This window comes from Achromobacter sp. UBA2119 (genome assembly GCF_002331005.1).
Taxonomy (GTDB): domain Bacteria; phylum Pseudomonadota; class Gammaproteobacteria; order Burkholderiales; family Burkholderiaceae_B; genus Achromobacter; species Achromobacter animicus.
This window is the reverse complement of record NZ_DCYD01000015.1, coordinates 1-57,222: the sequence shown is the minus strand read 5'-3', so window position 1 is coordinate 57,222 and position 57,222 is coordinate 1. Positions and strand designations below refer to the sequence as shown.

Annotated in this window: 51 protein-coding genes (1 of these 51 only partly in view); 19 read left to right on the top strand and 32 right to left on the bottom strand. The window is 67.0% G+C overall.

The window, feature by feature from the left end; translation table 11 throughout:
- The 3 genes from B3098_RS14755 to B3098_RS14745 all read left to right on the top strand — a co-directional run.
- On the top strand, window positions 1-83 hold the end of the coding sequence (locus B3098_RS14755) for an acyl-CoA dehydrogenase (protein WP_286897335.1). The gene continues 2,281 nt to the left of window position 1, outside the view; only the last 83 of its 2,364 coding nucleotides appear in the window; its start codon lies beyond the left edge, outside the window; it ends in the stop codon at window positions 81-83.
- 46 nt (window positions 84-129) lie between these two features.
- A complete protein-coding gene (locus tag B3098_RS14750; RefSeq protein ID WP_286897333.1) occupies window positions 130-1,113 on the top strand; it encodes a Bug family tripartite tricarboxylate transporter substrate binding protein in 984 nt (327 codons plus the stop codon).
- Between the two features lie 69 nt (window positions 1,114-1,182).
- A complete protein-coding gene (locus tag B3098_RS14745) occupies window positions 1,183-2,145 on the top strand; it encodes a LysR family transcriptional regulator (RefSeq protein WP_175122457.1) in 963 nt (320 codons plus the stop codon).
- Between the two features lie 22 nt (window positions 2,146-2,167).
- Here the strand turns inward: B3098_RS14745 and B3098_RS14740 are convergent, their stop codons facing one another.
- The 8 genes from B3098_RS14740 to B3098_RS14705 form a co-directional block, all read right to left on the bottom strand.
- On the bottom strand, window positions 2,168-3,091 hold the full coding sequence (locus B3098_RS14740) for an amidohydrolase family protein (RefSeq protein ID WP_286897332.1): 924 nt from the start codon (window positions 3,089-3,091) through the stop codon (window positions 2,168-2,170).
- Complete coding sequence (locus B3098_RS14735) at window positions 3,088-3,699, bottom strand: carboxymuconolactone decarboxylase family protein (protein WP_286898162.1); 612 nt, start codon at window positions 3,697-3,699, stop codon at window positions 3,088-3,090. The genes B3098_RS14740 and B3098_RS14735 overlap by 4 nt, the downstream gene beginning before the upstream one ends.
- A gap of 13 nt (window positions 3,700-3,712) precedes the next feature.
- The gene (locus B3098_RS14730) at window positions 3,713-4,327 is read right to left on the bottom strand and encodes a glutathione S-transferase (protein ID WP_286897330.1); all 615 of its coding nucleotides are present in this window, start codon (window positions 4,325-4,327) and stop codon (window positions 3,713-3,715) included.
- A 37-nt stretch (window positions 4,328-4,364) separates the two neighbouring features.
- Window positions 4,365-5,009, bottom strand: a complete 645-nt coding sequence (locus B3098_RS14725; RefSeq protein WP_175122454.1) for a flavin reductase family protein — start codon at window positions 5,007-5,009, stop codon at window positions 4,365-4,367.
- Window positions 5,010-5,046: 37 nt separating this feature from the next.
- Complete coding sequence (locus B3098_RS14720; RefSeq protein ID WP_414631292.1) at window positions 5,047-6,006, bottom strand: tripartite tricarboxylate transporter substrate binding protein; 960 nt, start codon at window positions 6,004-6,006, stop codon at window positions 5,047-5,049.
- A 54-nt stretch (window positions 6,007-6,060) separates the two neighbouring features.
- On the bottom strand, window positions 6,061-7,041 hold the full coding sequence (locus B3098_RS14715) for a Bug family tripartite tricarboxylate transporter substrate binding protein (RefSeq protein WP_279974478.1): 981 nt from the start codon (window positions 7,039-7,041) through the stop codon (window positions 6,061-6,063).
- Between the two features lie 143 nt (window positions 7,042-7,184).
- Window positions 7,185-7,658, bottom strand: coding sequence for a thioredoxin family protein (locus B3098_RS14710; RefSeq protein WP_370633009.1), 474 nt, complete (start codon window positions 7,656-7,658; stop codon window positions 7,185-7,187).
- A 71-nt stretch (window positions 7,659-7,729) separates the two neighbouring features.
- Window positions 7,730-8,416, bottom strand: coding sequence for a cytochrome c biogenesis CcdA family protein (locus tag B3098_RS14705; protein WP_286897326.1), 687 nt, complete (start codon window positions 8,414-8,416; stop codon window positions 7,730-7,732).
- Window positions 8,417-8,589: 173 nt separating this feature from the next.
- On the opposite strand from B3098_RS14705, the gene B3098_RS14700 reads away from it, so the two are divergent.
- The 3 genes from B3098_RS14700 to B3098_RS14690 all read left to right on the top strand — a co-directional run bounded on the left by B3098_RS14700 (window position 8,590) and on the right by B3098_RS14690 (window position 10,852).
- A complete protein-coding gene (locus B3098_RS14700; RefSeq protein ID WP_255595163.1) occupies window positions 8,590-8,721 on the top strand; it encodes a hypothetical protein in 132 nt (43 codons plus the stop codon).
- Window positions 8,722-8,789: 68 nt separating this feature from the next.
- Window positions 8,790-9,530, top strand: coding sequence for a response regulator (locus tag B3098_RS14695; protein ID WP_175122450.1), 741 nt, complete (start codon window positions 8,790-8,792; stop codon window positions 9,528-9,530).
- The gene (locus B3098_RS14690; protein ID WP_286897323.1) at window positions 9,527-10,852 is read left to right on the top strand and encodes a sensor histidine kinase; all 1,326 of its coding nucleotides are present in this window, start codon (window positions 9,527-9,529) and stop codon (window positions 10,850-10,852) included. Before B3098_RS14695 ends, B3098_RS14690 begins: the two co-directional genes overlap by 4 nt.
- Before the next feature lie 9 nt (window positions 10,853-10,861).
- Here the strand turns inward: B3098_RS14690 and B3098_RS14685 are convergent, their stop codons facing one another.
- Window positions 10,862-11,608, bottom strand: a complete 747-nt coding sequence (locus B3098_RS14685; protein WP_286897321.1) for a 5'-methylthioadenosine/adenosylhomocysteine nucleosidase — start codon at window positions 11,606-11,608, stop codon at window positions 10,862-10,864.
- 253 nt (window positions 11,609-11,861) lie between these two features.
- Between B3098_RS14685 and B3098_RS14680 the strand changes: the two genes are divergently transcribed.
- Window positions 11,862-12,287: an organic hydroperoxide resistance protein gene (locus B3098_RS14680; RefSeq protein WP_191579115.1), complete on the top strand. Its 426-nt coding sequence runs from the start codon at window positions 11,862-11,864 to the stop codon at window positions 12,285-12,287.
- A 316-nt stretch (window positions 12,288-12,603) separates the two neighbouring features.
- On the top strand, window positions 12,604-13,641 hold the full coding sequence (locus tag B3098_RS14675; protein ID WP_286897319.1) for a DUF2235 domain-containing protein: 1,038 nt from the start codon (window positions 12,604-12,606) through the stop codon (window positions 13,639-13,641).
- 28 nt (window positions 13,642-13,669) lie between these two features.
- Here B3098_RS14675 and B3098_RS14670 read toward each other — a convergent pair whose 3' ends face one another.
- From B3098_RS14670 to B3098_RS14660, 3 genes are all read right to left on the bottom strand, one after another.
- Complete coding sequence (locus B3098_RS14670) at window positions 13,670-13,951, bottom strand: helix-turn-helix domain-containing protein (protein ID WP_286897317.1); 282 nt, start codon at window positions 13,949-13,951, stop codon at window positions 13,670-13,672.
- Window positions 13,948-14,286: a type II toxin-antitoxin system RelE/ParE family toxin gene (locus B3098_RS14665; RefSeq protein WP_286897315.1), complete on the bottom strand. Its 339-nt coding sequence runs from the start codon at window positions 14,284-14,286 to the stop codon at window positions 13,948-13,950. Before B3098_RS14665 ends, B3098_RS14670 begins: the two co-directional genes overlap by 4 nt.
- A 199-nt stretch (window positions 14,287-14,485) precedes the next feature.
- Window positions 14,486-15,328 carry an IclR family transcriptional regulator gene (locus B3098_RS14660; protein ID WP_286897313.1) on the bottom strand — a complete coding sequence of 281 codons (843 nt, stop codon included), beginning with the start codon at window positions 15,326-15,328 and terminating at the stop codon, window positions 14,486-14,488.
- Window positions 15,329-15,488: 160 nt separating this feature from the next.
- Between B3098_RS14660 and B3098_RS14655 the strand changes: the two genes are divergently transcribed.
- Window positions 15,489-16,478: a Bug family tripartite tricarboxylate transporter substrate binding protein gene (locus tag B3098_RS14655; RefSeq protein ID WP_414631281.1), complete on the top strand. Its 990-nt coding sequence runs from the start codon at window positions 15,489-15,491 to the stop codon at window positions 16,476-16,478.
- 117 nt (window positions 16,479-16,595) lie between these two features.
- Window positions 16,596-18,947 carry a cytochrome P450/oxidoreductase gene (locus B3098_RS14650; protein ID WP_286897311.1) on the top strand — a complete coding sequence of 784 codons (2,352 nt, stop codon included), beginning with the start codon at window positions 16,596-16,598 and terminating at the stop codon, window positions 18,945-18,947.
- 73 nt (window positions 18,948-19,020) lie between these two features.
- On the opposite strand, the gene B3098_RS14645 is transcribed toward B3098_RS14650, so the two are convergent.
- The 17 genes from B3098_RS14645 to B3098_RS14565 form a co-directional block, all read right to left on the bottom strand.
- Window positions 19,021-20,325, bottom strand: a complete 1,305-nt coding sequence (locus B3098_RS14645) for an ABC transporter substrate-binding protein (protein WP_239211339.1) — start codon at window positions 20,323-20,325, stop codon at window positions 19,021-19,023.
- Window positions 20,326-20,362: 37 nt separating this feature from the next.
- Window positions 20,363-21,487, bottom strand: coding sequence for a zinc-dependent alcohol dehydrogenase family protein (locus tag B3098_RS14640; RefSeq protein ID WP_279974489.1), 1,125 nt, complete (start codon window positions 21,485-21,487; stop codon window positions 20,363-20,365).
- An 86-nt stretch (window positions 21,488-21,573) separates the two neighbouring features.
- Window positions 21,574-22,326, bottom strand: a complete 753-nt coding sequence (locus B3098_RS14635; protein ID WP_286897307.1) for a glucose 1-dehydrogenase — start codon at window positions 22,324-22,326, stop codon at window positions 21,574-21,576.
- A gap of 27 nt (window positions 22,327-22,353) precedes the next feature.
- On the bottom strand, window positions 22,354-23,790 hold the full coding sequence (locus B3098_RS14630; protein WP_175184707.1) for an aldehyde dehydrogenase family protein: 1,437 nt from the start codon (window positions 23,788-23,790) through the stop codon (window positions 22,354-22,356).
- A gap of 20 nt (window positions 23,791-23,810) precedes the next feature.
- Complete coding sequence (locus B3098_RS14625; RefSeq protein WP_279974492.1) at window positions 23,811-24,467, bottom strand: ABC transporter ATP-binding protein; 657 nt, start codon at window positions 24,465-24,467, stop codon at window positions 23,811-23,813.
- A gap of 3 nt (window positions 24,468-24,470) precedes the next feature.
- A complete protein-coding gene (locus B3098_RS14620; protein WP_056559219.1) occupies window positions 24,471-25,211 on the bottom strand; it encodes an ABC transporter ATP-binding protein in 741 nt (246 codons plus the stop codon).
- Window position 25,212: 1 nt separating this feature from the next.
- Window positions 25,213-26,193, bottom strand: a complete 981-nt coding sequence (locus tag B3098_RS14615; RefSeq protein WP_175137852.1) for a branched-chain amino acid ABC transporter permease — start codon at window positions 26,191-26,193, stop codon at window positions 25,213-25,215.
- Entirely contained in the window at window positions 26,193-27,098 is a 906-nt protein-coding gene (locus B3098_RS14610; protein ID WP_175122436.1) for a branched-chain amino acid ABC transporter permease, read from the bottom strand. The genes B3098_RS14615 and B3098_RS14610 overlap by 1 nt, the downstream gene beginning before the upstream one ends.
- A 246-nt stretch (window positions 27,099-27,344) precedes the next feature.
- The gene (locus tag B3098_RS14605) at window positions 27,345-27,923 is read right to left on the bottom strand and encodes a DUF4340 domain-containing protein (protein ID WP_286897301.1); all 579 of its coding nucleotides are present in this window, start codon (window positions 27,921-27,923) and stop codon (window positions 27,345-27,347) included.
- On the bottom strand, window positions 27,920-29,299 hold the full coding sequence (locus B3098_RS14600) for a GldG family protein (protein ID WP_286897299.1): 1,380 nt from the start codon (window positions 29,297-29,299) through the stop codon (window positions 27,920-27,922). Before B3098_RS14600 ends, B3098_RS14605 begins: the two co-directional genes overlap by 4 nt.
- Window positions 29,296-30,009 carry an ABC transporter permease gene (locus B3098_RS14595; protein ID WP_175122433.1) on the bottom strand — a complete coding sequence of 238 codons (714 nt, stop codon included), beginning with the start codon at window positions 30,007-30,009 and terminating at the stop codon, window positions 29,296-29,298. The genes B3098_RS14600 and B3098_RS14595 overlap by 4 nt, the downstream gene beginning before the upstream one ends.
- On the bottom strand, window positions 30,006-31,046 hold the full coding sequence (locus tag B3098_RS14590) for an ABC transporter ATP-binding protein (RefSeq protein ID WP_286897297.1): 1,041 nt from the start codon (window positions 31,044-31,046) through the stop codon (window positions 30,006-30,008). The genes B3098_RS14595 and B3098_RS14590 overlap by 4 nt, the downstream gene beginning before the upstream one ends.
- A gap of 10 nt (window positions 31,047-31,056) precedes the next feature.
- Window positions 31,057-31,917, bottom strand: a complete 861-nt coding sequence (locus tag B3098_RS14585; RefSeq protein WP_286897296.1) for an N-acyl homoserine lactonase family protein — start codon at window positions 31,915-31,917, stop codon at window positions 31,057-31,059.
- 294 nt (window positions 31,918-32,211) lie between these two features.
- Window positions 32,212-34,272 (bottom strand): aconitase family protein, encoded by a 2,061-nt coding sequence (locus tag B3098_RS14580; RefSeq protein ID WP_286897294.1) that lies wholly within the window; start codon window positions 34,270-34,272, stop codon window positions 32,212-32,214.
- Between the two features lie 10 nt (window positions 34,273-34,282).
- Complete coding sequence (locus tag B3098_RS14575; RefSeq protein WP_286897292.1) at window positions 34,283-35,257, bottom strand: tripartite tricarboxylate transporter substrate binding protein; 975 nt, start codon at window positions 35,255-35,257, stop codon at window positions 34,283-34,285.
- A gap of 179 nt (window positions 35,258-35,436) precedes the next feature.
- A complete protein-coding gene (locus B3098_RS14570) occupies window positions 35,437-36,339 on the bottom strand; it encodes a LysR substrate-binding domain-containing protein (RefSeq protein ID WP_175122430.1) in 903 nt (300 codons plus the stop codon).
- A gap of 160 nt (window positions 36,340-36,499) precedes the next feature.
- Window positions 36,500-40,036, bottom strand: a complete 3,537-nt coding sequence (locus tag B3098_RS14565; protein ID WP_286897290.1) for an indolepyruvate ferredoxin oxidoreductase family protein — start codon at window positions 40,034-40,036, stop codon at window positions 36,500-36,502.
- A gap of 113 nt (window positions 40,037-40,149) precedes the next feature.
- On the opposite strand from B3098_RS14565, the gene B3098_RS14560 reads away from it, so the two are divergent.
- Window positions 40,150-41,055, top strand: a complete 906-nt coding sequence (locus B3098_RS14560) for a LysR family transcriptional regulator (RefSeq protein ID WP_175184715.1) — start codon at window positions 40,150-40,152, stop codon at window positions 41,053-41,055.
- 33 nt (window positions 41,056-41,088) lie between these two features.
- On the opposite strand, the gene B3098_RS14555 is transcribed toward B3098_RS14560, so the two are convergent.
- Entirely contained in the window at window positions 41,089-41,997 is a 909-nt protein-coding gene (locus B3098_RS14555; protein WP_286897287.1) for a LysR family transcriptional regulator, read from the bottom strand.
- Window positions 41,998-42,120: 123 nt separating this feature from the next.
- Here B3098_RS14555 and B3098_RS14550 point away from each other — a divergent pair, with 123 nt between their 5' ends.
- The 8 genes from B3098_RS14550 to prpF all read left to right on the top strand — a co-directional run bounded on the left by B3098_RS14550 (window position 42,121) and on the right by prpF (window position 53,681).
- Entirely contained in the window at window positions 42,121-42,723 is a 603-nt protein-coding gene (locus B3098_RS14550) for an amino acid synthesis family protein (protein WP_175122426.1), read from the top strand.
- Window positions 42,720-43,604 carry an alpha/beta fold hydrolase gene (locus B3098_RS14545; RefSeq protein ID WP_286897284.1) on the top strand — a complete coding sequence of 295 codons (885 nt, stop codon included), beginning with the start codon at window positions 42,720-42,722 and terminating at the stop codon, window positions 43,602-43,604. The genes B3098_RS14550 and B3098_RS14545 overlap by 4 nt, the downstream gene beginning before the upstream one ends.
- A 104-nt stretch (window positions 43,605-43,708) precedes the next feature.
- Complete coding sequence (locus tag B3098_RS14540; RefSeq protein WP_286897282.1) at window positions 43,709-44,680, top strand: Bug family tripartite tricarboxylate transporter substrate binding protein; 972 nt, start codon at window positions 43,709-43,711, stop codon at window positions 44,678-44,680.
- Between the two features lie 216 nt (window positions 44,681-44,896).
- On the top strand, window positions 44,897-46,795 hold the full coding sequence (locus B3098_RS14535; RefSeq protein ID WP_286897280.1) for a sigma-54-dependent Fis family transcriptional regulator: 1,899 nt from the start codon (window positions 44,897-44,899) through the stop codon (window positions 46,793-46,795).
- 334 nt (window positions 46,796-47,129) lie between these two features.
- A complete protein-coding gene (locus B3098_RS14530) occupies window positions 47,130-48,941 on the top strand; it encodes an NAD(P)/FAD-dependent oxidoreductase (protein WP_286897278.1) in 1,812 nt (603 codons plus the stop codon).
- A 131-nt stretch (window positions 48,942-49,072) separates the two neighbouring features.
- The gene (locus B3098_RS14525; protein ID WP_175122421.1) at window positions 49,073-49,783 is read left to right on the top strand and encodes a GntR family transcriptional regulator; all 711 of its coding nucleotides are present in this window, start codon (window positions 49,073-49,075) and stop codon (window positions 49,781-49,783) included.
- Window positions 49,783-52,398 carry a Fe/S-dependent 2-methylisocitrate dehydratase AcnD gene (gene acnD, locus B3098_RS14520; protein WP_286898156.1) on the top strand — a complete coding sequence of 872 codons (2,616 nt, stop codon included), beginning with the start codon at window positions 49,783-49,785 and terminating at the stop codon, window positions 52,396-52,398. Before B3098_RS14525 ends, acnD begins: the two co-directional genes overlap by 1 nt.
- A gap of 98 nt (window positions 52,399-52,496) precedes the next feature.
- Window positions 52,497-53,681: a 2-methylaconitate cis-trans isomerase PrpF gene (prpF, locus tag B3098_RS14515; RefSeq protein ID WP_175122419.1), complete on the top strand. Its 1,185-nt coding sequence runs from the start codon at window positions 52,497-52,499 to the stop codon at window positions 53,679-53,681.
- 49 nt (window positions 53,682-53,730) lie between these two features.
- Here the strand turns inward: prpF and B3098_RS14510 are convergent, their stop codons facing one another.
- Both B3098_RS14510 and B3098_RS14505 read right to left on the bottom strand, forming a co-directional pair.
- Entirely contained in the window at window positions 53,731-55,392 is a 1,662-nt protein-coding gene (locus B3098_RS14510; RefSeq protein WP_286897275.1) for a type VI lipase adapter Tla3 domain-containing protein, read from the bottom strand.
- Window positions 55,389-57,222: T6SS effector phospholipase Tle3 domain-containing protein (locus tag B3098_RS14505; protein ID WP_286897273.1), on the bottom strand; the 1,834-nt coding region annotated here is incomplete at its 5' end. The genes B3098_RS14510 and B3098_RS14505, both read right to left, overlap by 4 nt.

The window sequence follows — 57,222 nt, the reverse complement described above, 5'->3', positions numbered from 1 at the left end:
TGGCGGCCACCATCTTCAGCGGCACCAACGAGATCCAGCGCAACATCTACGCCAAGCAGGTCCTGGGCCTGCAAGGCGCCTGACAACGACAACGCGCCGGCCCGAGCCGGCGCATCCGGAGAGAGACACATGAAGAAAGCAACCGCACTGACGGTGGCGGCAATGATCCTGGGCGGCGTCGCCGCCGCGCCCGCCGCGCCCGCCGCGCTCGCAGCCCAGCCCTGGCCGAGCCAGCCGATCCGGCTGATCGTGCCCTACCCGCCCGGCGGCTCGGTGGACAATCTGGCGCGCCTGCTCGCGCCGTCTCTGGGCGAGCGCCTCGGGCAAACCATCGTCATCGAGAACAAGGCCGGCGCCAGCGGCACCATTGGTGTCGACGCCACCGTGCGCGCCACGCCCGACGGCAATACCTTCGGCTTCGGCGTGCCGGGCGCGATCACCGGGTTGCCTCACGTCATGAAGGTGCCGTACGACGTGTCCAAGATCCAGTACGTGTCGCTGGTGGCGCGCATTCCGCAGGTCATCATGGTCAATCCGTCGTTGCCGGATAACACCTTGGCCGCTTTTGTCGACAGCGCCAAGAAGCAGCCCGGCAAGTACAACTATGGCTCGGCCGGCAACGTGACGACGCCGCACCTGGGCGGCGAACTGCTCAAGCAGCAGACCGGCATCGACATCATGCACGTGCCCTACAAGGGCGCCGCGCCCGCAGTCACGGCGCTGCTGTCCAACGAGGTGCAGATGTTCCCCGGCGACGCGTCCGCCGCGCTGGGCTTCATCAAGGCGGGCAAGCTGCGCGCGCTGGCCGTGGCCAGCCCGGAACGCTTCGAAGGCCTGCCCGACGTGCCCACCACCAAGGAGGCCGGCTTTCCCGGCATCATCGTGGAATCCAACTACGGCGTCATCGCGCCCACCGGCACGCCCAAGGACATTGTCGACAAGATGTCCGACGCGATTGCAAAATCCCTGGCCGACCCGGTCCTGCGGCAGAAGATGGTCGACCAGGGCGCCATCCCCGTCGCGACCACGCCCGACGCATACCGCACGCTGATGGAGACGGAATCGAAGAAGTGGGGCGAGGTCATCAAGCGCGGCAAGCTGGGCTTGCAATAACGCCATGCCCGTGCGCTTTTGCCGTACGCTTATGCCGATTCCCACGACTGCCGACCTGCGCCATCGACCATGCCATCAGCAAAAGCCACGGGCCTGAGCCTGGACCTGACCGCCGACCTTCATAAATGGCGGGCCTTCCTGGCCATCGCGGAACTGGGCAGCATCACGCGCGCGGCGCTGTACCTGGACCAGGACCAGTCGGTGCTGAGCCGCCGCATCAATGCGCTCGAGCGCGAGTGCAATGCGCGGCTCTTCAACCGCACCGGGCGCGGCGTGAACCTGTCCGAAGTGGGCGAGCGCCTGTTCCCGCTGGTGCAGACGCTGCTGGGCGACGCCGAACGCCTGGAAATGGAACTGAACGGCGAGGCGCGCGAGCCTGCCGGCGAGGTCACGCTGGGACTGTTGCCTTCAACCGCGCACCCGCTCATCCGCAGGCTGTTTTCCCGGCTGCGCGAGCAATTCCCGAAGGTGCATCTCAAGATCCTGGAAGGCTCCAGCGGCCAGATCGAAGAATGGCTGACCGACAGCCGCGTGGACATCGCCATTCTTTATCGCTACGGCGACAAATGCCCGCCCGGCGAACAGGCGCTGGCCTCCGTGGACTCGTACCTGGTCGGCGCCGCGGGCGACGCGCGCACGCAGGCGGGCGAGATCACCTTCGACAAGCTCGATGGCCTGCCCTTCATCCTGCCGGGCGCGCCCAACGGCTTGCGCAACGCGCTGGACGGTCTGGCACGGGCGCGCAAGATCGCCATCTCTCCGCTGATCGAGGCCGACTCCCTGCCGTTGATGAAGTCCATCGTCGAACACGAAAAGATGTACACCGTGCTGCCGCTGCACGCGGTATGGCAGGAGGTGCAGGAAGGCCGCCTCAGCATTGCCGCGCTGCGCGATCCGACGATGAGCCGCATCGTTTCCATGGCGTTCTCGCGCTCGAAGGGGCCGGGCCGCACGGTCATGGAGGTGGCCTCCCAGATCCAGACGCTGGTGCGCGAGATCGGCGGCGAAGGCGTCTGGCACGCCAGCCCGTAAACCCGGACCGGCGTGCGGGCGCTTACCTGAACCCATACAGGCGCGCGGGGTTATCCACCCAAACCTTCCTGCGCAACGCGTCGTTGCCCAGCCAATCGTGCGCCAGATCCACCAGCGCATCGGCCGACGGCGCCGCCGCGCCCATGCGCACAAAGGGCCAATCCGACCCCCACAGCACCTGGTCCGGATTGGCGCGGGTGAAGGCATCGTGGATGCCACGCGCGTTTTCGTAGTGAGGCGCGGCGCCCACCCGGCATACGGTCAGCTTCATCCAGATCCGCCCATCGGCCAGCAGGCCGTGCAGCATCTGGAACACCGGGTCCTCTGCGCCGCGCGCGGGCACGAGGCTGCCCAGGTGGTCGATGACCAGCGGCAGATCCAGCTTGGCCAGTGCAGGCAGATGGCGCAGGTAGGTATCGCACGGCGCCCAAAGCTGCGCGTGCAGGCCGAACCGCTTCATGCGCGGCGCAAGCGCCGCGACCTGATCGAATCCCACGCTGCCGGCAAACAGGTTGCCCGCCGGATCGCGCGCCTCGACAAAGCGCAGGCCGCGCACGCCGCCGTCGTAAAGGGCCTGCAATTGCGCATCGGTGGCCGTGGGATCCGCCACGGCAATTCCGCGCAGGCGATCCCCGCCCTGCGCCACGGCGGCCAGCAACGCGTCCGGATTCGTCCCGTACGGCGCCGGCTGCACCAGCACGCCCCGCGCGGCGCCCAGCGTGTCCAGCATGCGCAGATAGCGCTCGGCCGGTGCGTCCGGCGCGGCGTAGGACGACGGATGCTGCAGCGGAAAGCGTTCGTAGGGCCCGAAGACGTGGCAATGCGTATCGCACGCCCCGGCCGGCAGCGTGTGGCGGGGTGTCACGGGCATGCGCGGCGTCTCCACGCTGTCCGGCACGTAGGCGCGCGCCTGCGCGCCGGCGTCGGGATTGCCGGCGGCGCTCATGAGGCGCTCCCGGCAAGCGGCGCGAGGCGGCTGAGCGCCGGCGCCCCCTCCTGCGCCGGCGTATCGAGCGGCGGCGGCGCGTCGTCGGGCATCGGGATCTCGTGCGCGTTCAGCGTCATGGACACCATCGTGTAATAGCCGATCACTGCGGTCAGTTCCACCACGCCAACGGCGGCCCAGCGCTCGACCGCCTGCGCATACAGGGCCGGCTCGACCTGCCCGGTCTCCTGGATCTGCCGCGCGAACTCATAGACGATTTCGTCGTCGCGGTTGTCGAATACGGGCGTCGCGCGGGCCCGGATCGCGTCCAGCATGGCATCCGAGATGCCCGCGGCCCGGGCGGCTTGCGCATGGATATGCCACTCGATCTGGCTGTTCCAGCGGCGCGCCGTCACCACGATGGCAAGCTCGCTGACGCGGGGCGGCAGGCTGGTGCCAAAGCGCAGCAGCGCCCCCAGCGCCTGCCAGCGATCGGCCAGATCAGGATTGTGCAGCGCGGCGCGCAGGGGACCGACGAGGCGGCCGCGCGGACCGGAGACGATCTTTTCGTACACGCCCTTTTGCGCATCGGTCATGGTGGCGGGATCGGGCAGCGGGATACGGCTCATCATCGTCCTCTTTTCAGGGGGTTTCGTCGGGTTGCGTACGCATCACTGACGGCCGGGCGGCGAACCGCGCGTGCCACGCCGCCAGCGCCGGGTGGCCGTCGCGCCAGGCAATATCCGGAAAACGATAGTCCATGTACGACAGCGCGCAACCGATGGCGATCAGGCCCAGGTCGAAGCCGCTGGCCTGCAGCGCCGGCGCTTCGGCTTCCAGCGCGGCAAGCACGGCTTTGGTCTTCAGCGCGAAGGCATCCAGCCAGGCGGGCGTCTGGCGCTCGGCGGGCTTGTTGCGTTCCTGGCGGAACAGCAGCAGCGCGTCCAGGAAACCGTCTCCCAGGGCCTGGCGGCGTTCGGTGGTCAGGCGAGCCTGAGCATCGTCCGGCAACAGGCCGCAGCCCGTCAGCGCGTCCAGGTAGGCGCAGATGACGCGCGAGTCGTACAACGCCGTGCCGTCTTCCAGCACCAGCGTCGGCAGCTTGATGAGCGGGTTGTCGGGCACGAGGTCCAGATTGGGCTTGTCCATCGCAACCGGCGTGCGCACCAGCGCCACGCGGTCCGCGATGCCGGCCTCGTGAATGACGATCATCACCTTGCGCACGAAGGGCGATCGCGGCGACCAATGCAGTTTCATCGACAGGCTCCAAAAGGGTTCAAGGTCTGCGGGGCATTCAATGCCCCTGCGCGGGCCGCACGGCGGGATCGTTGGCCGCGTCGGGCGTGCGCATCTGAAATAGATCGCTGGTGTGCGCGTACCAGCCCGCGCCGTGCATGCGGCCCAGCAGGCGCAGCGCGGGCGTGTCCACATAGAACTTGCCCGCGTCGAGCAAGGCATCGTCGCGCAGGTATAGCGCCACCACCCGCGCCAGCACGATCACGCGCTGCGGCGCCGCATCCAGCACCTGCCACACCTCGCACTCCAGCGCGGCCGGACTCTGCGCGATGCGCGGCGGCGCCACGATCAGGGACGGTTCGGTTGCCAGCCCGGCGCGCGCCAGTTCGTCAATGCCGGCGTCGTAGTCCAGGCTGGTGTGATTCATCTGTTCGGCCAGCTCCGCGGACACCAGGTTGATCACGAACTGCCGCGTCTGCAGGATGTTGCGCGAGGTGTCCTTCAATTGCCCGCCGCGCGGTCCGATGCCCAGCGCGACGATGGGCGGGTCGCTGCTGACCACGTTGAAGAACGAGAACGGCGCGGCATTGCGCACGCCCGCTTCCGACTGGCTGACCACCCAGGCGATGGGCCGGGGCACGACCACGCTGGAGAGCAGCTTGAAGGCGTCGGCCGAGGCCAGCTTGCTGAAGTCGAAGTTCATGGTGCGGGCGCCTTTCGCGGCGCAGGAAAGTGGGGGGTCATTTGGCCAGCAGCCCCAGTGTGCCCAGCAGACGCTGCATGTCGGCGCGGTCCTTCCGGACGTAAGCGCCGGCATCCTGGGGAGACAGCGCCATCAACTCTATCGCCTGGTCCTGCATGATGCGGCGGTAGTCGGGATCGTCGTTCACGCTTCGGACGGTGTCGCTCAGCTTCTGCACGATGTCGGGCGGCGTGCCGGCAGGCGCGGCCAGGCTGTACCAGGTGGCGGCCTGCGCCCCTTTCACGCCGGCCTCGTCCAGCGTGGGCACGTCGGGCAACAGCGGCGAGCGCTTGTCGGCCGCATACGCCAACGGCACCAGCCGGCCCTGGCGGATGAACGGCAGGCTGGCGGACAAGTTCAACATGGCCAGGTCGATCTGCCCGCCCACCGCGTCGTTGATCGCGGGCGACGCGCCGGCATAGGGAATGTGATTGAGCTGCACGTGCGCGGCCTGCTGGAACAGTTCCGCGGCCAGGTGCGTGGCCCCTCCGACGCCCGCCGACCCGTAGCTGAGCTTGCCGGGTTCCGCCTTGGCGCGGGCGATCAGGTCAGGCACCGTCCTGATGCCGCGCGACGGGTTGACGACCAGCATGATGGGCTGCACCGCCACCACCGAGCAGAACTCGAAGCCCTGGATGCCGTCGTATATCGTCTTCTGCATCAGCGGCGTCACGACGTGACCGGCCGACGTGCCGAGCAGCAGCGTGTAGCCGTCCGGCTTGGCGCGCGCCACGAAGCCCGTTCCGATGGATGCGCCGCCGCCCGGCTTGTTCTCGACCACGACCGGCTGGCCCAGGCGCTTTTCCAGCGCGCGCGCCAGGCTGCGCGCCACCACGTCGGCCGGACCGCCGGCGGCGTACGGGTCGATCAACGTGATGGGATGGTCTGGGTACGGGGCGGCGGCCGGCGCGGACGCGAGGGACAGTGCGGCAGCCGCCGCCAGCAAAGCTCGGATCATCGAAGGCATGGTCGTTCCGTTGGTTGGAGATGCGATGGCCAGGCGGGCCGGCGCTCAGTCCGCGCGCGCGCCGGACGCGTCGATGATGCGCGCCCACTTCTGCGTGTCGGCGCGGATGCGTTCGGAGAATTCCTCGGGGGTGCTGTACGTGGTCTGAATGCCGTAGCCCGCCATGCGCTCGACCATCTGCGGCGCCGTCATCACGGTTTTGATGTCCGTGTTGAGCCGATCGATGATGGCGCGCGGCGTGCCCGCGGGCGCCAGCACGCCTGACCACAGGCTGACTTCGTAGTCCTCGAAACCCGGCGTCTCCGAGATCGACGGCACGTCGGGCAACGCCGCCAGGCGCTTGCGGCTCGTCACGCCCAAGGCCTTGACCTTGCCGTCCTTGACCTGCTCCACGAAATTGGACGAGGTGTCGATCATCATCGAGATGCGGCCCGCCATGAAATCGTTGATCGCGCCGGACGTGCCCTTGTACGGAATGTGGCGGATATCCACGCCTGCCGTGGACTTGAACATCTCGCCGGCCAGATGGCTGGTCGTGCCGTTGCCCGAAGAACTGAAGGTCAACTCGCCGGGCTGGCGCCGGGCAAGTTCGGCAAGCTCCGTCACGGAGTTCACCTTCAGCGCCGGGTTCACCACCAGCAGGTTGGCGGTCAGGTTGGTCAGCGAGACCGGCGCAAAGCTCTTTTGCGGGTCATAGCGCAGCTTGGCGTACAGCGACGGATTGATCGTCAGCACGCCCATCGTCGAATACAGCAGGGTGTAGCCGTCCGGCGCGGCGGTCGCCACCGCCTCGGCCCCGATCGAGCCCCCCGCCCCGCCCCGGTTTTCCACCACCACGGACTGGCCCAGCTTCTCGCCCAGCCCTTGCGCCAGCGCCCGAGCCATCAGGTCGGTGGCCCCGCCGGCCGGAAAGGGAACGACCAGCCGCAGGGGCCGGTCGGGATAGGAACCCGCGGCCCCAGCCGCGGAAAACAGACCCGCGCCGAGCAAAAGCCCGGCCGCGGTCAGCGCGCTAACGATCTTCATGCTGTCTCCAAACTTCGTTCTTGTGTTTGCAGCATGGTAGGCGCGGGGCGGGGCCGGGGCTATGCGCGGGATCGCATATCTGGTTTGCGCGGGGTTTGGAGGGGGGGGACTGGCCCGGGTTTCCTCCGGGCCTTGGTCCGGGCTCAGCCGGGTTGGGCCAGCAGCCGCTGGATTTCCGCCTCGGTCTCCTTGTACCGGCCTTCGCCGAAGTGGCTGTAGACCACCTTGCCCTGCTTGTCGATCAGGTACGCCGCGGGCCAATACTGGTTGCGGTAGGCCGTCCAGGTGGCGTAGCGGTTGTCCTGCGCGACCGGATACGTGATGCCGAAGCGTTGCAGCGCCTTTTCCACATTCGGGGTCGACCGTTCAAACGGAAACTCCGGCGTGTGCACACCCACGACGACCAGGCCCTGATCCTTGTACTTCTGATACCAGCTCGTGACGTAGGGCAGCGTGCGGATGCAGTTGATGCAGGTGTAGGTCCAGAAATCCACCAGCACGACCTTGCCGCGCAGCGATTCCATCGTCAGCGGCTCGCTATTGAGCCATTTTTCGATGCCGGTGAATTCCGGGGCCGGGGGCGCGGCGGCCGGGGCGGCCTGCGCGGCGCCCTGCATCAGGCAGGCGCCGATCAGCGCGCCCAGGGCAATCTTCTTGAACGTGGCAAACATGGTTATCTCCTTGAGGGTCAGGCGAAGAGGTTGGTGATCCAGGCATAGGCCAGGACGTCGTACTGGAAGTAAATGGCGATGGCGGTCAGGACGAGCAGCACGCCGAAGCCCTGCTGCAAGCGCTGCGTGTAGCGCGACAGGCCGCGCACCCGGGTGGCGATGGCCTGCCCGCCGTAGGCGATCACCAGCATCGGGACGCCGGCGCCGATGGCGAACACCAGCAGCAGCGTGCTGGACTGCACGAGGTCCTGCGCCTTGGCCGCCAGCACCAGGATCGAGGCCAGCACCGGCCCCGCGCACGGCGTCCACACGGCGCCCAGCGACAGACCCAGCACAAAGCCGCCCGCATTGCCGCTGCCCGTGCCGCCCGCCGACGCCAGGCGCTGCAACGGGCCGCCGACGCGGGCGATCAGCCGGTCGTAAGGGTCGGGCCAGATCCGCACCAGGCCAAACAGCGCCAGCAGAACGATCGAGGTCGAGCGCACGGCTTCATGCACGTGTTCATTCAGATTGGAAATGAGACTGAGGGCAATGCCCAGGCCGGCGAACGCCAGCACGAAGCCGGACACGACAAACAAGGGGCGCAGGCGGCCGGACCGTTCCAGCGAGGTGCCCAGCAGCACGGGCAACAGGGGCAGCACGCAGGGAGACGCAATGGTCAGCGTGCCGGCAAGCAACGCGATGGGGGTGTTGATGAGGTCCATGGGGGTCGTCCTTTGGAAAGTGACCCCATTGCACCCGTGGCACGTATCCGGCATGTGCCGGATCGGCGGATTTTTTCAAGCGCGTGTATCCGCCGCCAGGGCGTATACAGTACGACACACTCCGCGGGCGCCCCGGCGCTATAAACCGATCACACCCCGCAACGGAGTCCCTCATGAAACGCTTTCTTGCCGTCCTGCTGCTGCTCTTTGGCGGCTTCACCGCCGAGGCCGCCAAGCCCTTCCAATGCCAGCTCATCTCCAACACCCGCCCGCGCCGCGATCCCCTGCCCCCGGGCGAGCGCTAGGCCTATAGAATTCCGGAACCCCGCCGGCGCGCCGGGCGCGCCATCACCCACCAGGAAGGCACCCGCAGATGGACCACATAGACCACGTCATGATCGTGGACGACGATCGCGAGATCCGCGAACTGGCCGGCGGCTTTCTGCGCAAGAACGGCCTGACCGTCACGCTGGCCGCCGACGGACGGCAGATGCGGCAACTGCTTGAGAACCTGACGGTCGATCTGATCGTGCTGGACATCATGATGCCCGGCGACGATGGCCTGGTGCTGTGCCGCGAACTGCGCAGCGGCAAGCACCGCCGCATCCCGATCCTGATGCTGACGGCGCGCAGCGACGACATGGACCGCGTACTGGGCCTGGAGATGGGCGCGGACGATTACCTGGTCAAGCCGTTCGTGGCGCGCGAGCTGCTGGCGCGCATCAAGGCCATCCTGCGCCGCACGCGCATGCTGCCGCCCAACTTTCAGGTGACCGAGCCGGGCCGCGAGATCAGCTTTGGAAACTGGCGGCTGGACACCACGGCGCGGCACCTGCTGGACGCCGAAGGCACCATCGTGGCGCTCAGCGGCGCGGAGTACCGGCTGTTGCGCGTCTTTCTGGACCACCCGCAGCGCGTGCTGAACCGCGACCAGCTGCTGAACCTGACGCAGGGCCGCGACGCCGACTTTTTCGGTCGTTCGATCGACCTCCTGGTCAGCCGCCTGCGCCAGCGCCTGCGCGAAGATGCGCGCGAACCCCTCTACATCAAGACCGTGCGCAGCGAAGGCTATGTGTTTTCCGCGGCGGTGGAAGTCTCGGAAGGCGAACCGTGAGTGCCGCCGCGCCGCGCCGCCACGCCTGGCCCCGCACGCTGGTCGCGCGGCTGTTCCTGATCTTCGTGGCGGGGCTGATCCTGGCGTACGGCCTGTCGTTCGCCTCGCTGTTCTACGAACGCTACAGCGCCACGCGCAACATGATGCTGGGCGACCTGGAACGCGACGTCGCCATCGCCATGGACATTCTGGACCGCCTGCCCGCCGCCGAGCGCGCCGCCTGGCTGCCGCGCCTGTCCAGCAACAACCGCCAGTATCTGCTGGGCGACGGCAAGGCCGACCAGCCGCTTTCCCTGGACGCCGCGCGCACCGCCGCGCAGTCGATCGAAGCCGCGCTGGGGCCGGAGCGTCCCGTCACGGTCCGAGCCATGGCCGACGATCCGCGCCACATCCAGGCGCGTGTCGTGCTGTCCGATGGCCAGCCCGCGATTCTGGACATCGAACTGCTGCGGATGCGGCCGGCGCCGTGGCTGTTTGGCGTGCTGGGCGTGCAGTTGCTGCTGCTGGCCGGCTGTGCCTGGCTGGCCGTGCGACTGGCCGTGCGTCCGCTGACCCGCCTGGCCCGCGCCGCCGAGCAACTGGATCCCGACCACAAAAGCCCGCTGCTCGACGAGGCGGGCCCGGCCGAAGTCGCGCACGCCGCCGTCGCCTTCAATGCCATGCAGGACCGCATCGCCGCGCATCTGGCCGAGCGCATGCAGATGCTGGGCGCCATCTCGCACGACCTGCAGACGCCCATCACCCGCATGAAACTGCGCACGGAGTTCATGGATGCGTCCGCTGACCGGGACAAGCTGGCGCAGGATCTGAACGAAGTCGAGCGGCTGGTGCGCGAAGGCATCGACTACGCGCGCAGCGCGCACGGCAAAACCGAGCAGCCAGCGCGGATCGACCTGAATGCCTTTCTGGACAGTCTGGTTTGCGACTACCAGGACACGGGCAAGGACGTGTCCCTGTCGGGCGATACCGTGCCCCCACTGTTGACGCGTCCCCATGCCTTGCGGCGCATCCTGGGCAATCTCATCGACAACGCGCTGAAGTTCGCGGGCGCCGCCGAAGTGCGTGTGGCGGCGCGGGACGACGCGACGCTATCCATCCAGGTGCTGGATCGCGGCCCGGGCATCCCGGCAGACGAACTGGACGCGGTGCTGCAACCGTTTTACCGGCTGGAAAGCTCCCGTAATCGGGATACGGGCGGGACGGGCCTGGGCCTGGCGATCGCGCATCAGCTTGCACAGGCGCTGGGCGGCAGGCTGATCCTTTCCAACCGCGAAGGCGGCGGCCTGTCGGCGGAAGTCAGGATCGCGCCGCTCGCTGCGTAGTGTTGATCGTCAGGCGTCGCGCAGCGCGCCCGACTGCAGCAGCGGCTCCAGGATGCCGGCGGTGTACAGCCGTGCCAGGTTCACCAGGAAGTCCGTGAAGTCCGTCTTGGCCGCGTGATCGGCGCTGTCGGAGATCACGCGCATCACGGCAAACGGCACGCCGAACTCGTGACACACCTGCGCCATCGCCGCGCCTTCCATTTCCAGGCAAAGCGCGTCGGGCAGGCGTTGGCGCAGCTCGTGCGCCAGATCGTTGTCGTTGACGAAAATGTCGCCGGTCGCGATCAGGCCGTGGTGAACGCGCGGCTGGGCGGCCGCGCCCGGTAAACCGCCCTTGGCCGCGAAGTCGCGTGCGCTATCCAGCAGCAATGCACTCAGCGCGGCATCGGCATCGAAGCGCTCGCGCCCCAGCAGCGGGATTTCGTGGCGGCCGAACAAGGGCCGCGCGTCCATGTCGTGCTGCATCAAGGCATCCGCCACGACGATGTCGCCGACGCGCACCTGCGGATGCAGTCCGCCCGCCAGGCCCGTGAACAGCACGCGCGACACGCCGAACTCCTGGATGACGATGGACGCCGTCGCCGCCGCGGCCACCTTGCCGATACGGCTGAGCGCGATCACGCAAGGTGTGCCCCACAGCGTGCCCACCTGAAAATCGCGCATGGCGATGCGGCGCGTTTCGGCGCCGGGATCCATGGCCGCCAGCAGGTCGGCGATTTCTTCGTGCAGCGCGCCCAGGATGGCGAGACGTCCCATGATGTGTGCTTTTTCCGTGATCGATGCTTGATCGTTGCGTAATGCGGCCCGTGCCGCCAGCGCGCAACATACTCCAATGCCGCCGCGTCCGCCAATGACGGCGGTTTGTATCGCAGCGTATCCGGACCGGTCCTGGATACGCGGTGATGCCATCCCGCCCCGGCGCCGACACATGACCGATACAGCCGCCTGATGCAATGCAGGCTCTCAACCACCGGCACGGCCCCGCCGCGCCGATCATCCTGGAGTCATCATGGCCAAGCAACTCGAGCAGGTTCTCTACACCGCCCACACCCACACCACCGCCGGCCGCGAAGGCGCGGGACGCAGCAGCGACGGCGCGCTGGACGTCACGCTGAGCACGCCCGGATCCGGCAAGCCCGGCACCAATCCCGAACAGCTTTTTGGCGTGGGCTACTCGGCCTGCTTCATGGGCGCGATCAAGCGCGCCGGCGCCACTCACAACATCACCGTGCCGCGCGAGATCGCCATCGACGCCAGCGTGTCGCTGGGCAAGGTCGATAACGGCGCCAACTTCGCGCTCGGCGTCACGCTGGCCGTTTCGCTGCCGGGATTGACCGGCGAGCAGAAGCAGTTGTTGGTTGAATCGGCGCACCAGTTGTGCCCTTATTCGCGCGCGATTCGCGACAACATCGATGTGCAATTCCAGATCGTCTGAAGCGGGGATTGTCCCTGTTTGCTACGGCGGCCTTCGGGCCGCTTTTTTCGCGTCGCGGATACCATCCAAACACGCTTCGGATGGCTCCTGATGCGGTAGTAAAGGCGTACTCTTGAAAACGGTACGCCGCGCAGAATGCCGCCAACACGCCATGTCGCGCACGCGGGGCTAGGCAGAAAGGTGGTGTACGAACATGCAGCAGGGAAACCCCGCGCCCTGCCTTCGACACGCCGCGTGCTAGCTTGCCTCACGCAGGCGTTGTCCCAGCCGGCAGTATAGGTATCGCAAGCCTTTATCTGTGTGTGGGGAGACGATCATGGTGAAGAACCTCGCCGTATTCTTCGACGGTACGTGGAACGAACCCAACGACCGCACCAACGTCTACGAGCTCTACAAAGCCGCGCCCGAGACCAGCACGCAGGAAACGCTCTACATCGAGGGCGTGGGGACACAAGGCCAGGGCCTGTGGTCCGCCATCGACAAATTCATGGGCGGCGCGTTCGGCGCAGGCCTGTCGGCCAACATCCGCGAAGGCTACCGCTGGCTCTGCCAGCGCCACGAGCCCGGCGATCGCATCTTTCTCTTCGGCTTCAGCCGCGGCGCCTACACCGCCCGCAGCCTGGCGGGCATGGTGCGTAAGTGCGGCTTGCTCAACGAACCCACCGAAAACAATGTCTCGGAAGCTTACGCGCTGTACCGCGACGACTGCACCCCATCGTCCCTGGAAGCCGCCGCCTTCCGCGACCGCTTTTCGCGCGATACCGACCTGCACTTTGTCGGCGTCTGGGACACCGTCGGCAGCCTCGGCATCCCCGTCGGCGGCGTGTCATTTCCCGGCTTCTCCAGCTTCTACAACTTTCACGACACGGAACTGAGCAACCACGTCCTGAACGCCTACCACGCCATCGCCACCAACGAATACCGCGAGCCGTACTTTCCCACGCTATGGACTCGTCGCGCGGGTTCACCGCCACGGCCGGCGCACCTGCCCGTCGAACAGCGCTGGTTCATCGGCGCGCATTCGGATGTGGGCGGCGGGTATCAGGATGGGAGCTTGCAGACGCTGCCGGCGGCTTGGCTGCAGGAGAAGGCCCGGCAGGCGGGCCTGGAGACAGGGACGGTGCAGCGGATCTCGACCGATTATGAACAGTGCGAACCGCATGATTCGTACAAGGAGTTCACGGAGAAGGTGCCGATTCCGGTGAAGCGGCGGCCCAGGGTGTGGGATCAGGAGACGGTGCTGAATTTGACGATCGATGATCGGCTGCTCGGGAGGTTCGAGCGGAATCAGGCGTTTCTGAAGGAGTATCCGGATTTCAGGGATGCGTTGGGGAAGCTGGAGGTGGGGCGGTAACGCTTCCGCCGCGACATCCGAGGGGTGATTAGGCTGCCTCGTGCAGGCGCATTTCCACACGCAGCCCGGCGGCCGCCGCCATGTTGACCAAAGCATCCAGCCCGAACAGATTGATCTTGCCGCGCATCAGGTCCGACACGCGGGGCTGCGTTACCCCAAATAGGCGGGCAGCCTGGGCCTGGCTCATCCCCGACTGCGCAAGGTGAATATTCAAAGCCATCATGAGGACGGAACGCAACTTCATGTTTTCCGCTTCCGACGGCGTGCTCTCGATGGCGTCCCACACGCTTTCGTATCGTTGCTTGCTCACGGTTTCAGCTCCTTCAACAAGTGCCGGTAACGCTTTTCGGCCAGATCCAGGTCAACCTTGCTGGTTTTTTCCGATTTCTTTTGGAAGCAATGGAGCACATAGACCACCTTGGCGAATTTCGCGATGTAGAGAACGCGAAATGCGCCCGTCACGTCACGAATCCGTATCTCCCTGACTCCGGATCCGACTGTACTCATCGGCTTCCAATCGTCAGGCTCCAACCCGCGCTGCACGCGATCTATTTGGTAACCGGCCTCACGCCTGACCGCAAGCGGCAACGCGCGTAGATCGTCCAGCGCGCCGCCAACGAATTCAACCTCACGCGGCGCGTTCAAAGCGCAATTATACAAATTTTTGTATGGGGCGCGACCCTAGCGAATGGTTCGCCCTGCCCATCCAACTGGCGCCTCGCACCGACAACACTTGATTCGTCGAACATGTGTTCACCCATCCGCTAACCAGCGAACAATGTCGCAAGGAGCGACTTGGGTGTCGATGAGGATTGGTCTGAATCTGCAGGGCTTCTGCGCAGGATCACCCCGCCACATACCCCAACGCCACGCTGGCCGCCAGCGCCTCCCGCTTCACCGCAGCCACCACTGCCCCGCCCTCGGACACATCAAACCCGCCCGTCGCGCCCAGCGCGGTCAATACCGCGCAGACCCGGCCGGTATGGTCATAAAGGGGCGCCGACACGGCGCTGATGCCGCGCAGATTGGTGTCTTTCACGGTGGCGCACCCCGCCGCCCGAACATCGCGGCGCAAGACGCCGATGGGGTCATCCCGATCCAGCAGCGCGCGCTGCTCGGTCGGTGCGCCGGCCAGTTCGGCTTCCGCCAGCGCCCGCACCGGCGCCTCGTCCAGCAATCCCAGAAAAGCCCGCCCCGTCGCCGACCACAGCATCGACAGCACCGACCCCACTCGCACGTTCACGGTGACCGGCAGGCCGGGCTCCTCGAATCGCACGATGGTCGGACCCTTGTTGCCCATGACGGCGATAAAGCACGTGACGGCCAGGCTTTCGCGCAGGCGCACGAGCGCGGGTTCGCCGATGCGTAGGGGGTCGGCCTGGCGCATGGCGGCTACCCCGACATAAAGCGCTTCCAGGCCCAGGTGATATTGCTGCGTCGCCACTTCCTGGTCGACCAGGCCTTCGGCGATGAGGCTCATCAGGTAGCGGTGGACCTTGGCGGGGCTTTCGCCGACGTGGGCCGCCAGCGCGGTGAGACTGGCGCGGCCGCCTAGTCGAGCAAGCCCTTTCAGCACCGACATGCCGGTTTCCGCCGCCTGAACCCGCTGCCGTCGCTCGCGCGGCCGGGCGGCCGGATCCTGGTCGGATTCGAGGTCGGATTCAGGCGGCAAGGCGGCTTTGCTCATAGGGAAATACAGCTCCGGGGCAGACGCTCGCCGGCAAACGAGGGACCGAAAGCCTGGAGCGGCACTAAGGTTAACCCTTCTTCAAAAATTACGCATTGCGTATATGCTTTACGCAAATAAGGAATGCACTTTTGACATTCCACAACGAGGAGACTTGTCCATGCGCAGTGTTAAACACCACATCCTGGCTGGCCTGATGGCCCTGCCCCTGCTGGCTTGTGCCAGCGCGTCCGCGCAGGAGGCGGCGGCTGATTACCCGTCCAAGCCCGTGCGCTGGATCGTGCCGTACGCCGCGGGCGGCGGGTCGGATTTCCTGGCGCGCAGCATCGGGCAGGGATTGACGGGGCGCCTGCACCAGCCGGTGGTGATCGAGAACAAGCCGGGCGGCAACACGGCGATTGCGGCGTCGGAAACGGCGCGCGCCCCGGCCGACGGCTACACGATGCTGTCCGCCGACAACGGCACGCTGGTGTTCAACCCGGCCCTCTACAAGAAGCTGTCGTACGACCCGGCGAAGGAACTGGCGCCCGTCACGCTGATGGGACGGTTTCCGATGATCCTGGTAGTGGGTCCGGCCATGAAGGTCAACTCGGCCAAGGAATTCCTGGCGGAAGCCAAGGCGCGCAAGGAAGGCCTGGATTACGCGTCGGCCGGCGCGGGCAGTCCGCACCACCTGGCGATGGAATTGCTGAAGGTTGAAGCGGGTCTGACCCTGACGCACGTGCCCTACCGCGGCGCGTCGCCCGCGCTGGCGGACGTGGCCGGCGGGCAGGTGCCCGCGATGATGGTGGATCTGGCCGCTGGCGCCGGCTTCATCAACGGCGGCAAGGTGAAGGCGCTGGCGGTCGCCAATCCGACCCGCCTGCCGCAACTGCCCGACGTGCCGACCTTTGCCGAAATCGGCCTGAAGAACGTGGAAGCCGCGGCGCAGGTTGGCGTGGTGGTGCCGGCCGCGACGCCCAAGCCCGTGATCGATGCGCTGAACAAGCAAATGGTCGCGACCATCAATGACCCGGCCACGCGCCAGCGTCTGGTGGAGTTCGGCATCGAGCCGATCGGCAACACGCCTGCGCAGTACGCCGAGATGCTGACCGCCGAGCGCGCCCGCTGGCAGAAGCTGATCAAGGATCTGGGCATCACGCTGGACTGAGGATCACGCTCACGGCATTACGCTGAACCCGCATCACCGGCCCGCCGCACATCGTATGCCGCGCACCAAACGCCGAACCCGCGGCGGGCCCGCAAGACAAACACACGGAACGACCTCATGAACCAAGCATCCGCCACCCCGCGCCCCTCGGGCTGTCCCATCGATCACGCCGCGTTGGCTGCGGCGCAGAGCCCGACGGGCTGTCCGGTCAGCGCGCGCGCCGCCGCGTTCGATCCCTTTGGCGACGGCTATCAGCAAGACCCGCCGGAGTACGTGCGTTGGGCGCGCGAGCAAGAGCCGGTGTTCTACAGCCCGCAACTGGGTTACTGGGTCGTGACGCGCTACGACGACATCAAGGCGATCTTCCGCGACAACATCACCTTCAGCCCGTCCATCGCGCTGGAGAAGATCACGCCGACGGGGCCGGAGGCCAACGCGGTGCTGGCGTCGTACGGCTATGCCATGAATCGCACGCTGGTGAACGAGGACGAGCCCGCGCACATGCCGCGCCGCCGCGTGTTGATGGACCCGTTCACGCCTGAAGAATTGAAGCACCACGAACCGATGGTGCGACGCCTGACGCGCGAATACGTGGACCGCTTCATCGACGACGGCCGCGCCGATCTCGTGGACCAGATGCTGTGGGAAGTGCCGCTGACGGTGGCGCTGCACTTCCTGGGCGTGCCCGAAGAAGACATGGACCTGCTGCGCCAGTATTCCATCGCGCACACGGTGAACACCTGGGGCCGGCCCAAGCCGGAAGAACAGGTTGCCGTCGCCCACGCGGTCGGCAATTTCTGGCAGTTGGCCGGCAAGATCCTGGACAAAATGCGGCAGGACCCGTCCGGCCCCGGCTGGATGCAATACGGCCTGCGCAAGCAGCAGACCCATCCGGAGGTGGTCACCGACTCGTACCTGCATTCGATGATGATGGCCGGCATCGTGGCGGCGCACGAGACCACCGCCAACGCGTCGGCCAACGCGATCAAGCTGCTGCTGCAGCACCCACAGGCCTGGCGCGAGATCTGCGAGGATCCGAACCTGATCCCGAACGCGGTCGAGGAATGCCTGCGGCACAACGGCTCGGTGGCTGCCTGGCGGCGGCTGGCGACGCGCGACGTGGAGATCGCGGGCGTGGCGATTCCGGCCGGCTCCAAGCTGCTGATCGTGACCTCGTCGGCGAACCATGACGAGGGCCAGTTTGAAGACGCCGACCTCTTCGACATCCGCCGCGAAAACGCCAGCGACCAGCTCACCTTCGGGTATGGCTCGCACCAGTGCATGGGCAAGAATCTGGCGCGCATGGAGATGCAGATCTTCCTGGAAGAACTGACGCGCCGCTTGCCCCACCTGAAGCTGGCGGAACAGGCGTTTACGTATGTGCCGAACACTTCGTTCCGCGGCCCGGAACATCTCTGGGTTGAATGGGATCCGGCGCAGAATCCGGAACGTGCGAATCCTTCGTTGCTGGAGAACAGGCACCCCGTGCGCATTGGCGAGCCGTCCTCACACGCCATCACCCGGCCGGTCGTGGTGCACAGCGCAGACACGGCGGCCGACGGCATCGTGCGGCTGCGCCTCGTGTCGCCGGACGGCAAGCCCCTGCCCCGCTGGTCGCCCGGATCGCACATCGACGTCGAATGCGGCGATACCGGCCTGTCACGTCAGTATTCGCTGTGCGGCGATCCGGCCGAGACCGGCGTCTTTGAAATTGCCGTGCTGTGCGAAGAAAATGGCCGCGGCGGTTCCGCCTGGATGCACGCGAACGCCACGCCCGGCGCGCGCCTGCGCATTCGTGGACCACGCAATCACTTCCGTCTGGACGAATCGGCTGCAAAACTCATCTTGATCGCGGGCGGCATCGGCATCACGCCCATCAGCGCCATGGCGCGGCGTGCGCGGGAGCTGGGGCTGGACTACGAACTGCATTACAGCGGTCGCTCGCGCGCTTGCATGGCGCTGGCGGACGAACTGGCGTCGCTGCACGGAGATCGCCTGCATCTGCACGTCAAAGACGAGGGCACTCGCGCGGACTATGCCGCCCTGCTCGCCGAGCCGCGCGCCGGCACGCAGGTCTATGCATGCGGTCCACAGGGTCTGCTGGATGCCCTGGCCGGCTGCTGCGCGGCGTGGCCGGAAGATACGCTGCGGGTGGAGCACTTCCATTCCACGCTGGGCACGCTGGACCCGTCGAAGGAACAGGCCTTTGAGGTGGTGCTGAAGGATTCGGGGATTGTCCTCAACGTGCCCGCCGACCAGACGCTGCTGACCGCATTGCGCGGGGCCAACATCGATGTGCAGAGCGATTGCGAGGAAGGGTTGTGCGGATCGTGCGAGGTGCGCGTGCTGGAAGGCGACATCGACCATCGCGACGTGGTGCTGACGCGCGCGGAACGCGAGGCGAACAACAAGATGATGGCCTGCTGCTCGCGATCGTGCGGGGGCAAGAAGGTGGTGCTGGAGCTGTAGCAAAAAAACGCCCCGGCGCGCACGCCGGGGCTATCCCTGCACCACACACTGCTGCTTGCGCTGTCCGTCCCGATCAGTTCGGGAACACCTTGATCTGGTCGCTCTTCAATACATCAGGCGTCAGGCTCTTTTCGATCCACGCCATCGACGTATCCGTCACCCCGGGCGTGACCAGTTCAGCCGGCACGATGGTGATGTCGGCCAGGACCTTGAACGGGTACTTGTCGCTCTTCTTGGTCACGCCGAACAGCTGCGCTTCCAACGCTTGGCCATCAGCGCGGTGCATCTGGATCTCGCGGCCATAGCCCTTGAAGCTGACGTCGTGCATCGCCGCCGCCACCTGTTCAGGCGTGGGCCAGTTGCCGCCGTTGTCCTTGATGGCCTTTTCGTAGCCGGCCTTCAGGCCGTTGATGCCTTGCACCATGTGATAGACCGAGTAGATCGGATAGGCGCCGGTCTTGTCGTGGAATTTCTTCACGAAGGCCTGGTGCTTGGGATCGTCCTTGGTTTCCGGATGCAGGAAGTAATGGTCGCCACGCGCGCCGACCAGGACGCCTTCCGGCAGGGCGTTGCCCAGGCGTTCCAGCGAGCTTTCGGCCAGCGACAGCACGAAGGTGGAGTTCTTGAACAGGTTGCGCTGCGAGGCCTGGCGCACGAAGTTGTCCAGGTCGCCGCCCCACGACGTCGAGACGATCACATCCGGGCGCAGCGCCTGCAGGCGGCTGATTTCGGTGGAGAAGTCGGCAGCGCCGAATTTGGGGAACATCTCGGCGACGACCTTGACGTCGGGCTTGAACTTCTTGAGCGCGGCCAGGAAGATGTCACGCGAATCGCGGCCCCAGGCGTAGTCCTGGTTGACGATGGCGATGGTCTTGAAGTCGGGCTTCACCTTCATCAGGTAGAGCACCTGCGCGACCATCTCGGTGGTGGCGTTGGCCTGCGTGCGCACGACGTACTTGTATTTCTTGCCTTCCAGCGCCTTTTCCGTGCCGCAGTCCCACAGCACGTTCAGCACTTTCAGGTCCTCGGCCACGGGCGCGACGATGTTGCAGTGGCCGCTGGAAATGGCCGACAGCATCACGCGCGTGCCGCCTTCGGCCAGGCGCCGGTATTCGGACAGCAGCTTTTCGCCGCCACCGCCTTCGTCGATGTAGCTAGGCACGATCTTCACGCCGTCGATGCCGCCGTTGGCGTTGATCTCTTCGATCAGGATGTCGGCCGCGTCGCGGGCCGGCACACCGAACACGGACGCCGAGCCCGACAGGAAGGTCGAGATGCCGACGTTCAATTCCTTGGGCTTGTCGGCGGCGATGGCCAGCGTGGCCAGGCCCGACAGCAGGGTAGCGCCCAAGAGGGCCGCCAGTCTTGAGGTCTTCATGGTGTTGTCTCCAGTGTTGTTGATCGGGTCTGTGCCCTTAGAAAACGATGGCGTCGCGCAGGCTGCCGCCGGTGGCGAGGTGATCGAACCCCTCGTTGATCTGGTCCAGCGAAAACGATTGGCCCATCATCCGGTCCACCGGCAGGCGGCCGGCCTTGTACAGGTCGATGTAGCGGCTGATGTCGATGGCGGGCACGCCCGAGCCCAGGTAGCTGCCCCGGATCTCGCGCTCTTCACCCACCATCTGCGACAGCGACAGCGGGAAGCTGAACTTGGGGTTGGGCAGGCCGGACGTCACCGTGGCGCCGCCGCGGCGCGTGAGCTTGTAGGCGGTCTCGAAGGCCGGCACCGCGCCCGCCATGTCGAAGCCGAAGTCCACGCGGCCGCCCGCCAGATCCATGAGGTCGTCGTCGGTCTTGACCTGCTTCGGGTTGACGAGGTGCGTGGCGCCCAGATCCTTGGCCAGCGCCAGCTTCTCGTCGCTGAGGTCGATGGCGACCACACGGCGCGCGCCCGCGGCAACGGCGGCCAGCAGCGCGCTCAGGCCCACGCCGCCCAGCCCCACGATCGCGGCCGTGTCGCCCATCTTGATGCGCGCACGGTTGATGACGGCGCCGGCGCCGGTCAGCACGGCGCAGCCGAACAGCGCGGCCTCGCGGTGGGACAGTTCGACATTCACCTTGACGCACGAGCGCCGCGACACCACAGCGTACTCCGCGAAGCAGGACACGCCCGTGTGATGGTTGATGTATTCGTCGCCGATATGCAGGCGGCGCTCGCCGCCCAGCAGCGTGCCCTTCGTGTTGGCGACGGCGCCGGGCTCGCACAAGGCGGGCCGGCCTTCCATGCAGGGGTTGCAGCAGCCGCAACTTGGCACGAACACCATGGCAACGTGATCGCCGGCCTTCAGGTCCGAGACGCCCGGTCCGGTTTCCACGACTTCGCCGGATGACTCATGGCCCAGCACGATCGGCACGCCGCGCGGCCGGTCGCCGTTGATGACGGACAGGTCCGAATGGCACAGCCCGGCCGCACGGATTCTGACCAGCACCTCGCCGAACCCGGGCGGGTCCAGCTCGATATCCGCGATGGTCAGGGGCCGGGTCTGGGCGTACGGTCCCTCGACCCCCACTTGCCGCAATAACGCCGCTTTGATTTTCATGCGTCTTCATCCACAGAAGTGATCCGGACCGCGGGCGGTCGCGGCATCCGGCATGCCGCGATCCCGCGGCAAGCCGGCATCCAAACCTACACCGTGCGTCCGCCGTCGACGGGGAACTCCACGCCGGTGATGAACTCGGCCGCATCGCTGGCCAGGAACAGCGCGGCCGCGGCCACGTCGGAAGGCTGGCAGAAGCGGCCCAGCGGAATGGTGGACACGAACTTCGCGCGGTTCTCCGGCGTGTCGGGCAGGCCCATGAAGAGTTCGAACATGCCGGTCACGCCCATGACCGGGCAAATGGCGTTGACGCGAATGCCCTCTCCGCCCAGCTCCACGGCCATCGACTTGGACAGCACGTTGACCGCGCCCTTGGACGCGTTGTACCAACTGAGGCCGGGACGCGGACGGATGCCGGCCGTCGACCCGATGTTCAGGATCACTCCGCGCTTTTGCTTGCGCATGACGGGCACGACGGCCTGGGCCATGTGATAGATCGACTTCACGTTGATGTCGAACATGCGATCGAACGTGGCCTCGTCCACGTCCAGCATCGGCTGGTTCTTGTGGGTGATGGCGGCGTTGTTGACCACGATGTCCACGGCGCCGAACTTGTCGAGCGCGGCGCGCACCACGTTGTCGATGTCGGCGCGGCTGGACACGTCGGCCTTCACCGCCAGCGCGGCGTCGCCGACTTCAGCAGCCACGCGGTCGGCGGCCTCTTTATTGATGTCCGCGATCACGACCTTGGCGCCCTCCTTGGCGTACAGCTTCACGATGCCCTCGCCAAAACCGTGGCCCCCGCCCGTGACGATCGCAACCTTGCCTTGCAACTGGCTCATTTTCTGTCTCCGTATGATGCGCGGCGATCACTCGCCATAGAACTGAATCAGGGTCTTGGTCGTGCTCATCTCTTCCAGCGCGATGAAGCCTTTCTCCCGGCCGTGGCCGCTTTTCTTGACACCGCCGAAGGGCAGCTCGACGCCGCCGCCCGCGCCGAAGCCGTTGATGTAGACCTGGCCGCACTTGATGCCGCGCGCCACGCGCTGCTGACGTCCGCCGTTCTCGGTCCACACCGCGCCCAGCAGGCCGTAGTCGGTGGCGTTGGCAAGACGAATGGCCTCGGCCTCGTCGGCGAAGGGCAGCGCGACCAGTACGGGGCCGAAAATCTCTTGCGTCAGCAGGTCGCTGTCGTGGCTGGTGGCGGCAAAGAGCGTGGGTTTGACGAAGAAGCCGCCCTGCGGAACGCCGTCGGCGATGCCGCCTTCGGCCGCGACCTGCAGGCCTTCAGAGAGACCCTTGGCGATGTAGCGGTTGACGCGGTCGTACTGCGCCTTGTTGACGACGGGGCCGCAGGTCAGGTCCATGTCCGGCGTGCCCGCGCGCACCTTGGAAAATTCCTCGCCCAGCGCCTTCATGAAGTCGTCGTAGATGCCCTTTTGCACCAACAGCCGGCTGCCCGCGGTGCAGGTCTGGCCGGTGTTGTGGACGATGCCCTTGACGATGGCCGGAATGGCGAGCTTGTAGTTGGCGTCGTCAAAAACGATGTGCGCCGACTTGCCGCCCAGCTCCAGCACGCACTTGACCGCGTTCAGTGCAGCGGCCTGCTGAACCAGCACGCCGACTTCGTTGGAGCCGGTGAAGGTGATGAAGTTGATGCCGGGATGGCGCGACAGCGCGGCGCCGGCCTCTTCGCCCAGGCCCGAGACAATGTTCAGCGCGCCCGGCGGAAAGCCCACTTCCAGCGCCAGTTCGGCCACGCGGATGATCGACAGGCAGGCGTCTTCGGCGGGTTTGACGACCGCGGCGTTGCCCATGGCCAGCGCCGGCGCCACGCTGCGGCCGAACATCTGCGCGGGGTAGTTCCACGGAATGATGTGCGCGGTGACGCCCAGCGGTTCGCGGATGAGCTGCACCGAATAGTCTTTCTGGAACGGGATGGTCTGGCCGTGCACCTTGTCGGCCGCGCCGCCGTAGAACTCGAAGTACCGGGCCAGCACGGTGATGTCGCCGCGCGCGGTGGACATGGGCTTACCGGTATCGCGCGATTCCAGTTGCGCCAGTTCCTCGTGGTGCGCCAGCACGCTTTCGCCCAGGCGCATCAGCAGCCGGCCGCGTTCCAGCGCCGTCATGTCGCCCCATTCGCCTTCCAGCGCGTCGCGCGCGGCCTGCACCGCCGCGTTCACGTCGGCTTGCTGGCCGCGCGGGATGGTGGTGAACACCTGGCCGTCTACGGGGGAAACGACCTCGATCGTGCGCCCGTCCTGGGCGTCGACCTGGCGGCCGCCGATAATCATCTGCGTCATGGGAATGTCTCCGTGGGGTATCAGTTCAGCGTGATCGAGCCGCGCTCGATCGTCCATATCTGGTCGGGAATGTCGCCCAGCAGCTTCACGTTGGATTCGGTGATGACCACGCACAGGTCGGGCTGCATTTCCTTGAGCCGGCCCAGCGCCTCGGTGTAGTCGCGCGCCAGCTTGGGCGCGAGGCCCTGGAAAGGTTCATCCAGCATCAAAAGCCGCGTGCCGACCATGACGGCGCGGGCCAGCGCCACCATCTTGCCCTGCCCGCCCGACAGCGCGGAGCCGGACCGCTTGAGCATGGGCTCCAGCTGCGGCACCACCTTCAGCACGGTGTCCATGCGGGCCTGGATCTCGGCCTTGGACTGGCCCTGCACTTCGCACGGCAGGTGCAGGTTTTCCTCGACGGTCATGGTCGGGAAGATGACGCGGTCTTCGGGCGCGTAGCCCACTTTCATTGCGGCGCGCTTGTGACCGGGCAGCGCGGTGAGGTCGGTGCCGTCGAACGCGATCTTGCCGGAGCGGATGCGCGTCAGGCCCATGATGGTGCGCAAGAGCGTGGTCTTGCCCGCGCCGTTGCGCCCGACGATGCCGATGGTGCGGGACGCTTCGAAGTTGGCGCTGACGTCGCGCAGGATGCGATTGCCCGCCAGGTCGACGTTGATGGCCGATAGATTCAACATGGTTCAGGCCCCCAGCACTTCGCTTCTGATCTGCGGATTGTTCAAGACTTCCTCGGGCGAGCCGTCGGCGGCCACCTTGCCGGCGATCCACGCCGCCACGCGGGTGGCGTAGCGCGACACGATGTCCACATCGTGCTCGACGAACCAGCTCGTCACGCGGCGCTCGTCCAGCGCGTGCATCACGGTCTCCATCAGCGCGAACTTGTCTTCCGACGCGACGCCGCTGGTGGGTTCGTCCATGATCAGCAGCTTGGGCTGCAATGCCAGCGCCATCGCCACGTCCAGCAGCTTGCGCTTGCCTTCGGGCAGCTCGATGCAGGCTTCGTCGGCGTCGGGCAAGAGGCCCACCAGCTCCAGCGTGGCGTCCACCTCGCGCGCGTCGATCGTGCTTTCCAGCGACCGGAACCAGCTCAGTTCCTTGTTGCGGCGCGCGGCCGCGATCTGCACGCACTGGCGCACGGTGTGCTCGGTGAACAGCTGCGGCAGCTGGAACGAGCGCCCCATGCCCAGCCGCACGATCTTGCGCGGGGCCATGGCAGTGACGTCTTTGCCGTCGAAATAGACCTTGCCTTTGGCGGGCGTCAGGTACCCCGTGCAGATGTTGATGAAGGTGGTCTTGCCGGCGCCGTTCTGGCCGATCACTGCCAGGCGTTCGCCTTCGTGCAGCTCGAAGTTGATGTTGTCGGCGGCCACCACGCCGCCGAAGGCCAGGTACAGGTCGGTGGTTTGAATCAGGGGTTTCATGTCAGTTCCTTGCCGCGACCTGCACGGGCGCCTGCGCGCGCCGCTGCGCACGTTCACGCGATTTGATGCGCTTGGTGATCTGGCCCACGAAGCCCGTGGGGAACATGAAGATGACCAGGATCAGCGTGAGGCCCAACAGGAACTGCCAGAGACCGGGGAAGTAGGCGGCGGACACGAGCTTCACGGATTCGAAGCCTACGGCGCCCAGGAAAGCGCCGGCCGCGTGGCCCGCCCCGCCCAGGATGGTGATGAAGACGAATTCGCCCGAGCGCAGCCACGAGCCGATTTCCGGTGTGACCAGCCCCTGCATCAGCGCAAGGATCGCGCCCGAAAACCCGACCACCACCGCCGACAGCAGATAGCCCTTCCACATGATGAAGTACGCGGAAAAGCCCAGGTATTCGATGCGCGTTTCGTTGGTCTTGATGGCCGACAGCGCCTGGCCGCTGCCCGAGCGGAAGTAACGCTGCACCCACCACGCCAACACCAGCGACAGGACCAGCGTCAGCACCAGCAGCGCGCGTTCGAAGGATTCGCGCTCCATCACGATGCCGGCCATGGTCGGGCGCACGATGCGCATGCCATCGGAGCCGCCGGTCAGCGTGTAGAGCTTGCCCAGCAGCGCGAACAGCACCATGCTGAGCGCCAGGTTCAACATGCCAAAGAAGATGCCGCGGTAACGCACCACGAACAGGCCAATGACCACGGCTGCGACGAAGCTGGCGACGACGCCGGCCAGGATCAGCACCAGCGCATCCAGGCCGGGCATCGCTTTGGCCAGGAACGCCACGGTGTACGCCGAGATGCAGGCAAACATGGCGTGGCCGAACGAAATCTGGCCGGCGCGCGCCATCACCGACACGCCCAGCGCGGCAATCGCGTAGGTCAGGCCGATGACGATGGGCGTGATGGTCCAGGAATAGGTGTAGCCAAGGAACAGCGTGAACAACGCGGCCAGCAGGCTGAGGACAGGGACTTTCATCAGATCGTCCTCGCTTGAGCAACGGTGAACAGGCCGTGCGGGCGGATGATCAGCACCAGCACCATGATGATGTAGGGCACGGCGACTTCCAGCTCCGGCGCCGCATACACGGCGATGGCGCGGATGATGCCGATGAGCAGCGCGGCGATCAGCGCGCCGGTGATCTGGCCAAGGCCCGCGGTGGCGACAACGGCAAACGACAGCACCGTCATGTCCGTGCCCGCCCCCGGCACCAGCGAGGTCGTGGGCGAAGCCAGCGCGCCGCCCAGCGCGCCCAGGATGGTCGCGATCACGAAGGTGACGTAGCCGATCTTCTTGGCGTTGATGCCGAGCGACGTGGCGACCTCGCGGTGGTGCGTGGTGGCCACGGTTTGTTTGCCGAGCTTGGTGTGGCGCAGGAAGAACTCCAGGCACACGTAGGCCAGCAGCGCCGTGGCGGGGACCACGACAAGCTGATATGTCGTGTAGGTGATGTCGCCGATCTCGATGTTGCCCAGCCGGTTGACGACTTCGCTGGCGCTATAGGGTTGCGCACCCCACAGCATGCGCTGGATGTCTTCCAGCATCAGGAAGGCGCCGAAGGTGAGCAGCAGTTTGAGGATGGGATCGTAGTTCTGGGCGCGGCGGATCAGGACGAATTCCATGATGCTGCCCAGCAGCAGCCCAACGGCGATGGCCGCCACGAACAGCGCCGCGAAAAGAAGAATGGGGGAGTCGGTCTTGGGCGCCACGAACATGACGAGGCTGGCCGCGGCATAGCCGCCAAAGGCGTAGAACGCGCCGTGGGCAACGTTCAGTATCCCCATCACGCCGAACACCAGGGTTAACCCCATCGACACCAGGAATAGCAGACTGGCGTATGCCACGCCGTCCACCAAGGCGAGAGGCAGTAGATCCAAGGTCAAGCGTCTTCTCCCAATACGCTGAGCACGGACGCGACGAACCGTCAGGATCGCGCGGCGTGTGGGCTTGCGCCCCGGGCGCGCCCGGCGCGCCCTTGTCTCGTTATCAACCTTTCCGTGCTGTCCTGCGCAGGCTGCGCAAGACGCCGGAAGGCACTTTTATGGCTGGCTTACAGGCCCGTCCCGCAACGGCTTGGGCCGGTCCGCCGTCCTATGTTTGCGAAGTATAGGTAGGGGTTCATCGGCGACCTATTTATCTTTGTGCAAGGCGGGTTTAACAAGCGATGGAGTGGCGGCTGGCGTCCCCAGCGCCGCCAGTGGCGCCCGGGTTTGATAGTCCGGGATAATCCGGATCTGCGCCTCATCCGGCAGGCGTACATAACGGCCTAATCCATCCGGCGCCAGCGCGCCGACATCCAGCGTTGCCAAGGTCGCGCCCGCGGCATCGCGCACGTCGATGCGCAGTTGGGGCGGCGCAAGGCCATAGGTTTCTCCGTCCTGCGGGGTCAGCGTGCGGTCGCTGCGGGTCTGCGAGAACAGCGCGATGAAGTCGGCCACGTCAAAGCCTGCTGCGGCGCCCGGCGGCGTGGCGGTCCAGCCCTGCGGGCCGCGCGCCAGTCGAACCGATCCGTCGGGACCCGCCAGCGTCACTTGCGCCGCCATGCCGGGTTCCCAGGCGTAAAGCCGCGCGGGCTTGCCGCGATCGTCGTGCAGATGCGTGTGGCCGTCGTGATGCGCCGGCGATTCGGCGGCCTCGTGCCATTGCCACGCCGACAGCACAATGCCTGCCGCCAACAGCGCCGGCCACAGCGCCGCGCGCGCGTTCACCGCCGCCTCCACCACAGCAGCAGTCCCGTCAACAGCGCAAGCAGCGGCAAGGCCACCGTGCTGGTCCAGAACACCGCGCGCATCTGACGGTTGGTCAGTTCCACGCGGCGGTTTTCGTAATGCCGGGGCCGGATCGTCAACAGCGCGTCCTCGCCCGCCAGCAGCGTGACGGCGTTGGTGAACAGCGCGCCATTGCCCAGCGTGGCGAAATGCCGGTTGATGGCGAAATCGCTGTCGCCCGCAACCAGCAGCGTGGGATGCGCGGCCCCGTCCGCGTTGGCCGCCTGCGCGTTGCGCGTGGCCAGCGCCATCAGCGTGTAGCGCGAGGGCGGCTGGCCGGGCACCTGGGCATCGGCGGAGGTCTGCGCCAGCGGCGTCACCACCACGCCGGGCGGCAGCGCGTCGCCCGCGGGTTCCAGGCCGGCTGCACCCGGAAAGAAGCTGAGCGGCAGGCCGCGCGTCATCTTGTGGCGCGTGTAGTCGCTGACGGCCGGACTGCCGGGATCGTTGCGATAGTGGCTGCCCGCATCGGCCAGCGCGCCCGGCGCCAGCGCGATGCCGAAGTCCGACAGCAGGCCGTCCAGGCCGTGCCGGGTATCGGGTTCCAGCAGCAACAGCGTCTTGCCGCCCGCGCCGGTCCAGCGGCGCAGCGCCTGGGCGTCGTCCTCGCCAAACGGCGTACGCGGACCGGCAGCCACCACGACGGCGCAGCGCGGCAACGCCTGCGCCAGAGTGCCCGCGCCCACCGCGCGCGTCGAAAACCCCAGCGTCTGCAAGGCGTTGCGCGCCATCGCCATGCCGTGCTGCTCATGCACCTCGACACGCGCCACCAGGTTCTCGTCGTGGTCGTGGTCTTCCAGGTCGTCCAGCGACGTCAGGCTGTCCAGCGGGGCTTCGCGATGGCCCTGCGTGAAGCAGACCGTCTGCGCGCCGTTCTGGCTGATGCGGATGATCGCGTTGGTGAAGTCGGTTTCGGTGCCGCCGTTGATGGTGGTGCGACGCTCGCCCGAGGCCAGCACCGCGCTGCCCGCGAACTGGATGCCGGCAGCGCGCGCCTCGGCCGGGCGCAGCGCCGGGTCGACGCCGCGCACGCGGATCAGCGGGTTCTCGCGTTCGTACTGGCGCAGCAGTTCCAGCGCGTCGACCATGCTCTTGTTGCGCAGGTCGTAGAACCACGTCACCTCGACCGGCTGGCGCACCTGCCGCGCGACTTCCAGGCTTTCAGGGGCCAGGCTGTATACGCGCTGCGCGGTCAGATCGATACGGCCCAGATGGCGCGACGCCCACAGGTTCAGCGCCAGCAGCAGCGCGGCCACGGCCAGCACCGGCAACCACAGCGACAGCCGCCGCCCGGCGCGGCGCACGACGGGGCTCATCGCAGCCTCCAGCGCTTCAGGTTGACGGCGGCCACCATCAACGCCAGCACGGCCACGCTGGCGAGCGTGACGGTGGCGGGTCCGGGCAGCACGCCCCGGATGAAGTCCACGTGCTGCGCCGACAGCGACAGGGCCTGGAAGAACGGCGACAAGGCCGGAAACGCATCCAGCGCCGCCGGATAGTCGATGAACCACAGCAGCACGAGGATGCCCCACGTGGCGCTGGCGGCGACGATCTGGTTCGAGCACGCGCTGGACACGGCGATGCCGATCGCCAGGAACAGCGCGCCGTACAGGAACACGCCGATGTACCCGCCCACGATGGGACCGTAGTCCGGTTGGCCGTACCAGGCCAGCGGCAGCACCGCCGACATCGTGCCGGCCAGCATCAGCGCCAGCATGGTCAGCCCGGCCGCGAACTTGGCGGCCACCAGCGTGAAGTCCGACAGCGGCAGCGTCAGCAGCAGCTCCAGCGTGCCCTGCCGCGCCTCTTCGGCAAAGGCGCGCATGCTGACCAGCGGCATCACCAGCATCAGCAGGATGGTCATGTTGTGAAACGCCGTCACCATCTGCCCGGTGCTGACGAAGAACAGGTTGAAGCTGAACAGATAGCCCGACAAAGCCCAGAACACCGCCACGACGGCCAGCGCCACGGGCGAGCCGAAGTCGGTGCGCAGTTCCTTGCGGTATAGCGCCGCGAAACCCTTCATGCGCGTCTCCGTAACGGGGGATCGTTAGGCGCCAGCGCCGCCAGCAGGCGGGCTTCGACCGCTTCCTGCGCGGGCAGCACGGCGCGCAGTTCCGCGTGCGCCAGCGCGGTGCGCATGACCGCGTCGCAGGCGGCTGCGCTGGTCGCGTTGTTGGCGGCGTTGTTGGTCGCGTTGTTGGCGGCGTTTGAAGTTGCACTGGCGATATGGCGGCCGGTCACGCTTGCACCCGGCGCGTCCCACGTGACGCGCCACTTGCTGGTGCCGGCATCGAGCAGCGTGATGTCCACCGCCTTCACGCCCGGACACGCGGATAACGCCGCGTGCAAAGCGGCATGCCCGGCAGCGGGCAACGCCAGCAGCAATTGCAGCGCCGACCGCGATTCGCCCAGCGGCTGGTCCTCGACCAACCGGCCCTGCCGCAGGATCGCGATGCGCGAGCAAAGCGCCTCGACCTCCTGCATCAAATGGCTGCTGAACACCACCGCGCGGCCTTCTGCGCAGCGGCGGATCATGGCGCGGGCTTCCACGATCTGCACGGGATCCAGGCCGTTGGTGGCCTCGTCCAGCAGCAGGACGGGCGGGTCGTTCAGCACCGCCTGCGCCAGCCCCACGCGCTGACGCTGCCCCTTGGACAGACGTCCGATCACCGAGCGCGCCACGCCCTGCAGATCGAAGCCGTCGATGGCGCGTTCGATGGCCAGGCGGCGCGCGCTGGCGCCGCCCTGCACTTTGACGCCCGCGCCAAACTCCAGATACTGCGTGACGGTCAGCGCGTCATAGAGCGGCGCGCGTTCAGGCAGATAGCCGATGTCGGCGTTGCCGCGGCCCGGCGCGGGCTCACGTCCGCGAATCGTGATGCGCCCGCTGTCGGGCGTGTAAAAGCCCGCCATCAGGCGCAGCGTGGTGGTCTTGCCGCTGCCATTCGGACCGAGCAGGCCCAGGATTTCCCCCGGCCTGACGGACAGGCTGAGGGATTCCAGAACCTGGCGGGATCCGAACGACTTGCAGACCTGGTGCAAGGCGACGGCGGGCTCCATGGCGCGCCTTTTAGTCGAACACTTTGGTCTTGGCGTTCTGCGCGTGCTGCTCCGCGTCGTGGCTGTACCAGAGCTGGCCCTGACGCGCGTCGCGGATCTGCTTGAGACGGTCGATGGCCTGCATGGACGCTGCCGTGTTCCAGGTGATGCCGGGAATGACGCCGACCTCGTTTTCACCCGTGTAGATGGCATCGGCCGCCAGCAGCACGACGCCGGTCTTGGGCAGCTTGACCTGCAGCGACTGGTGACCTTGCGTGTGGCCCTTGGTGTCCAGCAGCACGATGGTGCCGTCGCCGAACAGGTCGAAGTCGCCCTCGACCTGGATGAAGTCGTAGTCCCGCGTGGTGTCGAAGTCCTTCATGACGTAGGCCGCGCGCTGGAATTTCTCGGGCCACCAGGCGGCGCGCAGCTCGGCCTTCTGCACCACGTGCTTGGCCTTGGGGAACATCTTGATGTTGCCGGCGTGATCCAGATGGAAGTGTGAGTACACGACGTATTTCACGTCGCTCACGTCAAAGCCGGCGGCCTTGAGCTGGCGGTCGATGACCTCGTCGCGGCCCTGGATGGAATTGAACGCGCCGCACAGACCCTGGCCCCAATAATTGGCGCAATTGCCGTCGGCCGTGGCCTGGTTCATGCCGGTGTCGAACAGCACCAGGCCGCGCGGGTGCTGGATCACGTAGGCCGGCACCGGAATCTTGATCTTGGTGCCCACGTCGACCATCGCGGTCATGAAACCCTTGTCCAGCTCGATCTTGCCCACCGACAGCTGCATCAGTTTTACGTCCACCGGCGGCGCGTCGGCAGCATGTGCCCATCCGCCCGCCATGACCGCCACCGCCCCAACCATTGCCTTCCAGCTCTTGCTCATTGTTGTCTCCTCGGACCAACAGGGGTGGACCGCAGCCCGGACGGCGCGGCCGATCAGCAAGCTCCCGGTGTGTCCCGGGTTCACATCGTCGACAGGGTGTTTTTTTCCGTGCGAAGGCGCCTTGCGGCGGGCCGCGATATCCATGCGCGCGGCCGGAAACGGCATCTGACGGCCGTTTTCTCTGTTGCGCACTCTGACGCAGCCCGGTTTGGCTGCCAATTAAGGATTTGTGAAGCTGGGCTTCGCGGCGCGCGAAGTGGGGGGAACCCTAGTGATCCGGGCGGTCCGGCATGGCTACGCGCCGTATCGCGCCTGCAACTCGGCGAACGACGCCAGTTCCCCTGCCAGCGCGCTCGCCATGACCGTAGGCGGGCTGGCCAGCCAGACGCTGCCGGGTCCCGATCGGCCCGGGAAATTCCGGTTGATGGCGCTGATCGTCACCTGCGAGGCCTCGGTCGACGACCCCGGCCCGCAGTTCGCACATGCGCCGCACGACGGCTGCAGGATGCGCGCGCCCACGGCGGCAAAGGTCTTGTCGTACCCCTGCGCCACGCAGTAGTCGCGCACGGCCGTGGTGCCGTACTGCAGATACAGCGTCACGCCGTCCGGCAGCCGCAATCCCCGCGCCACCGCCCACGCCAGCACCTGATGGTAGTAGTCGAAATCCTCGCGCTTGCCGGCGGTACAGGAGCCGCCGTACGCAATGTCGATGCGCGGCCGCGCGGTCAGGCTCGACAGCGGCACGCCATTGCCCGGATCGCCGGGCGCCGCCACCAGCGGCGACAGCGCCGCGCAGTCCACGCGCAGGACGGCGGCGTAGTCGGCGCCTGGATCGCTGCGCATCCACGGTTCGATGGCGGCGTCCACGCCGCGGCGTTCGCGCAGAAAGCGCGCCGTCTCGGCATCGGGTGCGACGATGCCCGTCAGTCCGCCCAGTTCAGCGGTCATGTTGGTCAGCGTGGCCCGCTCGTCGATGGACAGGCTGGCGATGGCCTCGCCCGCAAACTCGAACACCTTGCCTACGCCCGCGCCCGCGCGGATTTCAGGCAGGGCCAGCAGATGCAGCACGATGTCCTTGGCGGTAACGCCGGGCGCAGGCGCACCGTCCAGCTCGATGCGCAGCGAGGCCGGCAGCGTCAACCGCACCGCGCCCGTGACGAATGCGTTCGCCATGTCGGTGGTGCCCACGCCAAACGCCACGCAGCCCAGCGCGCCGCTGTGCGGCGTGTGCGAGTCGGTGCCCACGACGACCTGCCCCGGCAGCGCGTAGTGTTCAGCCATCATGGCGTGCGAGATGCCGGCCACGTTGGCGCCAGTGTCGCGCGCGGCCTCGGCCTCGGTCAGCGTGCGGTGCTGGCGCAGGCCGTAGGCGTCGGCGAAGTCGCGCTGCGCCTGGCACATGGCGCGCACGTTCGGCACGATGCCCGCGCGCACGTGGTTGGGGCTTTCCTCGACGTAGGAGGTGTGGTCCTCGAACACCACGATGCGTTCGAGGTCCACCAATCGCAGGGGCCGGCCAAACCGCGCATGCAGCATATGGGCGGCCATGCCGGTGTAGTACTCATGGATGAAGCGCCAGTCCGCGCGCAGGAAGACGCCGTCGCCCTGCTGCGGGTTGGGCGCGGTCGCAGCGGTCTTCAAGAGATGGCGCCGGACGATCTTCTCGAAGAGCGTGAGCGGCGGCCCGACAGAAGGCGCGGCCGAATCGGCGGTGGAATCACTGACACCCGACACGGCAGCTTCCGGCGCGCCAGTCCCCGGACCGTCCTCCTCCAGACGTTCACCCGTCGGCGACACATCCCGCAACTGCGCCTGCCCGAAAGCCAGCAGCCCGCCCGCCTTGACGATCGCCGCCGCCAGCGCGTCGCGCCCCGCCACGATCTCATCGACCGTGATGCGCTCGCCCCCTTGCAGCCGCGCCACCAGCCCCATGTCGGTACTGGTGTAGAGCCCGATGTTGTCGGCGTTCTGGCGGTAGATGCGCTCGAAGCTCTCGGCAATCACCAGCCGCACGCCGGCAGACTTCTCTGCCATCGGACTGTGCTCGCGCGACGAGCCTTTGCCGTACCGCTTGCCCGCGACGACGACGTTGATGCCGGCGTGCCGGATCGCATCGATGCCGATGGGCTGGGTGTCGCCTGCCCGAAAACCCGTGTACGGATACCGGCCCAGCTTCTCGTCGAAGTGGGTCAGGATCGGCACGGGTGTGATCTCGTCGGTGGAGATGTCGTCGCGCAGCGGCGCGGCCTGGGGCAGCGTCAGCGCCGCGCCGCCCAGTTGCGCGGTCACGCGAGCCGGATCCTGCGTGAGGAAAAGCAGGCGCGCCGGGGCGTCGAGTACGGTTGCAGCGGTCATGGCATTACGTTCATTCGATGGTGACGCCCGCCGCCTTGACGAGCGTCTGGCTTTTGGTGATCTCGGCGGCCAGCGTCTGCGCCGCCTGTTCCGCCGTGGTGCCCTGCGACACAAAGCCCTGCGGCGACAGCGCCTTGAGCACCGCCGGCTCCTGCATGGTCTTGTGCGTGGCGGCTTGCAGCTTTTGCACGATATCGGCGGGCAGCCCGGCCGGTCCGATCAGCGAGATCCAGGCATCGTACGAATAGCCCTTCACGCCGGCCTCATCCAAGGTGGGCACGTTGGGCAGGATGGCCAGGCGCTCGGGCGTGCTGACCGCCAATGCGCGCAGTTTGCCCGCCTGCACCTGCGCCAGCACGGACGGCGTGGCCAGGAAGGCGACCTGGATCTGTCCCGACATCACGCCGGTGATCAGCGCGTTGCCGCCCTTGTACGGGATATGCATCATGTCCACGCCCGCCTTGGACTTGAGCAGCTCGCCGGCCAGGTGCAGCACGCTGCCCGTGCCGGACGAGCCGTAATTGATCTTGCCCGGCTGCGCGCGGGCGGCCTTCAGCAGGTCGTCCATCGTTTTGTACGGTGAGTTCTCCGCCACCACGACCACCAGCGGCGTCGTGCCGATGACGGAAATCGGCGTGATGTCCTTGACCGTGTCGTAGGGCAGGCTTTTGTACAGGCTGGGGTTGATGGCGTGGTTGGACGACACGATGCCCAGGGTGTAGCCGTCGGGCTTGGCCGACACCAATTGGCGTGTGCCGGGGATGCCCGCCGCGCCGGCCAGGTTTTCCACGATCATCGGCTGGGCCAGTGTCTTGCCCAGGTTATCGGCCACGACGCGCGCCACCACGTCGGCGGTCGAGCCGGGCGACGTGGGCACGATCAGGCGGATGGGATGATCCGGGTAGCCGGCGGCGGACGCGGCCGCAGCCGCGCACACGGCGCCAAGCGCGAGCGCACAGCTCGCGAGCAATCTGGTGGGGGTCATGGATGTCTCCGTATAGGACGCAGCGGGGTCTGGATGCCCCGTACCGGCGATGAACGCGCTTTGACTATACGAAGACGGCCGCCAACCGCGAAGTGTCATATCGGCAGCCCCGCCATCGCGAATGGCGACGGCGGGTTCCGACGACGGGTTCCGGCGGCGGGTTGCGCCGCCGCCAACCGTCAGCCCTGCTGCGCCAAAAACCTGACCAGTTTGCTCGCTGTCGCCGACAACTGCGCCTGGTTCGGAAACACGATGCAAAGCTGGCGACGTGCCCACGCATCGGAAAGGGGACGCACCACCACGTCCAGCGCCTGCAGATACAACTCCGCGACCTGCTGCGGCATCACGGCGATGCCCAGCCCGGCGTGTGTCATCCTGCACAGCGCGTCCAGGCTGGCCACGCGGATCTTCACCGACAGCGTCTTGCCCAGCGCCGCGGCCCGCGCCGCCAGCAGCTGCGTCAACGCGCTGTTCTCGCGCAGGCCGACGAAGGTCTCGTCGGCAATGTCCTGCAGGCTGAGCTGGCGCGCCGACGCCTTGGGGTGATTGGACGGCAGCATGACGGCAAGGCGGTCGCGGCGGTAAGGCAGCTGTTCCAGCCCATCGGCGCCCGCAATCTGGTTGCAGATCCCGAAGTCGGCCGCCCGCTCGCGCACCAGGCGCAGGACGTCGGGGCTGTGCTGTTCTTCCAGGTCGATGTCCACGTCAGGAAACAGCCGCTGAAACGCCGCCACGTCCTCGGGCAGGAACTGCACGATGGCCGACAGGTTGGCCACCACCCGCACGTGCCCTTTCACGCCCTCATAGAAGCGCGACAGCTCCGCCCCCATCGCCTCGACGTCGCCGATGATCTGGCGCGCGTGGCGCAGGACGGTCTGCCCGGCGGGCGTCACCGAGACGCCGCGGGTATGCCGGGCGATCAGCGGCAGGCCGATCAGCGCTTCCATGTCGGCGATGCGCCGGCTGACGGCGGAAGGCGCGATGAACTCGCGCTCGGCCGCCCGCGCGATGCTGTTTTCCTGGCAGACCGCCACAAAGAGGCGCAGCGAAGTCAGGTCGAGTTTGCGGAGGATGCTTTCCATGGCGGATCCAGCGGGCGGCGGGGACCGGCCCCGCATTGACGGGGGATCGTACACCACGCTCCCGCAGCGCCAACATGGCCGGGCGGCTCACGGCGCGGGGCCAGGTCGTCTCGCCAGCGCGGTCAGGCCGCAGCTGCGCGCGGTCGACCCGTCCGCCAGCTCAGGCCGCCAACCGCGCTTTGCCTGCGCGATACCGCTCCCACAACGCCGCCTGTTTGCCGCGCGCCTGCTCCACGCTCTTTTCCTTCACATGCCCATACCCGCGGATCGCATCCGGCACGTTGGCCAGTTCCAGCGCCGCGTCGCGGTTGCCGTCGTCCAGCGTACGGGCGAACTCCTCGGCCAGCGCCAGATAATCCGCCGCAAGCTGACGCTCCATGCGGCGCTCGGCCGTCCTGCCGAATACGTCCAGCCACGTGCCGCGCACGCGCTTCATCGGCGCGAGCAATCGGAACGCCGTTTCCATCCACGCCCCATACGCGCGCTTCTGCGGACGGCCCCGCGCGTCGCGGCGCGCCAACGCCGGCGGCGCCAGGTAGTAGCGCAGCGTGTAGTCGCGGCCCGGCTCGCCTTCGAACTGCGCGCGCAGCCGGTCCTTGAACGCGGGGTCGGCATGCAACCGCGCCACCTCGTACTCGTCCTTGTAGGTCATGAGCTTGGCCAGATTGCGGGCCACGGCGCGCGTGACCTCGTGACGCTTGTCGCCCAGCGCGGCTTCGCGGGTGCGCACCGCCGCCACGGCCGCCAGATAGCGCTGCGCGTACGCGTCGTCCTGGTAATCGCGCACGTGCGCTGCCAGCCGGTTGACCAGCGCATCCAGGGTTTCAGGCAGCGCCACCACCCGCTCGGCCGCCGCCGGGCGCAGCGCGTCGGCGCCGCGATGCGCCGCCTGACGGCCCAGTTCGAAGGCGGCCAGGTTCTTGTCCACCGACACGCCATTGATCTCGATCGCGCGGCGCAGGCTGCCCAGCGACAGCGGCAGGCCGCCCTTCTGCCACGCATAGCCCAACAGCAGCGGATTGGCGTAGATGCTGTCGCCCAGCAGGGCTTCGGCCAGCGGGCCGGCCTCCAGGAAGTCGACATGTCCGCCGGTGCTCTGCGTCAGCGCGGCCTGCGCCTGCGCGCCCGGAAAGCGCCAGGCCGGCTGCGACAGGAACGCGGCGGTCGGCGCAGCGCTGCTGTTGACCACCGCGCGGCCATGATCCGGCCGCAGGCGCGACAGCACCTCGGGCGACGCCGACACCAGCGCATCGCAGCCGATGACCAGGTCCGCCTCGCCCAGCGCGACGCGGGTGGCGTGCAGGTCTTCGGGCCGGTTGGCCAGCTGCACGTGGCTGAGCACGGCCCCGCCCTTCTGCGCCAGCCCGGCCATGTCCAGCACGGTCACGCCCTTGCCCTCGATGTGCGCGGCCGCGCCGATCAGCGCGCCAACCGTCACCACACCCGTGCCGCCCACGCCCGCGACCACCACGCGATACGCGGCGCCCGGCGCAATATCGGCGCGCTCGGGCAGCGGGGCCTCGGGCAGCGCGGGCGCGCCGCCCTGCTTGCCGGGCTTGCGCGGCACCGCGCCTTCGGCCGTCACGAAGCTGGGGCAGAAGCCCTCGACGCACGAGAAGTCCTTGTTGCACGACGACTGGTTGATGCGCCGCTTCGTGCCCAGCGGCGTATCCAGCGGTTCGACCGACAGGCAGTTTGACTGCACCGAGCAATCGCCGCAGCCTTCGCAGACCGCTTCGTTGATGAAGGCGCGCTTGGCCGGGTCGGGATAGTCCCCGCGCTTGCGGCGGCGGCGTTTCTCGGTCGCGCAGGTCTGGTCGTAGATCAGCACGGTGGCGCCGTCGATGTCGCGCAGCGCGCGCTGCACGTCGTCCAGCGCCTTGCGGTGGTGGACCTCGATGCCGGCCGGCAAGGTCAACGCGCCCGTGTATTTATCGGGCTCGTCCGTCACCACCACCGTCTTGACGATGCCTTCGGCCAGCATCTGCGCCGCAATCTGCGGCACAGTCAGCACGCCGTCCACGGGCTGCCCGCCCGTCATGGCGACGGCGTCGTTGTAGAGGATCTTGTAGGTGATGCGCGCACGCGCCGCGATGGCCGCGCGGATGGCCAGCAGGCCCGAATGAAAATACGTGCCGTCGCCCAGGTTGGCGAAGATGTGGCGCTCGGACGTGAAGTCCTTCTGGCCCAGCCACGCCACGCCCTCCCCGCCCATCTGGCTGAAGGTGTCGGTATTGCGGTCCATCCACATCGCCATGTAATGACAGCCGATGCCGGCGACCGCGCGCGACCCTTCCGGCACGCGGGTGGACGTGTTGTGCGGACAGCCGGAACAGAACCAGGGCTTGCGCTCTTCGACCAGCGTGGGGCGGCTGGCCTCGCGTTCTTTCGCGTCGATCACGGCCAGGCGCGCCGCGATGCGCGCGCGCAGCGCGTCGGACAGATCGGCTTTTTCGAGGCGCGCGGCGATGGCGCGGGCGATCAGCGCGGGCGACAGCTCGTAGCGCGCCGGCAGCAGCCATCCGCCGCGCGGCGTAGACCATTCGCCGCCGCCGTTCTCGCGTTCGTCGAACTTGCCGAACACGCGCGGGCGCACGTCGTCGCGCCAGTTGTAGAGTTCTTCCTTCAGCGCGTATTCCAGAATCTGGCGCTTTTCCTCGACAACCAGAATTTCCTTGAGCCCGGTGGCGAATTCGCGCGCGTCCTGCGCATCCAGCGGCCAGATGCAGCCCACCTTCAGCACGCGGATGCCGGCCTGTGCACAGGCCGCTTCGTCCAGGCCCAGATCGTTCAATGCCTGGCGCACGTCCAGATAGGCCTTGCCGGCCGTCATGATGCCGAAGTGGGCATTGGGCGAATCCAGCACCACGCGGTTCAGCTTGTTGGCGCGCACATAGGCCAGCGCCGCGTACCACTTGTGGTCCAGCAGCCGCGCCTCCTGCGCCAGCGGTGAATCGGGCCAGCGGATGTTCAAACCGCCCGGCGGCATGCCGTCTTCGGGCAGCACGATCTGCACGCGCGACGGGTCCACGTCGACCGAGGCGCTGGATTCCACCACATCCGTCACGCACTTCATTGCCACCCACAGACCGGTGTGCCGGCTCATGGCCCAGCCGTGCAGGCCGTAGTCCAGGTATTCCTGCACGTTGGAGGGATACAGCACCGGAATGCCGCTGGCGATCAGCACGTGTTCCGACTGGTGCGCCACCGACGACGACTTGGCGGCGTGGTCGTCGCCCGCCAGCATCAGCACCCCGCCGTGCGCGGACGTGCCGGCCGAATTGGCGTGCTTGAGCACGTCCACCGACCTGTCCACACCCGGCCCCTTGCCGTACCACATGCCAAAGACGCCATCGCGCTGCGCGCCGGGAAACAGATTGAGATGCTGCGATCCCCAGACTGCAGTTGCCGCCAGGTCTTCGTTCAGGCCGGGCTGAAACACCACGTCGTTCGCCTTCAGATGGCGCTTGGCCTTCCACAGCGCCTGGTCCAGACCGCCCAGCGGCGAGCCCCGGTAACCGGACACATAGCCCGCCGTGTTCAGGCCGGCCTGCTGGTCGCGCTGCTTCTGCATCAGCGGCAAGCGCACCAGCGCCTGCGTGCCGCTCAGGTAGACGCGGCCGGTGGACTGCGCGTATTTGTCGTCCAGCGACAGGCCATGGGTATCGGCCACGCCGGGGGGTAGAGGGGCGTTCATCGGGGTTGTCTCCTGCAATCTGCGGTGCGGGCATTTACGTGTTTTCCGCAGTGTAGGAAGGCGCGCTGCCATCGTATATTCATATATTCGACTAGCTGGTATGTGAAAAACACATGGCTAATGAAGTCACGCTCCGCCAACTCCGGTACTTCGCCGCCGCCGCCCGCACCGGGCGGTTTTCCATGGCGGCGGCCGACGAACATGTGTCCCAATCGGCGGTCACAAATGCCGTGCTGGCGCTGGAGGCGCAGCTGGGCGTGCGCCTGTTCGACCGCCACGCGCACGGGGTGACGCTGACGCCCGAGGGCCACAACTTCCACCAGCGCGCGCGCGACGTGCTCGATTCCCTGGATGACGCGCTGCGCGAGCCGGGGTTTCAGCGCTATGCGCTGCGCGGCTCGGTGCGCATCGCGGCGTCGTATACGGTGCTGGGCTACTTTCTGCCCGATTTACTGGCGCGCTTTCGGCGGCGCTATCCCGACGTGGTGCTGGACCTGGTCGACCTGGACCGCCCCGAGATCGAACAGGCCGTGGCCAGCGGCGACGTGGAATTGGGCGTGGCGCTGCTGTCCAACATCGACAAACGCGAGCGCTTCGGCCATCACGTGCTGGTGCGATCGCGGCGCCAGTTGTGGACGGCGGCGGGCCATCCCCTGACGCAGGCGGCCGCACCCGCGCTGGCCGACATTGCGCGCTATCCGTACATCCTGCTGGAAATGGACGAAGGCGAACGTTCCACACTGGGCTATTGGCGCAGCCACGGCCTGCAGCCGGACATTGCCTTCAGGACGCGGTCGATGGAAGCGCTGCGGGGGCTGGTCGCGCACGGCTTTGGCATCACGATGCTGTCCGACATGGTCTACCGCCCCTGGTCGCTTGAAGGCCGCAAGATCGAAGCGGTGCCCATCACCGACGCCGTGCCTCCGATGGAAGCCGGTCTGTTGTGGCATCCGCGCGCGGCCATGGCCAAGCCGGCCGAGGCCTTCCGGCAATTCATGATCTATGCGTGCGGAGGGTGACGCTGGCCCGCAGCCCGGCTGACCGCTTTCCGCCTACACCAGCACCGCGCCCTTGCGGCGCGTGAACTGCGCCAGCGACCGCAGCGCCAGCGCGTGCATCGCAGCCACCGACGGCAGCAGCGTCTCTTCCTTGCGTGTCAGCACGCCGACGATGCGCTCGACCACGGGCTCCACCAGCGGCACGAAAGCCAGCCCGCTGCCCGCCGCGGGCCGCGCCAGCACCGGCAGCACCGTCACGCCCAGGCCGCCTACCACGCTGGCCAACAGCGACGCCCGGTTGGACACCACGATCGCCGGGTCGTCGATGCCGCTGCCGAGTTGACGGTTCTTCAGCGTTTCGAAGGTGGCGTTGCCGATCAGGCGTTCGTCCACCAGCGCCGCCCACGACACGGGTCCCCGGCGCCGCGCAAGCGGGTGGCTCTTCTTGCAGACCAGCCCAAAGGCGTCGCGCGCCACCGGGGTGAAGGCCACCTCGGCCGTGCGCGGGGATTGTCCAGCCACTCCCACCTGCACCTCTCCCGACAGCACCAGCCGGTGCACCTCGGGCGACGTTTCGTCCAGTGCGCGGATGCGGACATCGGGATGGCTGCGCGCATAGCGTTCCAGCAGACGGGGCAGCCATTCGTCGGCCAGCGACGGCATGACGGCCAGCGCCACGGGCCCCTGGCTGCCCATGCCGAACTGCCGCGCCGCATCCAGCACGCGGTCATGCGTGGCCAGCAGCTCGCGGAACAGCGGCGCCACCGCCTGGCCCAGCGCCGTCAGCTGGGCGCGCTTGCCGGGTTCGAAGAGCGGCGCGCCCAACTGCTGCTCCAAGTCCTGCATGGCGGCGGACACGGCCGCCTGCGACCGGAACGTGCCCTGCGCGGCGACCCGAAAACTGCCGTGGTCGGCGGCCATCAGGAACTGGCGCAGGTGCTGGATTTTCAGGGGGGTGGGCATGACGGACGCCGGACTGAATTCGGATTTTCTGAAGTTAGCTCACGTTAATTTGGATTGTCAAAAACGCGCTTCGAGCCGAACAATGGACTCGTCATTCATCCCCCAGCTTTTGGAGCAGCGCGTATGTCACTGCAAGTGCGCAAGGTAGTCAGTTACGTCGAGAAAACCCTCATCGAAGGCGGCCGCGCAGCCGAACGCCCGCTGGTGATGATCGTGGCCGCCGCCGTGATCCGCAATCCGTGGGCCGGCCTGCCGTTCCAGGAAGACCTGCGGCCCGGCATCCTGGAGGCCGCGCCGCCGCTGGGCGAACTCTTGGTCAGCGAGATCCTGCGCCAGGCCGGATCGGCGGACAACATCGAGGCCTACGGCAAGGCCGCCGTGGTGGGCACCGCCGGCGAGGTCGAACACGCGTCCGCGCTGATCCACACGCTGCGTTTCGGCAACTTCTACCGCAACGCGGTAGGCGGCACCAGCTATCTCAGCTTCACCAACATGCGCGGCGGTCCCGGCTGCGTGATCTCGGTGCCGCTGATGCACAAGCTGGACGAAGGCCTGCGCTCGCACTACCTGACGGTGCAGACCACCATCAACGACGCACCGGCGCCGGACGAGATCGTGATCGCGTTGGGCGCGGCCACCTCGGGCCGTCCGCATCACCGCATCGGCAACCGCTATTCGGACCTGAAGGAACTGGAACAGGAAGCGCAGGAGGCGCGCGCAAAATGAATACCCAACGGCGGCGCGCCGGTCGCGGCGAACCTTTGGTCCTGCTGCACGGCGTCGGCCTGGACCACACGCTGTGGGACGATCTGGCGCCTTTGCTGGAGCCGGATTTCGACGTGCTGCGCTATGACCTGCTGGGCCACGGCGCCGCGCCCGCGTTGCGCGGCCAGGCGGACATTCAGGACTTCATTGCGCAACTGGACACGGAACTGGACGCCGTGGGCTGGCAACAGGCCACCGTGCTGGGTTATTCCATGGGCGGCCTCATCGCGGGCGCCTATGCGGCGGCCCGCCCCGAACGCGTCAGCCGGCTGGTGCTGCTGAGCACCGTGTTTCGCCGCACGCAAGAAGAAGCCGCAGCGGTGCGCGCCCGGCTGGCGTCGGCCGCCACGCAGGACCCGCAGGAGGCCGCCAAGGTGTCCTTGACGCGCTGGTTCACGCCGGCGTTTCAAGCGGCGCGGCCTGCGCGCGTGGCGCAGATCGAACAGCGCCTGCTGGACAACGACCGCGAGAGCTTCCTGTCCGCCTACGCGCTGTTCGCGCTGGGCGATCCGCTGCTGGCGCAGGCCGCGCCGGACATCGCCTGCCCTGTGCTGGTCATGACGGGCGAGAACGATGTCGGCTCCAACCCGCGCATGACGCGGGAGCTGGCGCGCGCGCTGCCTCGGGCGTGCGCTCGCGTGGCGCCCGAACAGCGTCATATGCTGCCGGTAGAGGAACCCGGCACGGTGGCGGCCGCGCTGCGCAGCTTCGTGTCGGCGCATCCCGCGCAGGCGCAATCCACGCAGACGCAAACCACGCTGACGAATTCAACACAAGCGGATTCAACGCAGGCGAACTCGGCGCAACCGGGTTCAGCCCCGACGCATTCCGCAAAGGCGTAGCTGATGACACCGCATCAACCGCAATCCCCAGAACCCGAAATCGTCCGCCCTGACAGAGACGATGCGCGACACCCCGCCACGATGCGGGGACGGAGACAAAACACATGGACCGCAGAACCCTCATCAAGACCCTCGCGGCAATGTCGCTGGCCCCGCTGGGCGCCACCGCCACCCGCCTGGCCGTCGCGCGCGAACAGCCCCTGCGCGTGATCGTGCCCTTCCCGCCGGGCGGCGGCACCGACGTGCTGGGCCGCGTGATCGCGGCGTCGCTGGAAGGCGCGCTGGAGCGCTCGGTCATCGTCGAGAACAAACCCGGCGCCAGCGGCATGCTGGGCGCGGACTACACGGCCAATGGCGCCAAGGACGGCAGCATGCTGCTGTTTGCCGGCCTGGTCCCGTCGGTGCGCTACTACGCCCGGCCGCCCGAAGAGGTACTGAAACAGTTGGCCCCCGTCTGCCCCATCGCGCGGTCGCCTTACATGGTGGCGGTCAACAGCGACCTGCCGGCCAAGACGATCGCCGAACTGGTGGCGCAGGCGCGGCGCGAGCCCAAGGGGCTGACCTTCGGCACCCCGGGCAACGCGACGCCTCAGCACCTGGCCACCGAACTGCTGCAGGCCGCGTGCGGCATCGAGATGCTGCACGTGCCGTATCGCGGCACCGGCCCGATGATGACCGACCTGCTGGGCGGCCAGATCCAGGTGGTGGTGGCCACCGTCGCCGCGGTCGAGCCCTACCTGAAGAGCGGCCGCCTGCGCGTGCTGGCCGTGACCAGCCCGGAGCGCCTGCCCAAATACCCGGACATTCCCACCGTTGCCGAAAGCGGCTTTGCGGGATTTTCGGCGCAGATCCAGTTCGGCACTTACTGCGCGGCGGGAACGCCCGAGGCGACGATTGCGGCCTTGAACCAGGGCATCAACCGCGCCCTGAAGACCGAGTCCGTGCACGCCAAGCTGGCTGAGCAAGGTTTCGAGCCTACCGGCGGCACGCCCGCGCAGTTGCAAGATGCGCTGCTGGCAGAGATCCGGGATGTCGCAGGGCTGGTGCAATCGGGCAAGGTGCGGGTGGATCTGTAGGCGGTAGCAAGCCGACTTAAGGGGGATTCGGGGCCGGAACGCGGGGCCAGATTGCTGGGCCGGATTGCTGGGCCGGATTGCTGGGCCGGATTTGGCCCCCCGGGATGCCGGCTGCCGGGGCCGCGCGACTGCTGGATAACCAGCATTTACAGCGGCGTCTCCGCTTGGGCATGCTGCCCGTTGATCCGGCGCAGATCGGGCAAACCTGGAGACGACATGCCCAGTCAGGAATCCCTGCACTCCGCCCATATCCGCGAAATCGAACAGGTCGGCCAGGGCCTGCCCACGCAGCGCGACGCGCATGTCGTGCGCAGCTGGTTGCGCTGCCTGGATCAGTACCGCCTCGACCCGGCCCACGCCTGCGAGGCCTACATCGTGCCGGACGGCCGCCTGCGTGAACACCGCCAGCAATCCGAAGCCCTGATCGCCATCGCCCGCAGCGGGCTGGATCACCTGTTCCGGCAGGTGGCCGGCCAGAACTACGTGCTGCTGCTGGCCGACCGGCAAGGCGTCACCGTGGAATTCCTGGGCGATGCCCAGCAGACCGCCCAACTGCGCAAGGCCGGGCTGTATCTGGGGTCGGAATGGTCCGAGCAGCGCGCCGGCACCTGCGCCGTCGGCGCCTGCCTGGAAACGGGCGAAGCGCTCACCATTCACCAGACCGATCACTTCGACAACACGCACACGCCGCTGTCCTGCACCGCCGCGCCCATCTACAGCGCCGACGGCGAGCTGGCCGCCGTGCTGGACATCTCGCTACTCAGTTCGCCCAGCCTGAAGGCCAGCCAGAATCTGGCGCTGCATCTGGTCAACAGCACCACGCGGCGCATCGAGCTCGCCAACCTGATGGCGCGCACGCGCAACGAATGGGTGCTGCGCTTTGCCCGCTCGCCGGAATTCCTGGATGTGGATCCGGAAGCCGCGATTTCGCTGGACGGGGCCGGCCGCGTACTCGGCATGACGCATAGCGGCGCCAAGCTGCTGGCGCGCGCCTCGGGGCTGGACTGGCGCAATCCGCATGACCTGATCGGCCTGCCGGTGACGCGCTTTTTCGACGTGCAGCTGGACGATCTGCCGCAGTACACGCGCGGCCGCGCGCCGCAGGACCGGCTGATCGTCGCGCGTGACGGCGACGCCCTCTTTGCCCACGCCATCGAACCCAACCGCCGCCCGCGCGGCGCCACCGTGGCGGTGCGCGAGGCGCCCTCGGCGCTGCGCGGCCTGGACGGCGGCGACGACCGCATGGCCGCGCTGCTGGTGCGCGCCGCCAAGCTGGCGCGGCAGGGCCTGCCCATGCTGCTGCAGGGCGAAACCGGCGTCGGCAAGGAATACCTGGCGCGCGCCATCCACGATGAAAGCCGCCGCGCTGGCCGCTTCGTCGCCGTCAATTGCGCCGCCATCCCCGAATCGCTGATCGAAAGCGAGTTGTTCGGTTACCTGCCGGGCGCCTACACCGGCGCCGCCCCCAAGGGCCGCAAAGGTCTCATCGAGGAAGCCGACGGCGGCACCCTCTTTCTGGACGAGATCGGCGACATGCCGCTGGCGCTGCAAAGCCGCCTGCTGCGCGTGCTGGCGGAATCCGAGGTCACGCCGATCGGCGCCAATGCGCCGCGCGCGCTGCGCCTGTCGCTGGTGTCGGCGTCGCACCGCGACTTGGGCGCGCTGGTGCGCGAGGGGCGCTTTCGTGAAGACCTGTACTACCGCATCAACGCGGCCGCGCTCACCGTGCCGCCGCTGCGCGAACGCCAGGACCTGGACTGGCTGATCGCACGCATGCTGGCGCGGCACCAGGACGAATCCGGCGCGCCCGCGCTGTCGCCTGCCGCGTTGATTGCGCTGAAAGCCCACGCGTGGCCAGGCAACATCCGTGAACTGGCCAACGTCATTGCGGTGGCTGCCGCGCTATGCGAACACGGCGTCATCCAGCCGCACGACCTGCCCGACACACTGGCGGTGGCGGCAGCGCCAGCGGCTGGCAGCCCCGAGGAAGCCGCGCTGCGCGCCACGCTGGCCAGCTGCGCGGGCAACGTATCGGAAGCGGCGCGTCGCATGGGCGTGGACCGTTCCACCGTGCATCGCCAGATGCGGCGCTACGGATTGGCCTCGCGCCGCTGACGCCGCAGCGTTGCGAGGTTCGCGCGGGGTTGCGCCACGGGGTTGCGCCACGGGGTTGCTCCATCGGATTGCGCCACGGGGTTGCGCGACAGCGTTGCGCCACAGGTGTGGCATCGCGCCACACCCCCACTCCCGCCTCGACCCGCGCGCGCCGGGGCTTCCCCCGTCCGACTCACCTGGCATGGCATTTGCATGTTCCTGATCGGCGACCACCTTCCGACACAGGACGGGGCCGCCGCCGGATCGCCGGATCGCCGGACCGCCGGATCGCCGGACCGCCGGACCTTGCGTCCGCCACGACAACGACCGCCCGCCCCGGGCAAGGAGACATGACATGCCGATCGACCACGCCGCCGACGCCGACGCCGCCTTGGACGCGTTGCTCACGCAGCTGAACACTGCGCTGGGCAACAAGGACATCGACGCCGTTGCCCGGATGTTCCAGGACGAATGCTATTGGCGCGACCTGGTGCTGTTTTCCTGGAACCTGCGCACGCTCGAAGGCCAGGACCAGATCCGCGACATGCTGGAACATCAGTTGCAACAGGTCGAGCCGGTGCGCTTCACCCGCGACGAGGCCGAGGCGACCACCGAAGAAGGCGGCCTGCTGCAGGGCTGGTTCCGCGTCGATACGAATCTCGCGCGCGGCTACGGCCACATCCGGGTCAAGGACGGCAAGATCTGGACGCTGCTCACCACCATGTCGGAACTGAAGGGCCACGAAGAACCGAGCGGCGTGCGCCGGCCCATGGGCGCGCAGCACGGCCACAGCCGCGAACGCCAGACCTGGCTGGAAAAGCGCGAGCGCGAAGCCGCTGAGTTGGGCTACGAGACGCAGCCCTACGTGCTGATCATCGGCGGCGGCCAGGGCGGCATCGCGCTGGGCGCGCGTCTGCGCCAACTCGACGTGCCCACGCTCATCCTCGAAAAGAACGAGCGCGCCGGCGACAGCTGGAGGAAGCGCTACAAGTCGCTGTGCCTGCACGACCCGGTCTGGTACGACCACCTGCCCTACATCCCCTTCCCCGAAAACTGGCCCGTCTTCGCGCCCAAGGACAAGATCGGCGACTGGCTCGAGATGTACACGAAGGTGATGGAGCTGAACTACTGGACCTCCACCGTCTGCGAGTCGGCACGCTACGACGAGGACAAAGAGGAATGGGAGGTCCACGTCGTGCGCGAGGGCAAGCCCGTGGTGCTGCGGCCCAAGCAGCTCGTGCTGGCCACCGGCATGTCGGGCAAGCCCAACGTGCCCAGCTTTCCGGGGCAGGATGAATTCCAGGGCGAGCAGCAGCACTCCTCGCGCCACCCGGGCCCGGACGCCTACCGCGGCAAGAACGTCGTCGTCATCGGCGCCAATAATTCGGCCCACGACATCTGCGCGGCGTTGTGGGAAGGCGGCGCCAACGTCACGATGGTGCAGCGATCGTCCACGCACATCGTGCGCTCCGAGACGCTGATGGACATCGGGCTGGGCGGGCTGTATTCCGAGCAGGCGCTGGCCAATGGCATGACCACGCGCAAGGCCGACCTGACCTTCGCGTCGGTGCCCTACAAAATCCTGGCGCAATTCCAGATCCCGCTCTACGAGCAGATGCGCGAGCGCGACGCGGAGTTCTACCAGAAACTGGAAGCCGCGGGCTTCATGCTGGATTGGGGCGACGACGGCTCGGGCCTCTTCATGAAATACCTGCGGCGCGGCTCGGGCTATTACATCGACGTGGGCGCATGCGATCTCATCATCGACGGCAGCATCAAGCTGCAATCGCGCACCGACGTCAGCCGCCTCACGCGCGACGCCGTCGTGCTGACCAACGGCGTCACCCTGCCCGCCGACCTGGTGGTCTACGCCACCGGGTACGGCTCGATGAATGGCTGGGCGGCGGACCTGATCAGTCCCGAGGTCGCGGACAAAGTTGGCAAGTGCTGGGGACTGGGGTCGGCCACCACCAAGGACCCGGGACCGTGGGAAGGCGAACAGCGCAATATGTGGAAGCCCACGCAGCAGGAGGCCCTGTGGTTTCACGGCGGCAACCTGCACCAGTCGCGCCATTACTCCCAGTATCTGTCCCTGCAATTGAAGGCCCGCCACGCCGGACTTCCCGTGCAGGTATACGGAATGCAGGAGGTGCACCACAAGCGGTAGGCGCCGGGGCACGCGGGCGGCCGGCGGCCCTTGCGCCGCCCCCGCCCCGGGAGTAAATTGTTGACACTTCGACGCGTTACCCACGCGTTTTTCCGCGTATCACCCAAAAAACGGATCGAATTGTCGACACCATGAGCAAAGTGCTCACCTTGCCGGGCACCCCGCCCCCCGACGGCGAAACCCTGTCGGACCACATCTTCCGCAAGATCCAGTCCGCCATCGTCAAGGGCGAGATCGCCCCGGGCAGCAAGATCTCCGAACCCGAACTGGCGCGCATCCACGGGGTCAGCCGCGGTCCGCTGCGCGAGGCCCTGCACCGGCTGGAAGGCCAGAAGCTGCTGGTGCGCGTGCCGCACGCCGGCGCGCGCGTCGTGTCCCTGTCGATCCAGGAACTGGTCGAACTCTACGAAATCCGCGAATCGCTGGAAGGCACCGCCTGCCGCCTGGCCGCCGACCGCATGCCGCCGTCGGAAATCGACGAGCTGCGCGGCGTGCTGGAAGCGCACGAACGCGACGAAGCCTTCCAGGCCGGGCTGGGCTATTACCAGCAGGAAGGGGATTACGATTTCCACTACCGCATCGTCAAAGGCAGCGGCAATCAGATGCTGTTCCGCATGCTGTGCGACGAGCTCTATCAATTGGCGCGCATGTACCGCATCCAGTACTCGACGACGCCCAACCGCCCGCGGCAGGCCTATGCCGAGCACCACCGCATTCTGGACGCCATCGCCGACGGCGATGGCGAACTGGCTGAACTTCTGATGCGCCGGCACATCCGCGCATCCCGCATCAACATCGAACAACAGATCGCGCAAAGCACCCAACAGCGCACGGAGGCATGATGAACAAGTCGTACCGCAAGAACCTGCCCGGCACCCGCCTGGACTACTTCGACGCCCGCGCGGCCGTCGAGGCCATCGCGCCCGGCGCGTATGACGGCCTGCCCTACACGTCCCGCGTGCTGGCCGAAAACCTGGTGCGCCGGTGCGAGCCCGCGCTGCTGACCGACGCGCTCAAGCAGCTGATCGAACGCCGCCGCGACCTGGATTTTCCGTGGTTTCCCGCGCGCGTGGTCTGTCATGACATCCTGGGTCAGACCGCGCTGGTCGACCTGGCGGGCCTGCGCGACGCCATCGCCGACAAGGGCGGCGACCCGGCCAAGGTCAACCCCGTGGTGCCAGTGCAGTTGATCGTGGACCACTCGCTGGCGGTGGAATACGACGGCAACGACCCGGACGCCTTCGCCAAAAACCGCGCGGTAGAAGACCGCCGCAACGAAGACCGCTTCCATTTCATCGACTGGACCAAGCAGGCCTTCGAGAACATCGAGGTCGTGCCGCCGGGCAACGGCATCATGCACCAGATCAACCTGGAGCGGATGTCGCCGGTGATCTACACGCAGGACGGCGTGGCCTTCCCCGATACGCTGGTCGGCACCGACAGCCACACGCCGCACGTGGACGCGCTGGGCGTCATCGCCATCGGCGTGGGCGGCCTGGAAGCCGAGAACGTCATGCTGGGCCGCGCGTCGTGGATGCGCCTGCCCGACATCGTCGGCGTCGAACTGTCCGGCCGCGCGCAGCCCGGCATCACCGCCACCGACATCGTGCTGACCCTGACCGAATTCCTGCGCAAGGAAAAGGTGGTGGGCGCATACCTGGAGTTCTACGGCGAAGGCGCGTCCAGCCTGACGCTGGGCGATCGCGCCACCATCTCGAACATGGCGCCGGAATATGGCGCCACCGCGGCGATGTTCTCCATCGACCAGCAGACCATCGACTATCTGCGCCTGACCGGCCGCGAGGACGACCAGATCGCGCTGGTGGAAAACTACGCCAAGACCGCGGGCCTGTGGTCAGACAGCCTGAAGACGGCGCAGTACGAACGCGTGCTGCGCTTTGACCTGTCCACCGTCGTGCGCACGCTGGCCGGCCCGTCCAACCCGCATCGCCGCCTGCCGGTGTCGGACCTGGCCGAACGCGGCATCGCTGGCGTGGTCGAGAACCAGCCGGGCCTGATGCCCGACGGCGCCGTCATCATCGCCGCCATCACCAGCTGCACCAACACCAGCAACCCGCGCAACGTGATCGCCGCGGGCCTGTTGGCGCGCAACGCCAACCGCGCGGGCCTCGTGCGCAAGCCGTGGGTCAAGAGCTCGCTGGCGCCCGGCTCCAAGGCCGTGCAGCTCTATCTGGAAGAAGCCGGCCTCACGCACGAACTGGAACAACTGGGCTTTGGCGTCGTGGCGTTTGCCTGTACCACATGCAACGGCATGTCCGGCGCGCTGGACCCGAAAATTCAGCAGGAAATCATCGACCGCGATCTGTACGCGACCGCCGTGCTCTCCGGCAACCGCAACTTCGACGGCCGCATCCACCCGTACGCCAAGCAGGCCTTCCTGGCCTCGCCGCCGCTGGTTGTGGCCTACGCCATTGCCGGCACGATCCGCTTCGACATCGAGCGCGACGTGCTGGGCGTGGCCGCCGATGGCCGCGAGATCCGCCTGAAGGACATCTGGCCCAGCGACGAAGAGATCGACGCCATGGTCAAGTCGGCGGTCAAGCCCGAGCAGTTCCGCAAGGTCTACGCCCCCATGTTCGGCATCAAGGACGACCGCCAAACGGCCGTCAGCCCGCTGTACGACTGGCGCCCGCAAAGCACGTACATCCGCCGTCCGCCGTACTGGGAAGGCGCGCTGGCCGGCGAGCGCACGCTGCGCGGCATGCTGCCGCTGGCCGTGCTGGGCGACAACATCACCACCGACCACCTGTCGCCGTCCAACGCCATCCTGATGGACAGCGCCGCGGGCGAATACCTGCACAAGATGGGCCTGCCCGAAGAAGACTTCAACTCGTACGCCACGCACCGCGGCGACCACCTGACCGCGCAGCGCGCCACGTTCGCCAACCCCAAGCTCTTCAACGAGATGGTCAAGAACGCCGATGGCACGGTGCAGCAAGGTTCGCTGGCGCGCGTGGAACCGGAAGGCCAGGTCATGCGCATGTGGGAAGCCATCGAGACCTACATGGACCGCAAGCAGCCGCTCATCATCGTGGCCGGCGCCGATTACGGCCAGGGCTCGTCGCGCGACTGGGCCGCCAAGGGCGTGCGCCTGGCCGGCGTGGAAGCCATCGTGGCCGAAGGCTTCGAGCGCATCCACCGCACCAACCTGATCGGCATGGGCGTGCTGCCGCTGGAATTCAAGCCGGGCGTCGACCGCAAGACGCTGAACCTTGACGGCACCGAAAGCTACGACGTCATCGGCGAACGCAAGCCGCGCGCGGACCTGACGCTGGTCATTCACCGCCGCAACGGCAGCACCGAACAGGTGCCGGTGACCTGCCGCCTGGACACCGCCGAAGAAGTGTCGATCTACGAAGCCGGCGGCGTGCTGCAGCGCTTTGCCCAGGATTTCCTGGAAGCCGCCTCGGCGACGGACGCCGGCAAGCTGGCCTGACCGGTCGTTGTACCGACCGGCGGGCGTGTGCAGCGCCCGCCGCCCTACTCCGATATCTCAGGACCGATATCTCAGGACCGATATTTCAGGATCGACACATGGCACATGCTCCCCAAACCAAGATCGCCGCCACCTACATGCGCGGCGGCACCAGCAAAGGCGTGTTCTTCAAGCTGGACGACCTGCCGGAATCCGCCCGCGTGCCGGGCGCGGCACGCGACGCGCTGCTCCTGCGCGTGATCGGCAGCCCCGATCCCTACGGCAAGCAGATCGACGGCATGGGCGCCGCCACGTCCAGCACCAGCAAGACCGTCATCGTCGCCAAAAGCACCCGACCCGACCATGACGTGGACTACCTCTTCGGCCAGGTCTCCATCGACCAGCCTTTCGTGGACTGGAGCGGCAACTGCGGCAACCTGTCCGCCGCGGTCGGCCCCTTTGCCATCACCAACGGCCTGGTCGACCCCGCCCGCGTTCCGCAGGACGGCGTTGCGGTCGTGCGCATCTGGCAAGCCAACATCCAGAAGACCATCGTCGCGCACGTGCCCATCACCGGCGGCGCGGTGCAGGAAACCGGCGACTTCGAACTGGACGGCGTGACCTTCCCCGCCGCCGAACTGCGTTTGGAATTCATGGACCCGGCCGAGGAAGGCGACGGCGGCTCCATGTTCCCCACCGGCAACCTGGTCGACAACCTGGAAGTGCCCGGCGTGGGCACGTTCAAGGCCACGATGATCAATTCCGGCATCCCGACGATCTTCCTGGAAGCCGACGCGCTGGGCTACAGCGGCACGGAACTGCAGGACGCGATCAACGGCGACACTGCCGCGCTGTCGCGCTTTGAGACCATCCGCGCCCACGGCGCGCTGCGCATGGGCCTCATCAAGGACCTCGCCGAGGCCGCCAGCCGCCAGCACACCCCCAAGATCGCCTTCGTCGCCCCGCCCAAGGAATACATTTCCTCCAGCGGCAAGAAGATCGGCACGAGCGACATTGATGTGCTGGTGCGTGCGTTGTCCATGGGCAAGCTGCATCACGCCATGATGGGCACGGCGTCGGTCGCCATCGCCACCGCGGCTGCGGTGCCGGGCACGCTGGTGAACCTGGCGGCCGGCGGCGGCGAACGCGACAACGTGTGCTTTGGTCACCCGTCGGGCACCCTGCGTGTCGGCGCGCAGGCGCAGCTGGTGGATGGCGACTGGAAAGTGACCAAGGCCATCATGAGCCGCAGCGCGCGCGTGCTGATGGAAGGCCGCGTGCACGTGCCGCGTGAGGGGTTCTGATCAGGGGGATAGACCTCTGCAATGCGAGCCGGCGGCGGCAAAACGTGGATTACGACTTGTCTACCCCGGGCAGATCCGCTCCCGGCGCTGACGCAATGAACGCATCCAGCAACCGCTGCTCATACGCCACCTTGGCCGGATCGATGTAGGGCTCGGGCGCCGGCTGGTTGCGCTGGCTTTCGCGCACCAGACTGGCGAACTGCTCCTTGAACTCGGGCGACGGCGCCTCGCTGTACTTCGAGTGCTGGGGTCGCAGCTTTACGTCGAAGGGATCGATTTCAGGCTTCTGGCCCGGCGATGTCGAGGTGATCGCAATCACCGTGGCTTTGCCGCGCTGGCGCAGCGGCATCACCACGCTGGTGTCGGCGTTCAGATAGCTTCCCATCGTGGCCAGCGCAATGCCGACAAAGGGCGAGGAGGCGCCGGTGTCGCCCAATCGCTGCGTGAGGTCATAGCTCTGCGTGGAGTCCAAGGGATCCAACGTGCTTTGCGCGGCGGCCAGCGCGGGCGCCAGGTCGGCCAGCCCGCCCGTCGGGCTGCCGGTGTCGTAGAACACGCGCGCTGGCGCATCGATGATTCCCATGGTGGCACGCTGCCAGGCGCTGGCCAGCGCCGCCTGGCGAGCCTGGTCTTTTAACGGCTTGCCGGTCTGGTCGCCCTCCATCAGAGAAACCTCTACCGGCCGATGCAGTTGCGCAAGCACTTGCAGCCGGTCCCATTGCTTGAAGCCCTGCTCCGTGATGGGTTCGGGAAACGAAGGCGTTGGCGTGAACGCCTTCGGAGGCTGGCGTTTCCAGCCGGTGAAAGCAGGATCGATGTCGTTTCGGGCGTTGGGTTTGGTGTACGGCGCATAGGCGCGCAGCCAGTTCAAACGTTCGGGGCGGGCCACGATCATCGCAACCACCGCGTCGGTCAATTCGCCGGGCTGGCGCGGCCCGGTGCCTACGCCGATTGGCGGTTTGCGCCGTGGCCCCAGGGCTCGGGCGATGTTGTAGCCTTCGACCGAATACACGAGTAACGCAGGCATGTCAGGGTTGACCTCGAACAGCCGAAACAGATACTCCACGGCCGCCTCAGGCGTCGTGTTGCATATGACGCCGGGTTCAAGTTGCCGAATGCGGTGCCAGTGCATGCCTGCGGGTGCTCTCTGATCATCGACCATCAGATTGAGCATCGTTGATACGCGCCCTGATGGCGTCCTGGCATCTTTGGTGGCGTCATAATCCCGTGCGATGGTCAGCGTAGGTATCGGCCAGCGCTCGGGAAAGCCTTGCAGCGCGAGCTCCAGTGCATTGGCCTTACGCATTCTCCAAGCCATGTTCTTCAGATCCGCCAGAACCGGATACCGCTCGGGGTCCATCGGCAAGACAGTTCCCACGTGCAGGGCCTGAGGCTGTGCATTGTTCTGCGCCTGCAGATGTGCCCAAGCCTGGCCCTGGCGATACACGTCAAGACTGAGCCCGATGCGGACGATATCGAGCGTGGCCAGGCGCGCGCTTGGCGAATGGGCTTGAGTGGTGGTCATAATCGATTCCTGCTTGGGTTTGGGACCCAGTTGATCGATAAGGGGATGATCAACCGGCACGGGTGGCAACGGGCACGCGATCCCGGCTAGTGGCCCGGCCTGGATCGGCGGCGGGCCGCCAGAGGACGCGGCCGAAAGTGCCGCTATCAATAGGAAAAGGGCAGAAAGCGGTTTGCGAGCCCTCATACTGCGTTCCCCTTGCCGGGTTGGGGCCGGCGGCCGAAGAAGCGATCCTTCAGCGTCTGGCTCATTACCGCAGCAGGGCGTTCTGCATTGGCGGCGATAGCCGGCAATACGCCAGTTCGTCGGTATTTGTCGGTAGCGCCTATCAACTCCTGCCGATCCGAGGGTTCGGCGTCGTAGAAGCGGAAAGCGGATTCATCAATCCGGTTCTCTTCGACTTCGGATTCTTCGCCGCGAGCGTCGTCATCTCGCCACTCCAACCGCCAATCCGCCACCCGGCACAAATACGTATAAAACTCCTCATCATCGATGCTGCGCGCCTGCCCCAATGCCAAGTCATAGGCCAGCGCGCGTCGGCTGTGCTCCTTGTTCATCGGGATGGCGGAATGAAACGAGTACGCGTTCTGCTCGGCCATGGCGGCGTTCATGCGACGCCGGCGCGCCTCGTTCGGGCTTTCCTGATAGTTCACCCAAAAGCGCCTGCCACCCTTATAGGACGCGAAAGTGATGCGGTGCCAGTCGGCGGCCCATGCGTTGTTGTTCGGCGCCTTGTAAGGATTGCGCGCCGGATCATTCAGGTCGGTCAGTTGCGCTTCCAGTTCCGGGGCTAACGTCATGGCCCGCGCCTGATTTCGATGCGCCGCCGTCAAGGGCCCAGCGCTTTGCGGCAGGTCGACGAAACGCGATCCCAAATGGTTGATGCCCCCATTGGTCACGGCAATCGAGGCGTCGATCGGATCATCCGGTGCATAGACAGGCGCGATTCCGCCTGACGCCTGACTGGCATCGCGCGCGCCGTGTTCGCCAAAGTCTGCCTCGAAAGCAAGTGGCAGCGCAGGCGCATTTACTTGGATCGTCTGCCCGGTCGCGAAACTTGCCTGGGCCATCTTCTGAACGCCCCCCAGCGCCGTGCCCTCCCACGTCGACTCACCGTTCGCAAGTAATTCATAGGTGTACGCCGGCGGCATTCCCACCCGGTGCCGCCCAACCTCGCGTTCGCGGATGGTGAAGACCCGTTGGAAGAATCTGGACCCGAGTGCCGCGAGCGCCGGCACGGTTCTTTCAACGGCACGCCTTTTCTCGGGGAGGAACTGGCGCGACGTCTCGGGCGTGCAAGTGAGCTGGGAACGCTCTGGCACAAGCTCCATGATGGACACCATGTTCGCAACCCCCTGCCAACCGATCCCCTGCACGCTGCTCATACCCACGGTTTGATCTTCGGGCGAGAAGTAAAGGTAGACATTGCCGCGGTTGTCCCGCTCAGTAAAGCTCACCTCCTGGCCGTCCATCGTGGTCCGGCATTTGTCGCCCGTCCAGCGCAGGCCGCCAATGCATGCGGACGTTTCCGGATCGGCCATGTCTGCCAAGGCGGGCGCCGCGTTGGGCCGGCTGCCCAAGAATTGCGTAATGTTGACGAGCGTCTGCAGACGGGCAAGCGCGGTCTGCTGGTTGTGGTACACGAGTGTGTTTTCAAGAAAGGTCTCGACGAGGTTGTAAGGCGAACACATCATCACCAGTGCATCGATAGGCCGCTCGCCCTCATCCTTGAGAAACGCATTGGCCAGCAATGTGATCAAGGTGCCCTGGCTGTGGCCCACGACATTGATGGTGTCGTTCAAACCGTCGCTTCCGCTCCGGCCTTTGTAGCCACGAATGGTTTTCACCAGCGCCGCCAGTCGCAACGCGGCCAGCACCATATACCGGCGGGCCGGGGCGGGCATCAGCGGATGGCTGGGTGATCCGAACACCGGATTGATCGGCATGGCCCCGAGCAGCCTTCCCGAGAATCCGGGCCCAAACATGTCAGGAATGTTTGTCGTCGCATTGGCGAAC

Excerpts from the sequence above, each read along its gene's own strand:
- B3098_RS14745 (WP_175122457.1), top strand. The coding sequence starts at position 1,183 with ATGCCATCAGCAAAAGCCACGGGCCTGAGCCTGGACCTGACCGCCGAC.
- B3098_RS14650 (WP_286897311.1), top strand. The coding sequence starts at position 16,596 with ATGAACCAAGCATCCGCCACCCCGCGCCCCTCGGGCTGTCCCATCGAT.
- B3098_RS14720 (WP_414631292.1), bottom strand. The coding sequence starts at position 6,006 with ATGATCCGAGCTTTGCTGGCGGCGGCTGCCGCACTGTCCCTCGCGTCC.
- acnD (WP_286898156.1), top strand. The coding sequence starts at position 49,783 with ATGAACAAGTCGTACCGCAAGAACCTGCCCGGCACCCGCCTGGACTAC.
- B3098_RS14680 (WP_191579115.1), top strand. The coding sequence starts at position 11,862 with ATGGCCAAGCAACTCGAGCAGGTTCTCTACACCGCCCACACCCACACC.
- B3098_RS14575 (WP_286897292.1), bottom strand. The coding sequence starts at position 35,257 with ATGACCCCCACCAGATTGCTCGCGAGCTGTGCGCTCGCGCTTGGCGCC.
- B3098_RS14550 (WP_175122426.1), top strand. The coding sequence starts at position 42,121 with ATGTCACTGCAAGTGCGCAAGGTAGTCAGTTACGTCGAGAAAACCCTC.
- B3098_RS14635 (WP_286897307.1), bottom strand. The coding sequence starts at position 22,326 with ATGAGCCAGTTGCAAGGCAAGGTTGCGATCGTCACGGGCGGGGGCCAC.
- B3098_RS14555 (WP_286897287.1), bottom strand. The coding sequence starts at position 41,997 with ATGCCCACCCCCCTGAAAATCCAGCACCTGCGCCAGTTCCTGATGGCC.
- B3098_RS14700 (WP_255595163.1), top strand. The coding sequence starts at position 8,590 with ATGAAACGCTTTCTTGCCGTCCTGCTGCTGCTCTTTGGCGGCTTCACC.
- B3098_RS14615 (WP_175137852.1), bottom strand. The coding sequence starts at position 26,193 with ATGAAAGTCCCTGTCCTCAGCCTGCTGGCCGCGTTGTTCACGCTGTTC.
- B3098_RS14630 (WP_175184707.1), bottom strand. The coding sequence starts at position 23,790 with ATGACGCAGATGATTATCGGCGGCCGCCAGGTCGACGCCCAGGACGGG.
- B3098_RS14600 (WP_286897299.1), bottom strand. The coding sequence starts at position 29,299 with ATGAGCCCCGTCGTGCGCCGCGCCGGGCGGCGGCTGTCGCTGTGGTTG.
- B3098_RS14620 (WP_056559219.1), bottom strand. The coding sequence starts at position 25,211 with ATGAAACCCCTGATTCAAACCACCGACCTGTACCTGGCCTTCGGCGGC.
- B3098_RS14540 (WP_286897282.1), top strand. The coding sequence starts at position 43,709 with ATGGACCGCAGAACCCTCATCAAGACCCTCGCGGCAATGTCGCTGGCC.
- B3098_RS14645 (WP_239211339.1), bottom strand. The coding sequence starts at position 20,325 with ATGAAGACCTCAAGACTGGCGGCCCTCTTGGGCGCTACCCTGCTGTCG.
- B3098_RS14535 (WP_286897280.1), top strand. The coding sequence starts at position 44,897 with ATGCCCAGTCAGGAATCCCTGCACTCCGCCCATATCCGCGAAATCGAA.
- B3098_RS14625 (WP_279974492.1), bottom strand. The coding sequence starts at position 24,467 with ATGTTGAATCTATCGGCCATCAACGTCGACCTGGCGGGCAATCGCATC.
- B3098_RS14710 (WP_370633009.1), bottom strand. The coding sequence starts at position 7,658 with ATGCAGGGCGCCGCGCAGGCCGCCCCGGCCGCCGCGCCCCCGGCCCCG.
- B3098_RS14580 (WP_286897294.1), bottom strand. The coding sequence starts at position 34,272 with ATGACCGCTGCAACCGTACTCGACGCCCCGGCGCGCCTGCTTTTCCTC.
- B3098_RS14570 (WP_175122430.1), bottom strand. The coding sequence starts at position 36,339 with ATGGAAAGCATCCTCCGCAAACTCGACCTGACTTCGCTGCGCCTCTTT.
- B3098_RS14675 (WP_286897319.1), top strand. The coding sequence starts at position 12,604 with ATGGTGAAGAACCTCGCCGTATTCTTCGACGGTACGTGGAACGAACCC.
- B3098_RS14655 (WP_414631281.1), top strand. The coding sequence starts at position 15,489 with ATGCGCAGTGTTAAACACCACATCCTGGCTGGCCTGATGGCCCTGCCC.
- B3098_RS14640 (WP_279974489.1), bottom strand. The coding sequence starts at position 21,487 with ATGAAAATCAAAGCGGCGTTATTGCGGCAAGTGGGGGTCGAGGGACCG.
- B3098_RS14725 (WP_175122454.1), bottom strand. The coding sequence starts at position 5,009 with ATGAACTTCGACTTCAGCAAGCTGGCCTCGGCCGACGCCTTCAAGCTG.
- B3098_RS14545 (WP_286897284.1), top strand. The coding sequence starts at position 42,720 with ATGAATACCCAACGGCGGCGCGCCGGTCGCGGCGAACCTTTGGTCCTG.
- B3098_RS14750 (WP_286897333.1), top strand. The coding sequence starts at position 130 with ATGAAGAAAGCAACCGCACTGACGGTGGCGGCAATGATCCTGGGCGGC.
- B3098_RS14510 (WP_286897275.1), bottom strand. The coding sequence starts at position 55,392 with ATGAGGGCTCGCAAACCGCTTTCTGCCCTTTTCCTATTGATAGCGGCA.
- B3098_RS14695 (WP_175122450.1), top strand. The coding sequence starts at position 8,790 with ATGGACCACATAGACCACGTCATGATCGTGGACGACGATCGCGAGATC.
- B3098_RS14735 (WP_286898162.1), bottom strand. The coding sequence starts at position 3,699 with ATGAGCCGTATCCCGCTGCCCGATCCCGCCACCATGACCGATGCGCAA.
- B3098_RS14530 (WP_286897278.1), top strand. The coding sequence starts at position 47,130 with ATGCCGATCGACCACGCCGCCGACGCCGACGCCGCCTTGGACGCGTTG.
- B3098_RS14660 (WP_286897313.1), bottom strand. The coding sequence starts at position 15,328 with ATGAGCAAAGCCGCCTTGCCGCCTGAATCCGACCTCGAATCCGACCAG.
- B3098_RS14705 (WP_286897326.1), bottom strand. The coding sequence starts at position 8,416 with ATGGACCTCATCAACACCCCCATCGCGTTGCTTGCCGGCACGCTGACC.
- B3098_RS14525 (WP_175122421.1), top strand. The coding sequence starts at position 49,073 with ATGAGCAAAGTGCTCACCTTGCCGGGCACCCCGCCCCCCGACGGCGAA.
- B3098_RS14585 (WP_286897296.1), bottom strand. The coding sequence starts at position 31,917 with ATGAGCAAGAGCTGGAAGGCAATGGTTGGGGCGGTGGCGGTCATGGCG.
- B3098_RS14595 (WP_175122433.1), bottom strand. The coding sequence starts at position 30,009 with ATGAAGGGTTTCGCGGCGCTATACCGCAAGGAACTGCGCACCGACTTC.
- B3098_RS14685 (WP_286897321.1), bottom strand. The coding sequence starts at position 11,608 with ATGGGACGTCTCGCCATCCTGGGCGCGCTGCACGAAGAAATCGCCGAC.
- B3098_RS14730 (WP_286897330.1), bottom strand. The coding sequence starts at position 4,327 with ATGAAACTGCATTGGTCGCCGCGATCGCCCTTCGTGCGCAAGGTGATG.
- B3098_RS14560 (WP_175184715.1), top strand. The coding sequence starts at position 40,150 with ATGGCTAATGAAGTCACGCTCCGCCAACTCCGGTACTTCGCCGCCGCC.
- prpF (WP_175122419.1), top strand. The coding sequence starts at position 52,497 with ATGGCACATGCTCCCCAAACCAAGATCGCCGCCACCTACATGCGCGGC.
- B3098_RS14565 (WP_286897290.1), bottom strand. The coding sequence starts at position 40,036 with ATGAACGCCCCTCTACCCCCCGGCGTGGCCGATACCCATGGCCTGTCG.
- B3098_RS14740 (WP_286897332.1), bottom strand. The coding sequence starts at position 3,091 with ATGAGCGCCGCCGGCAATCCCGACGCCGGCGCGCAGGCGCGCGCCTAC.
- B3098_RS14715 (WP_279974478.1), bottom strand. The coding sequence starts at position 7,041 with ATGAAGATCGTTAGCGCGCTGACCGCGGCCGGGCTTTTGCTCGGCGCG.
- B3098_RS14590 (WP_286897297.1), bottom strand. The coding sequence starts at position 31,046 with ATGGAGCCCGCCGTCGCCTTGCACCAGGTCTGCAAGTCGTTCGGATCC.